The organism is Cellulomonas hominis, from assembly GCF_014201095.1.
Taxonomy (GTDB): Bacteria; Actinomycetota; Actinomycetes; order Actinomycetales; family Cellulomonadaceae; genus Cellulomonas; species Cellulomonas hominis.
This window is the reverse complement of the sequence record NZ_JACHDN010000001.1, coordinates 1,080,257-1,136,709: the sequence shown is the minus strand read 5'-3', so window position 1 is coordinate 1,136,709 and position 56,453 is coordinate 1,080,257. Positions and strand designations below refer to the sequence as shown.

At 76.0% G+C, this 56,453-nt stretch carries 54 protein-coding genes and 1 tRNA gene (2 of these 55 running past the window's edge); 42 read left to right on the top strand and 13 right to left on the bottom strand.

All coding sequences use genetic code 11. From position 1 onward, the window contains the following. The 18 genes from HNR08_RS05270 to HNR08_RS05185 form a co-directional block, all read left to right on the top strand. Positions 1-742: the 3' portion of a zinc-dependent metalloprotease gene (locus HNR08_RS05270; protein WP_146835890.1), read on the top strand. It extends 254 nt beyond the left edge of the window; the window shows 742 of its 996 coding nt (coding positions 255-996); its start codon lies beyond the left edge, outside the window; the stop codon is at positions 740-742. Between the two features lies 1 nt (position 743). Next, positions 744-1,898 carry a tRNA lysidine(34) synthetase TilS gene (tilS, locus tag HNR08_RS05265; protein WP_146835893.1) on the top strand — a complete coding sequence of 385 codons (1,155 nt, stop codon included), beginning with the start codon at positions 744-746 and terminating at the stop codon, positions 1,896-1,898. Between the two features lie 11 nt (positions 1,899-1,909). Further along, on the top strand, positions 1,910-2,449 hold the full coding sequence (hpt, locus tag HNR08_RS05260) for a hypoxanthine phosphoribosyltransferase (RefSeq protein WP_210736889.1): 540 nt from the start codon (positions 1,910-1,912) through the stop codon (positions 2,447-2,449). A 118-nt stretch (positions 2,450-2,567) separates the two neighbouring features. Then, the gene (ftsH, locus tag HNR08_RS05255) at positions 2,568-4,640 is read left to right on the top strand and encodes an ATP-dependent zinc metalloprotease FtsH (protein WP_146835899.1); all 2,073 of its coding nucleotides are present in this window, start codon (positions 2,568-2,570) and stop codon (positions 4,638-4,640) included. A gap of 1 nt (position 4,641) precedes the next feature. Beyond that, entirely contained in the window at positions 4,642-5,256 is a 615-nt protein-coding gene (folE, locus tag HNR08_RS05250) for a GTP cyclohydrolase I FolE (RefSeq protein ID WP_146835902.1), read from the top strand. A 97-nt stretch (positions 5,257-5,353) separates the two neighbouring features. After that, positions 5,354-6,172 (top strand): dihydropteroate synthase, encoded by an 819-nt coding sequence (gene folP, locus HNR08_RS05245; RefSeq protein ID WP_146836016.1) that lies wholly within the window; start codon positions 5,354-5,356, stop codon positions 6,170-6,172. After that, positions 6,169-7,500, top strand: coding sequence for a 2-amino-4-hydroxy-6-hydroxymethyldihydropteridine diphosphokinase (folK, locus tag HNR08_RS05240; RefSeq protein ID WP_146835905.1), 1,332 nt, complete (start codon positions 6,169-6,171; stop codon positions 7,498-7,500). Before folP ends, folK begins: the two co-directional genes overlap by 4 nt. Beyond that, entirely contained in the window at positions 7,500-7,982 is a 483-nt protein-coding gene (locus HNR08_RS05235; RefSeq protein ID WP_146835908.1) for a DUF3180 domain-containing protein, read from the top strand. Before folK ends, HNR08_RS05235 begins: the two co-directional genes overlap by 1 nt. A 168-nt stretch (positions 7,983-8,150) precedes the next feature. Then, positions 8,151-8,708 carry a PH domain-containing protein gene (locus HNR08_RS05230; protein ID WP_146835911.1) on the top strand — a complete coding sequence of 186 codons (558 nt, stop codon included), beginning with the start codon at positions 8,151-8,153 and terminating at the stop codon, positions 8,706-8,708. Positions 8,709-8,722: 14 nt separating this feature from the next. After that, positions 8,723-10,273, top strand: a complete 1,551-nt coding sequence (locus HNR08_RS05225) for a PH domain-containing protein (protein ID WP_338075773.1) — start codon at positions 8,723-8,725, stop codon at positions 10,271-10,273. After that, positions 10,270-11,352, top strand: a complete 1,083-nt coding sequence (locus HNR08_RS05220; RefSeq protein WP_146835913.1) for a Rossmann-like and DUF2520 domain-containing protein — start codon at positions 10,270-10,272, stop codon at positions 11,350-11,352. Before HNR08_RS05225 ends, HNR08_RS05220 begins: the two co-directional genes overlap by 4 nt. Further along, positions 11,349-12,224, top strand: coding sequence for a pantoate--beta-alanine ligase (gene panC / locus HNR08_RS05215; RefSeq protein ID WP_146835916.1), 876 nt, complete (start codon positions 11,349-11,351; stop codon positions 12,222-12,224). The genes HNR08_RS05220 and panC overlap by 4 nt, the downstream gene beginning before the upstream one ends. Further along, positions 12,221-12,766 carry an aspartate 1-decarboxylase gene (gene panD / locus HNR08_RS05210; protein ID WP_146835919.1) on the top strand — a complete coding sequence of 182 codons (546 nt, stop codon included), beginning with the start codon at positions 12,221-12,223 and terminating at the stop codon, positions 12,764-12,766. The genes panC and panD overlap by 4 nt, the downstream gene beginning before the upstream one ends. After that, positions 12,763-14,451 (top strand): L-aspartate oxidase, encoded by a 1,689-nt coding sequence (locus HNR08_RS05205; protein WP_146835922.1) that lies wholly within the window; start codon positions 12,763-12,765, stop codon positions 14,449-14,451. The genes panD and HNR08_RS05205 overlap by 4 nt, the downstream gene beginning before the upstream one ends. Positions 14,452-14,602: 151 nt before the next feature. After that, positions 14,603-15,514, top strand: a complete 912-nt coding sequence (gene nadC / locus HNR08_RS05200; RefSeq protein WP_246803012.1) for a carboxylating nicotinate-nucleotide diphosphorylase — start codon at positions 14,603-14,605, stop codon at positions 15,512-15,514. A 9-nt stretch (positions 15,515-15,523) separates the two neighbouring features. Further along, entirely contained in the window at positions 15,524-17,059 is a 1,536-nt protein-coding gene (lysS, locus tag HNR08_RS05195) for a lysine--tRNA ligase (RefSeq protein WP_146835928.1), read from the top strand. Positions 17,060-17,083: 24 nt separating this feature from the next. Then, positions 17,084-17,260, top strand: a complete 177-nt coding sequence (locus HNR08_RS05190; RefSeq protein ID WP_168430612.1) for a hypothetical protein — start codon at positions 17,084-17,086, stop codon at positions 17,258-17,260. Positions 17,261-17,382: 122 nt separating this feature from the next. Next, entirely contained in the window at positions 17,383-17,718 is a 336-nt protein-coding gene (locus tag HNR08_RS05185; RefSeq protein WP_146835931.1) for a histone-like nucleoid-structuring protein Lsr2, read from the top strand. A 190-nt stretch (positions 17,719-17,908) separates the two neighbouring features. Here HNR08_RS05185 and xylB read toward each other — a convergent pair whose 3' ends face one another. Both xylB and xylA read right to left on the bottom strand, forming a co-directional pair. Beyond that, positions 17,909-19,339, bottom strand: coding sequence for a xylulokinase (gene xylB, locus HNR08_RS05180; RefSeq protein WP_146835934.1), 1,431 nt, complete (start codon positions 19,337-19,339; stop codon positions 17,909-17,911). Between the two features lie 109 nt (positions 19,340-19,448). Further along, positions 19,449-20,636 (bottom strand): xylose isomerase, encoded by a 1,188-nt coding sequence (gene xylA, locus HNR08_RS05175; RefSeq protein WP_146835937.1) that lies wholly within the window; start codon positions 20,634-20,636, stop codon positions 19,449-19,451. Between the two features lie 77 nt (positions 20,637-20,713). On the opposite strand from xylA, the gene HNR08_RS05170 reads away from it, so the two are divergent. From HNR08_RS05170 to mshA, 4 genes are all read left to right on the top strand, one after another. Further along, on the top strand, positions 20,714-21,955 hold the full coding sequence (locus tag HNR08_RS05170) for an ROK family protein (protein ID WP_146835940.1): 1,242 nt from the start codon (positions 20,714-20,716) through the stop codon (positions 21,953-21,955). A 114-nt stretch (positions 21,956-22,069) separates the two neighbouring features. Beyond that, positions 22,070-23,125, top strand: a complete 1,056-nt coding sequence (locus HNR08_RS05165) for a lactonase family protein (protein ID WP_246803013.1) — start codon at positions 22,070-22,072, stop codon at positions 23,123-23,125. Beyond that, on the top strand, positions 23,122-24,549 hold the full coding sequence (locus HNR08_RS05160; RefSeq protein WP_276509355.1) for a sugar porter family MFS transporter: 1,428 nt from the start codon (positions 23,122-23,124) through the stop codon (positions 24,547-24,549). Before HNR08_RS05165 ends, HNR08_RS05160 begins: the two co-directional genes overlap by 4 nt. A 43-nt stretch (positions 24,550-24,592) precedes the next feature. Further along, complete coding sequence (gene mshA, locus HNR08_RS05155) at positions 24,593-25,894, top strand: D-inositol-3-phosphate glycosyltransferase (RefSeq protein ID WP_146835943.1); 1,302 nt, start codon at positions 24,593-24,595, stop codon at positions 25,892-25,894. A gap of 116 nt (positions 25,895-26,010) precedes the next feature. Here the strand turns inward: mshA and HNR08_RS05150 are convergent, their stop codons facing one another. Next, a complete protein-coding gene (locus tag HNR08_RS05150; protein WP_307724252.1) occupies positions 26,011-26,547 on the bottom strand; it encodes a nitroreductase family deazaflavin-dependent oxidoreductase in 537 nt (178 codons plus the stop codon). On the opposite strand from HNR08_RS05150, the gene HNR08_RS05145 reads away from it, so the two are divergent. Beyond that, positions 26,546-27,286, top strand: coding sequence for a phosphoglyceromutase (locus HNR08_RS05145; RefSeq protein ID WP_146835946.1), 741 nt, complete (start codon positions 26,546-26,548; stop codon positions 27,284-27,286). The two genes, HNR08_RS05150 and HNR08_RS05145, sit on opposite strands and share 2 nt — an antisense overlap. A 95-nt stretch (positions 27,287-27,381) precedes the next feature. Here the strand turns inward: HNR08_RS05145 and phoU are convergent, their stop codons facing one another. Further along, positions 27,382-28,044 (bottom strand): phosphate signaling complex protein PhoU, encoded by a 663-nt coding sequence (phoU, locus tag HNR08_RS05140; protein ID WP_146835949.1) that lies wholly within the window; start codon positions 28,042-28,044, stop codon positions 27,382-27,384. A gap of 192 nt (positions 28,045-28,236) precedes the next feature. Here phoU and HNR08_RS05135 point away from each other — a divergent pair, with 192 nt between their 5' ends. From HNR08_RS05135 to pstB, 6 genes are all read left to right on the top strand, one after another. Further along, entirely contained in the window at positions 28,237-29,442 is a 1,206-nt protein-coding gene (locus tag HNR08_RS05135) for a sensor histidine kinase (RefSeq protein WP_146835952.1), read from the top strand. A 4-nt stretch (positions 29,443-29,446) separates the two neighbouring features. Beyond that, positions 29,447-30,184 (top strand): response regulator transcription factor, encoded by a 738-nt coding sequence (locus HNR08_RS05130; RefSeq protein ID WP_146835955.1) that lies wholly within the window; start codon positions 29,447-29,449, stop codon positions 30,182-30,184. Between the two features lie 124 nt (positions 30,185-30,308). Continuing rightward, a complete protein-coding gene (pstS, locus tag HNR08_RS05125; RefSeq protein WP_146835958.1) occupies positions 30,309-31,424 on the top strand; it encodes a phosphate ABC transporter substrate-binding protein PstS in 1,116 nt (371 codons plus the stop codon). A gap of 129 nt (positions 31,425-31,553) precedes the next feature. Next, positions 31,554-32,579 (top strand): phosphate ABC transporter permease subunit PstC, encoded by a 1,026-nt coding sequence (pstC, locus tag HNR08_RS05120; RefSeq protein WP_146835961.1) that lies wholly within the window; start codon positions 31,554-31,556, stop codon positions 32,577-32,579. 1 nt (position 32,580) lies between these two features. Then, positions 32,581-33,537: a phosphate ABC transporter permease PstA gene (pstA, locus tag HNR08_RS05115; RefSeq protein ID WP_146835964.1), complete on the top strand. Its 957-nt coding sequence runs from the start codon at positions 32,581-32,583 to the stop codon at positions 33,535-33,537. 49 nt (positions 33,538-33,586) lie between these two features. Further along, positions 33,587-34,366 (top strand): phosphate ABC transporter ATP-binding protein PstB, encoded by a 780-nt coding sequence (gene pstB, locus HNR08_RS05110; protein ID WP_146835967.1) that lies wholly within the window; start codon positions 33,587-33,589, stop codon positions 34,364-34,366. Positions 34,367-34,482: 116 nt separating this feature from the next. On the opposite strand, the gene HNR08_RS05105 is transcribed toward pstB, so the two are convergent. Next, positions 34,483-34,959: a hypothetical protein gene (locus HNR08_RS05105; RefSeq protein ID WP_146835970.1), complete on the bottom strand. Its 477-nt coding sequence runs from the start codon at positions 34,957-34,959 to the stop codon at positions 34,483-34,485. 356 nt (positions 34,960-35,315) lie between these two features. On the opposite strand from HNR08_RS05105, the gene HNR08_RS05100 reads away from it, so the two are divergent. The 3 genes from HNR08_RS05100 to ispF are packed head-to-tail and all read left to right on the top strand — an operon-like array spanning position 35,316 to position 37,057. Continuing rightward, entirely contained in the window at positions 35,316-35,798 is a 483-nt protein-coding gene (locus HNR08_RS05100) for a CarD family transcriptional regulator (protein ID WP_146835973.1), read from the top strand. Positions 35,799-35,819: 21 nt separating this feature from the next. After that, a complete protein-coding gene (ispD, locus tag HNR08_RS05095; RefSeq protein WP_146835976.1) occupies positions 35,820-36,557 on the top strand; it encodes a 2-C-methyl-D-erythritol 4-phosphate cytidylyltransferase in 738 nt (245 codons plus the stop codon). 5 nt (positions 36,558-36,562) lie between these two features. Beyond that, on the top strand, positions 36,563-37,057 hold the full coding sequence (gene ispF, locus HNR08_RS05090) for a 2-C-methyl-D-erythritol 2,4-cyclodiphosphate synthase (RefSeq protein WP_146836031.1): 495 nt from the start codon (positions 36,563-36,565) through the stop codon (positions 37,055-37,057). Positions 37,058-37,334: 277 nt separating this feature from the next. On the opposite strand, the gene HNR08_RS05085 is transcribed toward ispF, so the two are convergent. Further along, the gene (locus HNR08_RS05085) at positions 37,335-38,315 is read right to left on the bottom strand and encodes an EamA family transporter (RefSeq protein WP_146835979.1); all 981 of its coding nucleotides are present in this window, start codon (positions 38,313-38,315) and stop codon (positions 37,335-37,337) included. Positions 38,316-38,387: 72 nt separating this feature from the next. Here HNR08_RS05085 and HNR08_RS05080 point away from each other — a divergent pair, with 72 nt between their 5' ends. Genes HNR08_RS05080 through rlmB form a run of 3 tightly spaced genes read left to right on the top strand, consistent with a single transcriptional unit; the run spans position 38,388 to position 41,748 of the window. After that, on the top strand, positions 38,388-39,302 hold the full coding sequence (locus HNR08_RS05080) for a LysR family transcriptional regulator (protein ID WP_146835981.1): 915 nt from the start codon (positions 38,388-38,390) through the stop codon (positions 39,300-39,302). A gap of 11 nt (positions 39,303-39,313) precedes the next feature. Next, positions 39,314-40,753 carry a cysteine--tRNA ligase gene (cysS, locus tag HNR08_RS05075; protein ID WP_146835984.1) on the top strand — a complete coding sequence of 480 codons (1,440 nt, stop codon included), beginning with the start codon at positions 39,314-39,316 and terminating at the stop codon, positions 40,751-40,753. Continuing rightward, the gene (rlmB, locus tag HNR08_RS05070) at positions 40,753-41,748 is read left to right on the top strand and encodes a 23S rRNA (guanosine(2251)-2'-O)-methyltransferase RlmB (RefSeq protein WP_146835987.1); all 996 of its coding nucleotides are present in this window, start codon (positions 40,753-40,755) and stop codon (positions 41,746-41,748) included. The genes cysS and rlmB overlap by 1 nt, the downstream gene beginning before the upstream one ends. Positions 41,749-41,799: 51 nt before the next feature. On the opposite strand, the gene HNR08_RS05065 is transcribed toward rlmB, so the two are convergent. The 5 genes from HNR08_RS05065 to HNR08_RS05045 form a co-directional block, all read right to left on the bottom strand. Next, positions 41,800-43,071, bottom strand: coding sequence for a DUF4032 domain-containing protein (locus HNR08_RS05065; RefSeq protein ID WP_146835990.1), 1,272 nt, complete (start codon positions 43,069-43,071; stop codon positions 41,800-41,802). Positions 43,072-43,152: 81 nt separating this feature from the next. After that, positions 43,153-44,277 (bottom strand): ABC transporter ATP-binding protein, encoded by a 1,125-nt coding sequence (locus tag HNR08_RS05060; protein ID WP_146835994.1) that lies wholly within the window; start codon positions 44,275-44,277, stop codon positions 43,153-43,155. Between the two features lie 183 nt (positions 44,278-44,460). Beyond that, positions 44,461-46,044 carry an outer membrane protein assembly factor BamB family protein gene (locus HNR08_RS05055; RefSeq protein WP_146835997.1) on the bottom strand — a complete coding sequence of 528 codons (1,584 nt, stop codon included), beginning with the start codon at positions 46,042-46,044 and terminating at the stop codon, positions 44,461-44,463. Between the two features lie 9 nt (positions 46,045-46,053). After that, the gene (gene otsB, locus HNR08_RS05050; RefSeq protein ID WP_246803014.1) at positions 46,054-46,881 is read right to left on the bottom strand and encodes a trehalose-phosphatase; all 828 of its coding nucleotides are present in this window, start codon (positions 46,879-46,881) and stop codon (positions 46,054-46,056) included. 11 nt (positions 46,882-46,892) lie between these two features. Then, entirely contained in the window at positions 46,893-48,326 is a 1,434-nt protein-coding gene (locus HNR08_RS05045) for an alpha,alpha-trehalose-phosphate synthase (UDP-forming) (protein WP_146836000.1), read from the bottom strand. Positions 48,327-48,466: 140 nt separating this feature from the next. Here HNR08_RS05045 and HNR08_RS05040 point away from each other — a divergent pair, with 140 nt between their 5' ends. The 5 genes from HNR08_RS05040 to HNR08_RS05020 all read left to right on the top strand — a co-directional run bounded on the left by HNR08_RS05040 (position 48,467) and on the right by HNR08_RS05020 (position 53,321). After that, on the top strand, positions 48,467-50,284 hold the full coding sequence (locus HNR08_RS05040) for a serine/threonine-protein kinase (protein ID WP_146836003.1): 1,818 nt from the start codon (positions 48,467-48,469) through the stop codon (positions 50,282-50,284). Between the two features lie 64 nt (positions 50,285-50,348). After that, entirely contained in the window at positions 50,349-50,903 is a 555-nt protein-coding gene (locus HNR08_RS05035) for a hypothetical protein (protein WP_146836005.1), read from the top strand. Positions 50,904-50,938: 35 nt separating this feature from the next. Then, the gene (locus HNR08_RS05030) at positions 50,939-51,808 is read left to right on the top strand and encodes a DsbA family protein (protein WP_146836008.1); all 870 of its coding nucleotides are present in this window, start codon (positions 50,939-50,941) and stop codon (positions 51,806-51,808) included. An 82-nt stretch (positions 51,809-51,890) separates the two neighbouring features. Further along, positions 51,891-53,174 carry an MFS transporter gene (locus HNR08_RS05025; protein ID WP_146836010.1) on the top strand — a complete coding sequence of 428 codons (1,284 nt, stop codon included), beginning with the start codon at positions 51,891-51,893 and terminating at the stop codon, positions 53,172-53,174. A 73-nt stretch (positions 53,175-53,247) separates the two neighbouring features. Further along, positions 53,248-53,321, top strand: a tRNA-Thr gene (locus tag HNR08_RS05020). Between the two features lie 27 nt (positions 53,322-53,348). Here the strand turns inward: HNR08_RS05020 and HNR08_RS05015 are convergent. Beyond that, positions 53,349-54,485, bottom strand: a complete 1,137-nt coding sequence (locus HNR08_RS05015) for a GNAT family N-acetyltransferase (RefSeq protein WP_183834821.1) — start codon at positions 54,483-54,485, stop codon at positions 53,349-53,351. A gap of 337 nt (positions 54,486-54,822) precedes the next feature. Between HNR08_RS05015 and HNR08_RS05010 the strand changes: the two genes are divergently transcribed. Further along, positions 54,823-55,194 carry a YybH family protein gene (locus tag HNR08_RS05010; RefSeq protein ID WP_146839424.1) on the top strand — a complete coding sequence of 124 codons (372 nt, stop codon included), beginning with the start codon at positions 54,823-54,825 and terminating at the stop codon, positions 55,192-55,194. 252 nt (positions 55,195-55,446) lie between these two features. Here HNR08_RS05010 and HNR08_RS05005 read toward each other — a convergent pair whose 3' ends face one another. Further along, the gene (locus tag HNR08_RS05005) at positions 55,447-56,118 is read right to left on the bottom strand and encodes a response regulator transcription factor (RefSeq protein ID WP_146839426.1); all 672 of its coding nucleotides are present in this window, start codon (positions 56,116-56,118) and stop codon (positions 55,447-55,449) included. Positions 56,119-56,194: 76 nt separating this feature from the next. On the opposite strand from HNR08_RS05005, the gene HNR08_RS05000 reads away from it, so the two are divergent. Further along, positions 56,195-56,453, top strand: partial view of a sensor histidine kinase gene (locus HNR08_RS05000; protein ID WP_146839428.1) — the start only. Its footprint extends 893 nt past the window's final position; the window shows 259 of its 1,152 coding nt (coding positions 1-259); the start codon lies at positions 56,195-56,197; its stop codon lies beyond the right edge, outside the window.

Genomic DNA, 56,453 nt, shown 5'->3' with positions numbered 1-56,453 from the left:
CGTGCTGCCGGACCGCGGGCTGCGCGGCACGGCGGGCGCCGGCCAGGTGGCGGCGGTCCTCGGCCTGCTGTCGGGCGCGGTGCTCGGGCAGTACGACCCGTGGTCCGCGCCCGGGACGCTGCTGCTCGTCGCCCCGAACGTGCTCGGCACCGAGCGGGCCCTGGGCGTCGACCCCGCGGACTTCCGGCTCTGGGTGACCCTGCACGAGCAGACGCACGCCCTGCAGTTCGCCGCGGCGCCCTGGCTGGTGGACCACCTGGCCGGGCAGGTCGCGGTGCTGCTCGAGGAGGACCCGCGCGACCGGGTGCGGGCGGACCACCCGGACCACCCGGACCACCCCGTGCGCCCGCGCCCGCGCTCGCTGCTCGACCTCCTCGATCCGCGGCAGCGCGTGGCCCTGGACGAGGTCGGCGCGGTCATGGCCCTGCTCGAGGGGCACGCCGACGTGACGATGGACGCCGTCGGCCGGACGGTCGTGCCGTCGGTGCGGCGCATCCGGCGCCGGTTCGAGGCGCGCCGCTCCGGGGCGCCCGGCACCGGCGCGATGCGCAAGGCGCTGCGCACGGTCCTCGGGCTCGACGTGAAGCTCGCGCAGTACCGGGACGGCGCCGCGTTCGTGCGCGCGGTGCGCCGCCGGGTCGGCACCGACGGCCTGAACGCCGTGTGGAGCGGCCCGGGGGCGCTGCCGACCGCGGCCGAGATCGCGGAGCCCGCCGCCTGGGTGCGGCGGGTGCACGGCTGACGTGCCCGGACCGCACCCCGCCGTCGCGGCGGTCCGTTCGGCGGTCACCGCCGCGCTCGCGGACCTGCCGGACGACGCGCCCGTGCTCGTCGCCTGCTCGGGCGGCCCCGACTCCCTCGCGCTCGCGGCCGGCGCGGCGTTCGTGGCCCGGGCGCGCGGCCGGGAGCCCCGGCCCGTCGGGGCCGTGGTCGTGGACCACGGGCTCCAGCCGGGCAGCGCGGCGGTCTCGGACCGGGCGGCGGACGCGTGCCGCGGGCTCGGGCTGGACCCGGTCGAGGTGGTGCCGGTGCGGGTCGGCGGCCCGGGCGGGCCGGAGGCGGCGGCCCGGGAGGCCCGGTACGCGGCGCTGCTCGACGCCGCCGCACGGCACGGGGCGGCCGCCGTGCTGCTGGGGCACACCCGCGACGACCAGGCCGAGGGGGTGCTGCTGGGACTGGCCCGCGGCTCCGGGGCGCGCTCGCTCGCCGGGATGGCGCCGGTGCGCGGGCTGCTCCGGCGGCCCCTGCTCGGCGTGACCCGGGAGCAGACGGCGGCGGCGTGCGCGGCCCTCGGGCTGGCGCCCTGGCACGACCCGACGAACGCGGGGACGGCGCAGGGCGACCCGCTGCGCTCCCGGCTGCGCGCGCGGGTGCTCCCCGTGCTGGAGCGCGAGCTCGGCCCGGGCGTCGCGGCCGCGCTGGCCCGCACGGCCGACCTGCTCCGCGAGGACGCGGACGCCCTGGACGCCCTGGCGGCCGAGCTCCTGGAGCGGGCGCTGGTCGTGCCGTCGCCTGCCGAGGTCGACGGTTCCGCCCGAGGTCGTCGGTCGCGCCCGGCGGCAGGGGGCGGAACCGACGACCTCGCGGACGCGGCCGTCGTGCTCGACGTGGCGGTGCTCGCCGGCGCGCCCGCGGCGCTGCGGGGGCGGGCGCTGCGGGCGGCCGCGGTGCGCGCCGGGGCGCCGGCGGGGGCGCTCGGGCGGGCGCACGTCCGGGCGGTCGACGACCTCGTCACCGGCTGGCGCGGCCAGGGCCCGGTGCAGCTGCCCGGGCGCGTGGCGGTGTCCCGCGCGTGTGGCAGGCTTGCGCTGCACGCCGGACCCCCGCCGGACGGATCGGACGCGTCCGGCGCGCGCGTCACGGCACAGGCGACACAGCGAGGAGACCGGCACCGGTGAACGTCGACGACATGGGCGCGGACCTGGAGCGGGTGCTCCTCACCGAGGAGCAGCTCGGGCAGCGGCTCGACGAGATCGCCGCGCAGATCGACGAGGACTACGCGGGTCGGGAGATCCTGCTGGTCGGCGTCCTCAAGGGCGCGGTCATGGTGATGGCCGACCTCGCGCGGCGGATCAGCACCCCGCTGGCGATGGACTGGATGGCCGTGTCGTCCTACGGCTCGGGGACCAAGTCGTCCGGCGTCGTGCGGATCCTCAAGGACCTCGACGCGGACCTCACCGGCCGGCACGTGCTGATCGTCGAGGACATCATCGACTCCGGCCTCACGCTGTCCTGGCTGCTGGCCAACCTGCGCAGCCGCGGCCCGGCGTCGGTCGAGATCGCCACGATGCTCCGCAAGCCGGAGGCCGCCAAGGTCGACGTGGACGTGCGCTACGTCGGCTTCGACATCCCGAACGAGTTCGTCGTCGGGTACGGCCTGGACTACGCCGAGAAGTACCGGAACCTGCCGTTCGTCGGGACGCTCGCGCCGCACGTCTACGCGTCCTGACGCGCGGGCGGCGTCCAGCCCTGGGCGAACAGACCCCGCCCCGCCCAGGTCCAGCGTGTAACTTCAAAGCCTCCACCCCTGCGACCGGAGGGACGAGGGGGCACGCCCCCGTCTGCCCATGACACTCAAGCGCCTCACCCGCGGACCCGTCCTGTGGATCGTCCTCGCCGTCCTGATCCTGTGGATCGCGGCCAGCGCCTTCATGGGGTCCGGCGTCCAGCGGATCGACACCTCCGACGGCCTCGAGCTGATCCGGGACGGCAAGGTCGAGCAGGCCAAGATCACCGAGGGCTCGCAGCGCGTCGACCTCACCCTCACCGAGGACTTCACCAAGGAGGGGGAGAACCTCGGCACGGAGGTGCAGTTCTACTACGTCGTGCCGCAGGGCCCGTCCGTGGTGGAGGCGATCGCGGACGCCGACCCGGCCGGCGGGTACACCTCCGACGTCCCGCAGCAGTCGTGGTGGGGCAGCCTGCTCACGCTGATCCTGCCGTTCGTCATCATCCTGGGCCTGTTCTGGTTCCTCATGTCGTCCATGCAGGGCGGCGGCTCGCGGGTGATGTCCTTCGGCAAGTCGAAGGCGAAGCTGGTGTCCAAGGAGTCCCCGCAGGTGACGTTCGCGGACGTCGCGGGCGTGGACGAGGCGGTCGAGGAGCTCCAGGAGATCAAGGAGTTCCTCTCCGAGCCCGCGAAGTTCCAGGCCGTCGGCGCCAAGATCCCCAAGGGCGTGCTGCTGTACGGCCCGCCCGGGACCGGCAAGACCCTGCTGGCCCGCGCCGTCGCGGGCGAGGCGGGCGTGCCGTTCTACTCGATCTCCGGCTCGGACTTCGTCGAGATGTTCGTGGGCGTCGGCGCCAGCCGCGTGCGGGACCTGTTCACGCAGGCCAAGGAGAACGCCCCGGCGATCATCTTCATCGACGAGATCGACGCCGTCGGCCGGCACCGCGGCGCGGGCATGGGCGGCGGCCACGACGAGCGCGAGCAGACCCTCAACCAGATGCTGGTCGAGATGGACGGCTTCGACGTCAACGCGAACGTCATCCTCATCGCGGCGACCAACCGCCCGGACATCCTCGACCCCGCGCTGCTGCGGCCCGGCCGGTTCGACCGCCAGGTGGCGGTCGAGGCCCCGGACCTCAAGGGCCGCGAGCGGATCCTGCAGGTGCACGCGCAGGGCAAGCCGATGGCCACCGACGTCGACCTCGCGGCCGTCGCCCGCCGGACCCCCGGGTTCACCGGCGCGGACCTGGCGAACGTGCTGAACGAGGCCGCGCTGCTCACGGCCCGGTCGAACGCGCAGATCGTCGACAACCGGGCGCTGGACGAGGCGATCGACCGCGTCATCGCCGGCCCGCAGAAGCGCACCCGCGTCATGAAGGTCAAGGAGCAGAAGATCACCGCGTACCACGAGGGCGGGCACGCCCTGGTCGCGGCGGCGCTGCGGTACACCGACCCGGTGACCAAGGTGACGATCCTGCCGCGCGGCCGGGCCCTCGGCTACACGATGGTCATGCCGACCGAGGACAAGTACTCCACGACGCGCAACGAGCTGCTCGACCAGCTCGCGTACGCCATGGGCGGCCGGGTCGCCGAGGAGCTCGTGTTCCACGACCCGACCACCGGCGCCAGCAACGACATCGAGAAGGCCACCGCCACGGCCCGCAAGATGGTCACGCAGTACGGCATGAGCGAGCAGGTCGGCGCCGTGAAGCTCGGCCAGGACTCCGGCGAGGTCTTCATGGGCCGCGACATGGGCCACGGCCGCGACTACTCCGAGTCGGTCGCCGGCACGGTGGACGTCGAGGTGCGCAAGCTCATGGACGCCGCGCACACCGAGGCGTGGGAGATCCTCGTCGAGTACCGCGACGTCCTGGACGCCCTGGTGCTGGAGCTGCTGGAGAAGGAGACCCTCAACCAGCAGGAGCTGGCGGTCATCTTCGAGCCGATCACCAAGCGCCCGCCGCGCCAGGTGTGGCTGTCCAGCGAGCAGCGCGCCGTGTCCGACCGCCCGCCGGTGCTCACCGCCGCGGAGAAGGCGCAGCAGAACGGCGCGGTCGTCCCGGAGGACGAGGCCGCCGCGGCCAAGGACGAGCACCCCGCCGTGGGCGTCGTCGAGGTCCCGCCGGGCCAGACCCCCGACCTCGGCCCGGCCTCGCGCTCGGCCGAGGGCGACGCCGGCGCGCGGGGCTGACGTGCCGGGCAGCGACGGCCGCGGCGCGCACCGCCCCCCGCACGAGGTCCCGGCCTACGACGCCCCGCGCGCCGAGGCCGCGATCCGGGAGCTGCTGCTCGCGGTCGGGGAGGACCCCGACCGCGAGGGCCTGCGGGACACCCCGGCGCGCGTCGCGCGGGCGTACCAGGAGATCTTCGCCGGCCTGCGGCAGGACCCGGTGGACGTGCTCAGCGCGACGTTCGACATCGGCCACGAGGAGATGGTCCTGGTCAAGGACATCGAGGTGTACTCGACCTGCGAGCACCACCTCGTGCCCTTCCACGGCGTCGCGCACATCGGGTACATCCCGGGGGCGACGGGCCGGGTCACCGGGCTGTCGAAGCTCGCGCGGCTGGTGGACGTCTACGCCCGGCGCCCGCAGGTGCAGGAGCGGATGACGGGGGAGATCGCGGACGCCCTGGTCGAGGTGCTCGAGCCGCGCGGCGTGCTGGTCGTGGTGGAGTGCGAGCACCTGTGCATGTCCATGCGCGGCGTCCGCAAGCCGGGGTCGCGGACGGTCACCTCGGCGGTGCGCGGCCAGATGCGGGACCCCGCGACGCGCGCCGAGGCGATGAGCCTCGTCATCGGGCGCTGACGCGCGCGGCGACCCACCCGCGACCCCCTAGGCTGGCTCCGTGCGTCCCCCCTCGCCGCTCCCGCCCGCGCTGACGTCCGCCGGCCGGACGCTGGTGATGGGCGTGCTCAACGTGACGCCGGACTCGTTCTCCGACGGCGGGCGCTGGTTCACGCCGGACGCCGCCGTCGCGCACGGGCTCGCGCTGGTCGCGGACGGGGCCGACCTGCTCGACGTCGGCGGCGAGTCCACGCGCCCGGGCGCGGCGCGGGTGCCGGTCGCCGAGGAGCTCGACCGCGTGCTGCCCGTGGTCCGCGAGCTCGCGGGCCGCGGCGTGCCGGTCAGCGTCGACACCACCCGGGCGGAGGTCGCGGAGCCGGCGGTCGCGGCGGGTGCCGTCGTGGTCAACGACGTCTCCGGAGGCCTGGCCGACCCCGCGATCCGGGAGGTGGTCGCGCGCACCGGCGTCGTGTACGTCGCGATGCACTGGCGCGGCCACGCCGACGTGATGGACAGCCTCGCGGACTACGACGACGTCGTCACCGACGTGCGGCGCGAGCTCGCCGAGCGGGTCGCCGAGCTGCGGGCCGCCGGGGTCGCGGACCACCAGGTCGTCCTCGACCCGGGCCTCGGGTTCGCGAAGCCCGGCTCGGCGAACTGGCCGCTGCTCGCGCGCCTGCCCGAGCTGGTCGCGGACGGGTTCCCGGTGCTGGTGGGTGCGTCCCGCAAGCGGTTCCTCGGGCACCTGCTGGCCGGGCCCGACGGGACGCCCGCGCCGCCTGCCGAGCGCGACGCGGCCACCGCGGCGGTGTCCGCGCTGGCGGCCGCCGCGGGCGCGTGGTGCGTGCGGGTGCACGAGGCACGAGGAACGGCCGACGCCGTGCGCGTCGCTGCCCGGTGGACGGCGGCGGCGCCGTCCGGGAAGGACGACCGATGAGCGACGAGGACGTGGCCGGACGCGGGGGGCACCGGCTGGACCGGATCCGCCTGACGGGGGTGAGCGCCACCGGGTACCACGGGGTGTTCCCGCACGAGCGCCGCGAGGGGCAGACCTTCGTGGCCGACGTGGTCGCGCACGTCGACACCCGGCGGGCCGCCGCCACCGACGACCTCGCGCACACGCTGGACTACGGCGCCCTGGCGGAGCAGGTCGTCGCCGTGCTCGCCGGCGAGCCCGCCGACCTGATCGAGACCGTCGCGGAGCGGATCGCCGCGACCGTCCTCGGGCACCCGCAGGTGCAGGCCGTCGACGTCGCCGTGCACAAGCCGCAGGCGCCGATCACCGTGCCGTTCGGCGACGTGGTGGTCGAGGTGCGGCGGGACCGCACCTGGCTGCCCGCCGCGGAGCCGCTCGCCGCGGACGCGCCACGGTGGCACCCGGTGGCCGGGCCCTCGCCGGCGTCCGCGCCGGCGGAGCCCGACCCGGCCGGGGAGCCCCTGGCCGTCGTGCCCGCTCCCGTGGCCCCGGCGCCCGTGGTGCCCGCGGTCCCCGCGCTCGCGCCGCCGGACCCCGACCCGCTGGCCCTCGCCGCCGCGACGACCGTGCTGCCCGCAGCGCCGCCGCCCGCCGACCCGCCCGGACCGGTGCCGGGCCCCGTGCTCCCCGAGGCGCGCCCCGCCGACGACGACGTGGTGGACGCCGAGCTCGTGCAGGACGCGCTCGACGCGGCGCCCGACGGACCCGTCGAGGTCGTGCTCGCGATCGGCTCGAACCTGGGCGCCGCCCAGGACACGCTGCGCGACGCGGTCGCCGACCTCGCCGCGGTCCCCGGGGTCGAGGTGCTGGACGTCTCGGCCCTCGCGCGCACCGCCCCCGTCGGCGGGCCGGAGCAGCCGGACTTCCTCAACGCGGTCGTCATCGCCCGCACGACGCTGTCGCCGCGGGACCTGCTGCGGGCCACGTCCGGCATCGAGCAGGCCCACGGGCGCGAGCGCCAGGTGCACTGGGGGCCGCGCACGCTCGACATCGACATCATCGTCTACGGCCACGTCTCGGCGGTGACCGACGACCTCGAGCTGCCGCACCCGCGTGCCCACGAGCGGGCGTTCGTCCTGCAGCCCTGGGCCCAGGTGCGCCCGGACGCGGTGCTGCACGGGCTCGGCGGCGGACCTGTCGCCGCGCTCGCCGCGACCGCCCCCGACCGCGACGGCGTGCGCTGGCTGGCGCTCGACTGGCTGACCGCCCCCGTGCCCGCCGCGCTGCCCGACCCGGGCGCGGCCGACGACGCGGCGGCCGCCGACCCCCTCGGGCGGCTGGACCCCTGATGCAGCGCACCCGCGTCCGCACGCTCCTGCTCCTGACGGCCGTCACCACCGCGCTCGGCTGGCTGGTGGTCCGCCTGCTCGCGAGCCGCGGCTGGACGCTGCCGCCCGTGCCGTGGCCGATGGTCGCCGTACTGGTGCTCATCGCCGCGGTGGTGCTCGGGCTCGGCTGGTCCGTGCGGCAGTACCTGCGGGGCAAGCGGCCCGCGCTGGACCCGCTGCGCGCCGCCCGGACCGCGGTGCTCGCCAAGGCGTCCTGCTACACCGGGGCGCTGCTCGCGGGGTGGTACCTGGCGCAGGTGCTCGAGGTGCTGGGGGACCTGCACATCGAGGCGCAGCGGGAGCGCGCGGCGTCCGCCGGGCTCGCGGTGCTCGGCGCGGTGGTGCTCGCGGTGGCGGGGCTGCTGGCCGAGTCGTTCTGCCGCATCCCGCCGCCGGAGGACCCGGAGGAGCCGGCCCCGGCCCCGGACGCCGCCGCGGGCTGACGGCACCGGGCCCCCGGCCCGATCCCGATCCCGATCCCGCAGAGTGGAAGGTTCGAGCGGACACGCGCACGGCGTGTCCGCTCGAACCTTCCACCGTGTGCCACGCCGGGTGGGTGACGCGGACCTCGGGCCCGCACGACGTGGGCGGGCGATGGAAGGATGGGCCCCATGACCACGCCCGACGGTGACGCCGCCCAGCCGCTGCCCGACGCCGCACCCGCGGCGCCGTCCCCGCTGCCGGAGAGCGAGCCGTTCGAGCCCGCCGGGGTCGACTGGACGCCCGTCTCGCCGCGCCTGGCCTCCGCGCGCCTCGTCGTCGGGCTCGGCTGGCTGGCCGTGCCGCTCGCCGGCCTCGTGGTGGCGGCCGCGCTGGCGCAGCAGCTCTGGCTGTGGCTCGCCGCGGCCGCGGTCGCCGCGCTGGCCGTGTGGGTGCTGTGGCTCGTGCCGCGGCAGGTCCGGGCGCTCGGGTACGCGGAGCGCGCCGACGACCTGCTGCTGCGCCGCGGCATCCTGTTCCGGTCCATGGTCGTCGTGCCCTACGGGCGGATGCAGTACGTCGACGTCACCGCCGGCCCGCTCGCCCGCAGGCTCGGCATCGCGTCGGTGCAGCTGCACACCGCGTCGCCCGGTACCGACGCCTCCATCGACGGCCTGCCGACCGCCGAGGCCGCCCGGCTGCGCGACCAGCTCGCGTCGCGCGGCGAGGCCCGGCTGGCGGGGCTGTGACCGGGGAGCACGCCGTGCCCGCGGGCGCCGCACCGGCCGGGTCCCCGGTCCCCACGCCGCCGTCCGACGACCTCGGCTGGCGGCGGATGCACCCGGTCACCCCGGCGGTGAAGGGGTGGAAGGTCCTGGTCGCGGTCCTGGCGATCATCGTGTGGAACTCGGCGGACGAGGTGCGCGACCTCGCGGAGTGGCTGGGGGCGCGTGCCTGGCTGTTCGTCGCGGGCGCGGTCCTGCTGGTCGCGCTCGCCGGGTTCGGCTACTCGGCGATCGCCTGGCGGATGACCCGGTTCGCGGTGACGGACGAGGCCGTGCACCTGCGCTCGGGCGTCCTGTTCCGGCAGCAGCGGCAGGCCCGGCTGGACCGGCTGCAGGCCGTGGACGTCGTGCAGCCGCTGCTCGCGCGGATCCTCGGGCTGTCGGAGCTGCGGCTGGAGGTCGCGGGCGGCGCGGGCTCGGCGGTCTCGCTGGCGTTCCTGCGGGAGGCGGAGGCCGAGCAGCTCCGGGCCGAGCTGCTGGCGCGCGCCGCGGGGCTGCACCGGCCCTCCGGCGCGGCGGTGCCCGCGGGCGCGCCGGTCGCGACCGTGACGGCACCCGCCCCGGACGCGGCGGCACCGGCCCCGGGCACCGCACCCGCACCCGCACCCGCGCCCGGGGACCCCGGGTGGCAGGGTCCCGCCCCGGTCGCCCCCGAGCGCCCGGTGTACGAGGTCCCGGTCGGCCGCCTGCTGCTGTCCACCGTGCTGTCGTCGTCGATGGTCTGGCTGCTCGCCCTCGCGGTCGCCCTGGTCGTGCTGATCGTGACCTCCGGCCGGTTCGAGTCGGCCTTCGCCCTGCTCCCGGCCCTGCTCGGTGTCGTCTCGTACACCTGGACCCGGTTCAACCGGGGCGCGAACTTCCGCGCGGCGATCTCCCCGGACGGCATCCGGCTCCGGCACGGCCTGACCGAGGCCCGGGCGCAGACGGTGCCGCCGGGCCGCGTCCAGGCGGTGCAGGTCACGCAGGGCCTGCTGTGGCGCAGGCCCGACTGGTGGCGGGTGGAGGTGAACGTCGCGGGCTACGGCTCGGGGACCGACCAGGCCCAGACGGAGAACGTGCTGCTCCCGGTCGGCACCCGGGACGAGGCGCTGCTGGCCCTGTGGCTGGTGCTGCCGGACCTGGGCACGGCCGACCCGCGCGCGCTGGTCGACGCGGGCCTGGCCGGCCGGGGGACCGACGGCACCTGGGCCGTGGCGCCGCGCCGGTCGCGCTGGCTGGACCCGGTCGGCTGGCGCCGGCACGGGGTCGCGGTCACCGACCGGGCGCTGGTGCTGCGCTCCGGCGTGCTCGTGCGCCGGCTCGTGGTCGTGCCGCACGAGCGCACGCAGTCGCTCGCGCTCGCGCAGGGGCCGTTGCAGCGCAGGCTGGGCCTGGCGTCCTTCCAGCTGCACTCCACGACCGGGCCGGTGTCGCCGCGGGTGGACCACCTGGACGCGCGCGTCGCGGCCGGGCTGCTGGACGAGCAGGCGACGCGCGCCCGCACCGCACGCGCCGGGGCGGGGCCGGAGCAGTGGATGCGCCGGGCATGACGCGGCTGGGGATCGGCGTCGTCGGCGCGGGCCGGGTCGGCGCCGTGCTGGGCAGCGCGCTGCGCGCGGCCGGGCACCCGGTCGTCGGCGTGTCGGCGGTGTCCGCGGAGTCCCGGGAGCGTGCCGACGCGCTGCTGCCCGGCGTGCCGGTGCTCGACGTCCCGGAGGTGGTGCGCCGGGCCGAGCTCGTGCTGCTCGCGGTGCCCGACGACGCGCTGGCCGACCTGGTCGCCGGGCTCGCGGCCACCGGGGCGTGGCAGGCGGGGCAGATCGTCGTGCACACCGCCGGGCGGTACGGCGCGGCCGTGCTGGACCCGGCCCGCGCGGCCGGGGTGATCCCGATCGCGCTGCACCCCGCGATGACGTTCACCGGGACGTCGCTGGACCTGTCCCGGCTGGAGGGCTGCACGTTCGCGGTGACGGCCCCGACGCCGGTGCTGCCGATCGGGCAGGCGCTGGTCGTGGAGATGGGCGGCGAGCCGGTCGTGGTCGACGAGGCCGCCCGGCCCCTGTACCACGCGGCCCTCGCGCACGGGGCGAACCACCTGGTGGTGCTCGTCGCGCAGGCCGGTCAGGCGCTCGCGGCCGCCGGGGTCGCCGACCCCGGGGCGGTGCTCCGGCCCCTGCTGGCCGCGGCCCTGGACGGCGCGCTGCGGGCCGAGTCCGCCGGCGGCGGCCGGGACGCCGAGGGCGAGGTGACCAACGGCGCGGTGACGATGCTGACCGGCCCGGTCCGCCGCGGCGACGCCGGGACCGTGCGGGACCACCTCGCGGAGCTGACCGCGCTCGGCGTCCGGACCGGGGCGACCGACGTGGCCGCGTCGTACCGGGCCCTGTCCCGCGCGGCGACCGGCCGGGCGCTGGCCGCCGGGCTGCTGCGCCCCGAGCAGGGCGAGGCGCTGCTGGACGCGCTGGCGGACCCGGTGCCGGACCCGCCGCCCGGGCCGTCCGGCGCCGCCCCGGGCGGCCCGGCTCACGCCGCGGGCCCGGACGGGGGTACGGTGCACGACGCGCACGACGACGAGCACGGCCGGGAGGAGCACGACCCGCCGGCCGTCGACGGGGAGGACCAGGCATGACCGAGGCACGCGGCCAGGCGCCCGCTGTGGCGCGGACCCGGGCGGAGCTGGCGGCGGCCCTGCGGGGCGGGACCACGCGCGCCGTGGTGATGACGATGGGCGCGCTGCACGCCGGGCACCTGTCCCTGGTCCGCGAGGCCCGCGCCCGCGCCGGGCAGGTCGTCGTGACGATCTTCGTCAACCCGCTCCAGTTCGCGCCCGCCGAGGACCTGGACCGCTACCCGCGCGACCTGCCGGGCGACCTGGCCGCGCTGACCGGCCCGGACCTGCTGGGCGCCGGCGACGTGGTCTTCGCCCCGGAGCCGGGGGAGATGTACCCGGACGGCGACCCCGCCGTGCGGGTGTCCGCCGGCCCGGTGGGCACGGTCTACGAGGGCGCGACCCGCCCCGGCCACCTGGACGGCGTGCTCACCGTGGTGCTCAAGCTCCTGCACCTGACCGACCCCGACGTCGCGCTGTTCGGCCGCAAGGACGTGCAGCAGCTCGCCGCCGTCCGGGGGATGGTGCGCGACCTGGACGTGCCGGTCGAGGTCGTGGGCGTGCCCACCGTGCGGGACGCCGACGGCCTGGCGCTGTCCTCCCGGAACGCGTACCTGTCCGCCGCCGAGCGGGAGCAGGCGCTGTCCCTGAGCCGCGCCCTGGAGGCCGGCCGGGCGACGGCCGCGCGCGGCGGCGGCCCGGACGAGGTGCGCGCCGCGACCCGCGCGGTGCTCGACGGCGCCGGGGTGGGCACGGACTACGTGGCCCTCGTGGACGACCTGACCTTCGCGGACGTGCACGCGCCGACGGACGGGCCCGCGGTGCTCGCGGTGGCCGCGACCGTCGGCAGCACCCGCCTGATCGACAACACCGACGTGAGGTGGGACCGATGACCTCGCTGCTTCGGCCGATGATGATCGGCAAGCTGCACCGCGCGACCGTGACGCAGGCCGACCTGCACTACGTCGGGTCCATCACGGTGGACGCGCACCTGCTCGCCGCCGCGGACCTGCTGCCCGGCCAGCAGGTCGACGTGGTGGACGTGACCAACGGCGCCCGGCTGACCACCTACGTGATCGCGGGCGAGGCCGGCTCCGGGCAGATCTGCATCAACGGCGCCGCCGCGCACCTCGTGCACCCGGGCGACGTCGTCATCCTCATCGCCTACGGGATGCTGTCCGACGCCGAGGCCCGGACCTACGAGCCGAAGGTCGTCCTCGTCGACGCGCAGAACCGCGTCGTCGACACCGGGCACGACCCCGGCACCGTCCCCGCGCAGTGGACCGCCGAGTCCGGGCTGCACCCGAGCGGCGTGCCGTTCGACGAGGGCCGCGCGCTGGTCGAGCGCGACGGGGCCGGCGCGGCGGGCGCGGCGGCGGCCGGGGACGGGGCGGGGGCGAACGACGCCGGGCGGGACGCGGGCGCCGCGCGGTGACCCCGCGCCTCGCGCGCCGGCTCGCCGCACCCGCTCCCGGGTGGACCGTGCGCGCCGACGCGGTCGTCGTGGGGTCCGGCATCGCCGGGCTCACGGCGGCCCTGGAGCTGCGGACCCGGCTCGACCGGGTGCTGCTCGTCACGAAGGACGTGCTGGTCTCCGGCTCGACCGTGTGGGCGCAGGGCGGCATCGCCGCGGCGCTCGACCCGGCCGACTCCCCGGCCGCGCACCTGCAGGACACGCTGGTCGCCGGCGTCGGGCTGTGCGACCCGCGTGCGGTGGAGGTGCTGGTCACCGAGGGCCCGGCGCGGGTCCGCGAGCTCGTCGCCCGCGGCGCCGTGTTCGACACCGAGCCGGACGGTCACCTCAGCCTCACCCGGGAGGGCGGGCACCACGCCGACCGCGTCGCCCACGCCGGCGGCGACGCCACGGGTGCCGAGATCAGCCGCGCGCTCGTGGACGCGGTGCGGGCGGACCCCGGCATCGAGGTGGTCGAGCACGCGCTCGTCCTGGACGTGCTGACCGGCGCCTCGCGCGACGGCCGGCCCGGCGCGGTCTGCGGCGTCACGCTGCACGTCATCGGCGAGGGCTCCCGCGACGGCGTCGGCGCCGCGCTCGCCCCGGCGGTCGTCCTCGCGACCGGCGGCATCGGCCAGGTGTTCCGGTCCTCCACGAACCCCGTGCAGGCCACCGGCGACGGCCTCGCCGCGGCGCTGCGGGCCGGCGCCGCCGTCGGGGACGTCGAGTTCGTGCAGTTCCACCCGACGGTGCTCTGGCTGGGCTCGGGCGTGAAGGGCCAGCTGACGCTGGTGTCCGAGGCGGTGCGCGGCGAGGGCGCGGTGCTCGTGGACACCGACGGGCACCGGTTCCTGCCCGCCGTGCACCCGCTCGCCGAGCTCGCGCCCCGGGACGTCGTGGCCCGGGCGATCGTCCGGCAGATGGCCCGCACCGGCTCCGACCACGTGCTGCTCGACGCCCGGCACCTCGGCGCCGCGCGCCTGCGCCGCCGGTTCCCGACGATCGCCGAGCGGCTCGCCGAGCACGGCATCGACCTCACCACCGACCTCGTGCCCGTCGCCCCCGCGCAGCACTACCACTCCGGCGGCGTCGTCACCGACCTGGTCGGGCGGTCCTCGCTGCCCGGGCTGTACGCGGTCGGGGAGGTGGCGTGCACGGGCGTGCACGGCGCGAACCGGCTCGCGTCGAACTCGCTGCTCGAGGGCCTGGTGTTCGCGCACCGCGCCGCGCACGACATCGCCGCCCGGCTGGACCGCGGCGCGCTGCGGCCCGCCGAGCCCGTGGAGCGCCCCGGCCCCGAGGCCCTGGTGGCGGGTGCCGCGCGCTCGCGCATCCAGCGGATCGCCAGCGACGGCCCCGGCGTGCTGCGGTCCGCGGCGGGCCTCGAGGCGGCGGCCCAGGCGCTCGCGGCCGTGCGGACCGACGCGCACCGGGCGACCGACGGCGGCGAGACCCCCGTGGCCGGCCCTCAGGTCGCCGAGTGGGAGACCACCAACGTGCACCAGGTGGCCACGGTCCTCACCGCGGTCGCGGCCGCGCGCCGGGAGACCCGCGGCGGCCACCTGCGCAGCGACTTCCCGGCCGCGGACGACGCGTGGCGCCTGCGCATCGAGGCCACCCTGGCCCCCGACGGCACCCTCACCCAGCACCCCACCCCCCTGCCCTGACCCGCCCCGCGGGCACCCCGGGCCAGCGACGTGGACGGTCCGGACCGACACGCCGACGGCGTGTCCGCTCGGACCTTCCACTCCACGTCGCGCGCCGCCCGCGGCGGGACGACCCGGGGGACGGGCCGTGGGCGGCCCTAGGCTGGCCCGCGTGATCCCGCTCGATGCCGCCTGGCTGTCCCGCACCGTCGCCGTCGCCCTCGACGAGGACCTCGGGCCCGCGCCGGGCCGGGACGTCACCACGCAGGCCACCGTGGACGCCGCCGCGACCGGCGAGGCGCACCTGGTCGCCCGGGAGGCGGGCGTCGTCGCCGGGCTCCCCGTGGTCGCGGAGGTGCTGCGCCAGGTCGCCGACCGCCTCGGCCTGCCGCCCGCGGCGGTCGACCAGCGGGTCGCCGACGGGTCCGCCGTCGCGCCCGGGGACGTGCTCGCCGTCCTGACCGGCCCGGTGCAGGCGCTGCTGGTCGCCGAGCGCACCGCCCTCAACCTCGCGTCCCGGGCGTCGGGCGTCGCCACGCACACCCGGCGGTGGGCGGACGCGCTCGCGGGCTCGGGCGCGCAGGTGCTGGACACCCGCAAGACCACCCCCGGCCTGCGCGAGCTCGAGAAGTACGCCGTCCGGTGCGGCGGCGGCACGAACAAGCGCATGGGCCTCTACGACGTCGCGATGGTCAAGGACAACCACGTCGTCGCGGCCGGGGGCGTGGCCGCGGCGGTGCGGGCGGTGCGCGCGCGGTTCCCGGACGTGACGATCCAGGTGGAGGCCGACACCCCGGAGCAGGCGCTCGAGGCCGTCGCGGTCGGCGCGCGGTTCCTGCTGCTGGACAACATGCCGACCCCCGTCCTGGCGGCGACCGTCGCGGCGGTGCGCGCCGGGGAGCCGGAGACGGGCCGCGTCGAGCTGGAGGCCACCGGCAACCTCACGCTGGACCGCGCGGCGGAGGTCGCGGCGACCGGCGTGGACTACCTGTCGGTCGGCGCGCTGACGCACTCCTCGCCGATCCTCGACCTCGCCCTGGACCTCGTGAGCGGGCTGGCGGAGGGCCCCGGCGGGCCTCGGTAAGATCGCCGGGTGACCGAGCCCGCAGCCCCCGTGACCGCCGCCGACGACCTCCCCGAGCAGCTCCGGGTCCGGCGCGAGAAGCGCGACCGGATGCTGGCCGAGGGCGTCGAGCCGTACCCCGTCGGCGTCCCGCGCACCCACACGATCGCCGACGTCCGCGCCGGCTACCCGGACCTCGAGCCGGGCCAGGAGACCGAGGACGAGGTCGGCGTCGCCGGCCGCGTCGTGTTCCTGCGGAACACCGGCAAGCTCTGCTTCGCCACCCTCCAGGACGGCGAGGGCAACCGCCTGCAGGCGATGCTCAGCCTCGCGAACGTCGGGGAGGACCGCCTCGCGGCGTTCAAGGCGGACGTCGACCTCGGCGACCACCTGTTCGTGCACGGCCGCGTCGTGTCGTCGCGCCGCGGCGAGCTGTCCGTGATGGCCGGCGGGTGGACGCTCGCCGCGAAGTCGCTGCGCCCGCTGCCGAACCTGTACGCCCGGGGCGAGGACGGCGCGGCCGCGGAGCTCTCGGAGGAGGTGCGGGTCCGCCAGCGCTACGTCGACCTCATCGTCCGCCCGGCCGCGCGCGACGCGGTGCGGATGCGCGCCGGCGTGGTCCGGTCGCTGCGGGACAACTTCCACCGCCGCGGCTACCTCGAGGTCGAGACCCCGATGCTGCAGACGCAGCCCGGCGGCGCCGCGGCCCGGCCGTTCGTCACGCACATGAACGCGTTCGACATCGACCTGTACCTGCGGATCGCGCCGGAGCTGTTCCTCAAGCGCGCCGCGGTCGGCGGACTGGAGCGCGTCTTCGAGATCAACCGGAACTTCCGGAACGAGGGCGCGGACTCCTCCCACTCGCCGGAGTTCGCGATGCTCGAGGCGTACGAGGCCTACGGCGACTACGACACCATGGCCGCCCTGACGCAGGACCTCGTGCAGACCGCGGCCCAGGACGTGCTGGGCACCACGACGCTGACCCTCGCGGACGGCTCGGAGTACGAGGTGGGCGGCGACTGGGCGCAGCTGACCATGTACGGCTCGCTGTCCGAGACGCTGGGGGAGGAGATCACCCCGGAGACCACCGTCGCGCACCTGCAGGGCATCGCGGACCGGCTCGACGTGCAGCTCGACCCGAAGCGCGTCAGCCACGGCAAGCTCGTCGAGCTGCTCTGGGAGCACCGGGTGGGCGACCACCTGCACGCGCCGACGTTCGTGCGCGACTTCCCGGTCGAGACGAGCCCGCTCACCCGCGACCACCGCACCGTCCGCGGGCAGGTCGAGAAGTGGGACCTGTACGTGCGCGGCTTCGAGCTGGCGACGGCGTACTCCGAGCTCGTCGACCCGGTGATCCAGCGGCAGCGGTTCGAGGCGCAGGCGCTGCTCGCGGCGGCGGGCGACGACGAGGCGATGCAGCTGGACGAGGACTTCCTCGCGGCCGTCGAGTACGCGCTCCCGCCGACCGGCGGCATGGGGATGGGCATCGACCGGCTGCTCATGGCGCTGACCGGTCTGGGTATCCGGGAGACCATCCTGTTCCCGCTCGTGAAGCCCCAGGGCTGATCCGCGCGGCGTACCCTGATCCGCATGGATATCGGCCCCGCGCTCGCCGCGCTGCTCCCGTCGATCGGCGTCGGGCTCATCTTCTGGTTGGTCATCCGGGCGCTCGTGAACGCCGATCGCACGGAACGCGCGGCATTGGCGCGCATGGATGCCGAGGACGCCGCCCGGGCCGAAATGCCGGAGAAGTCCTCCGAAATCTGACCTGATTCCGCGAGGCATGCTTTGACGCGTGCCCGCGCGGATGTCATGCTTTTCCCGACCGCATCATTGGGGCCGTTGTTCGCGCCGGGGGTAGCGACGGCCAGGCAGCTCGGGAGGGCGAAATGGCACAGAAGGTTCAGGTCCTGCTCGTGGACGACATTGACGGCGGGACCGCCGACGAGACCGTGTCCTTCGCCCTCGACGGCGTCTCCTACGAGATCGACCTGACGACCGCGCACGCGGCCGAGCTGCGCGACGCCCTCGCCACCTGGGTCGGCCACGCCCGCAAGACCGGCGGCCGCTCGTCCTCGGGCGCGCGTTCCGGCGGCACGAGCCGTCCGCGCCGGTCCTCCGACGCCGGCGCCGTCCGCGCGTGGGCGAAGGAGAACGGCTTCGAGGTCTCCGAGCGCGGCCGCATCTCCGCGGAGATCCGCGAGGCGTACGACGCCGCGCACTGACCCCGGACGCGAAACGGCCCGGCACCCCTGGGGGTGCCGGGCCGTCCTGCGTCCGCCTCGCGCGCGCCCGACCGTCGAGACTGCAGGATCCGTCTGTCGTGGGGCCTCGGGAGGGCGCGGATCCTGCAGTCTCGGTGCGAGGTGCTGCGAGTGCGTGCGAGTGCGTGCGAGTGCGTGCGAGTGCGTCCCGTCAGGGGCGCGTCGCCGTGAGGTCGCGGACCGCGGCGTACTGCTCGCGCACGCGCGGGGCCGCCTGGGCCGCGTGGACCTCCGGGTCGCCCGCGGCCGTCCAGGCCGGCGGCTGCGCGGCGCCGGACAGCACCCACGCGGCCTGGCGCGCGGCGCCGTCGGCGACGTACTCGCCCGGGGTCGGCACCGCGACGTCGGTCCCGAGCACCGCCGGGGCGATCCGCCGCACGGCCTCGGACTGCGCGCCGCCGCCGATGAGCTGCACCCGCTCGACCGGCACGCCCTGCGCGCGGAGCGCGTCCAGGCCGTCGGCGAGGGCGCACAGCATGCCCTCGACGGCGGCGCGGGCCAGGTGCGCGGGCGTGGTGTTCGCCAGGCGCATGCCGTGCAGGGCGCCGGTGGCGTCGGGCTTGTTCGGGGTGCGCTCGCCCTCGAGGTAGGGCACGAGCACCAGCCCGTCCGCTCCCGCGGGGGCCTGCAGCGCGAGCGCGGACAGCCCCGCGTGGTCGACGCCGAGCATCCGGGCCGCGGCGTCCAGCACGCGCGAGGCGTTCAGGGTGCAGGCCAGCGGCAGGTAGGCGCCGGTCGCGTCCGCGAAGCCGGTGACCATGCCCGAGCCGTCGGCCGTCGGCGTCGCGGACACGGCGGACACCACGCCCGACGTCCCGATCGAGATCGCCACGTCGCCGGCCACCATCCCGAGGCCCAGCGCGGCCGCGGCGTTGTCGCCGGCACCCGCGCCGAGCGCGGCACCCGCGCGCACCGGGCCGCCCGCCCCCGCGACCCCGGCCGCGGCCGACGGGGCCACCACGCGCGGCAGCGCGGCGTCCCGCCCGAGCCCGAGCGCCAGCAGGTCGCGCCGGTAGTCCTCGGTGAACGGCGACCAGTAGCCGGTGCCGGACGCGTCGGAGCGGTCGGTCGCCAGGGCGGACAGGTCCGCGGCGCCGGGGCCGAAGCCGGCCAGGCGCCAGGTCAGCCAGTCGTGCGGCAGCGCCACGGCGGCGACGCGCGCGGCGGCGTCCGGCTCGTGGTCCCGCAGCCAGCGCAGCTTCGTCACGGTGAGCGAGGCGACCGGGACCGAGCCGATCGCGTCGGCCCAGGCCTGCGGCCCGCCGAGCTCCTCGATGAGCGCCAGCGCGGACGGCGCGGACCGGGTGTCGTTCCACAGCAGCGCGTCGCGGACCACGGCGCCGTCCGCGTCCAGCGCGACCATGCCGTGCTGCTGCCCGCCGACCGCCACCGCGTCGACGTCGTCCAGCCCGCCGGCGTCGGCGACGGCCGCCTGCAGGGCGTCCCACCAGTGCCGGGGGTCGATCTCGGTGCCGTCCGGGTGCGAGGCGCGGCCGGTGCGCACCAGCGCCCCGGTCTCGGCGTCGCGCACGACGACCTTGCAGGACTGGGTGGAGGAGTCCACCCCGGCGACGAGGGCCATGAGATGCGTCCTTGCTGTGCTCAGGGGATCAGGCGGGGGAGCGGGGAACCGCCGAGGGCGGGCACGACGTCGGCCGTCGTGCCCGCCCTCGGCAGCAGGGTGCGTGTGCTCAGCGGGCGCCGAGCGCGTGCTCCAGCGCGAGCTGGTTGAGGCGGACGAAGCCGAAGCCGCGCGCGGCGACGCCCTCGACGTCGAAGTCCTCGTACGCGGAGCGGTCGGCCAGCAGGTCGGCCAGGGTCTCGCCCTCGCCGATCGTCGGCTGCGACAGCTCGAGCACGCCGGACGCCTCGAGGGCCTCCTGGACCTCCGGGTCGGCGCGGAACGCCTGCGCGCGCTCCTTGAGCAGCAGGTAGGTCGCCATGTTGGCCTTGGCCGACTCCCACACGCCGTCGAAGTCCTCGGTGCGGGACGGCTTGTAGTCGAAGTGCCGCGGACCGTCGTAGCGCGGGCCGCCGGACGGGAAGCCGTTCTCGATGAGGTCGACCGTGGCGAACGCGGAGAACAGGTCGCCGTGGCCGAACACGAGGTCCTGGTCGTACTTGATGGACCGCTGGCCGTTGAGGTCGATGTGGAACAGCTTGCCGGCCCACAGCGCCTCGGCGATGCCCTGCGTGTAGTTGAGGCCCGCCATCTGCTCGTGGCCGGTCTCCGGGTTGAGGCCGACGATGTCGCCGTGCTCGAGCTTCGCGATCAGCGCGAGCGCGTGGCCGATCGTCGGGAGCAGGATGTCGCCGCGGGGCTCGTTCGGCTTCGGCTCGATCGCGATCCGGAGGCCGTAGCCCTTCTCCTTGATGTACGCGGCGACGGTGTCGATGCCCTCGGCGTACCGGTCGTGTGCGGCGTTGAGGTCCTTCGCCGAGTCGTACTCGGCGCCCTCGCGGCCGCCCCACATGACGAACGTGTCGGCGCCGAGCTCGGCGGCGAGGTCGACGTTCCGGATGACCTTGCGCAGGCCGTAGCGGCGGACGCGGCGGTCGTTCGAGGTGAACGCGCCGTCCTTGAAGATCGGGTGGCTGAACGTGTTGGTCGTGACCATCTCGACCGTGATGCCGGTGTCGGCGAGCGCCTGCTTGAAGCGGGCGAGGATGCGCTCCCGCTCGGCGTCGTCGGAGCCGAACGGCACCACGTCGTCGTCGTGGAAGGTCACGTGCGCGGCACCGAGCTCGGCGAGCTTGTGCACGGACTCCACCGGGTCGAGCCACGGGCGGCTGGCCGAGCCGAACTGGTCCTGGGCGTTCCAGCCCACGGTCCAGAGACCGAAGGAGAACTTGTCTGCGGGGGTGGGCGTGCGCACCATCGTTTCGCTCCTCGTCGAGGTACTGCGGGTTTGTCTTGTGGATGAACTTATCGCCGCGACCGGCTAGGGTCAACCGCATGACCGAGCCCGCCGGCGCGCCCGCGACGACCGCCCGCCGCCGGGTGCCCGCCCGCCAGGGCAGCCTCCGGGAGCACAACCTCGCGCTCGTCCTGCGGCACGTCCTGGACGCCGCGGGACCCGCCGGCGCCGCGCCGCCGTCGCGCGCCGACGTGGCCACCGCGACCGGCCTCACCCGCGGCGCGGTCTCCGCGCTGGTGGACCTGCTGATCGGCGCGCGACTGGTCGCCGAGCTCCCGCCGCTCGCCACCGCCCGGGCCGGGCGCCCCGCCGTCCCGCTCGTGCCCGCGGCGGGCACCGTCGTCGGCCTGGGCGCCGAGGTGAACGTCGACTACATCGGCGTCCGCGCGCTCGACCTCGCGGGCGACGTGCTGGCGCACCGCACGACCGCCGGCGACTTCCGGCACAGCGACCCCGCCGGCGTGCTCGCGGTGCTCGCAGGCCTGGTGGGGGAGGTCCGGGCGGAGCTGCCGGACGGCGCCCGGCTCGCCGGGATGTGCCTGGCGCTGCCGGGCCTCGTGGACCGGGTGACCGGGCCGCTGCGTCTGGCCCCGAACCTCGGCTGGCGGGACGTGGACGTCGTCGCGCTGCTCGCCGCGCACCCCGAGGTCGACGGGTTGTCGGTCCGGCTGGCGAACGAGGCCAACCTCGCCGCGCGCGCCGAGGCCCGGGCGGGGGCCGCCGGTCAGTCGTTCCTCTACGTCTCCGGGGAGGTCGGCATCGGTGCCGCGATCGTCCTGGACGGCGAGGTGTTCGCCGGCCGGCACGGGTGGAGCGGCGAGCTCGGGCACACCGTCGTCGACCAGCAGGGCCCCCGCTGCACGTGCGGCGCGCGCGGCTGCCTCGAGCAGTACGCGGGCAAGGACGCGCTGCTGCGGGCCGCCGGCCGGGACGTCGAGGAGCCGGTCGACGCCCTGCTGGACGCCGCCGGTGCCGGGGACGAGCGCGCCGCCCGGGCGCTGCGGTCGGCGGGCGAGGCCCTGGGCGTCGCGCTGGCGAACTTCGTCAACCTGGTGGACGTCGAGACGATCGTGCTCGGCGGCATCTACGGCCCGCTGGCCCCGTGGCTGACGGACGCGGTGGTCGGGCAGCTGCGGTCCCGGGTCCTGGCGGCCGCCTGGGAGGACGCCCGGGTGGCGGTCGCCGCCGGTGGCGCGCACGCCGCGATGACGGGCGCGGCGGTCGTCGTCCTCCGCGCGGTCGCGGACGACCCGTCGGCGTGGCTGGACGCCCCGGTCTGACGCCCGCACCCGCCGGGGGCGCAGGCGGCGCGACGACAGGCCCCCGTGCAGGCCCGCCCTCGCGGGGGCGCGCTCCCGGTGAGGGCGTCGGTGCCCTCGCGTACAGTCCTGCGGGTGACGGAGCACCTGCGCGACCTGTGGATCGGCACCTACCCCTCGGCCGGCGCGGGGACCCCTGTCGGGACGGGCGAGGGGATCTGGCGGGTGGGCCTCGAGACCGACTCCGGCCGGCTGGGCGAGCCCGTGCTGGTCGCCACCGCGCCCGCCCCGTCGTTCCTGGCCGTCGACCGCGCGGCGGGCCTGCTGCTCGCCGTCGGCGAGGACGACGCCGGCACGGTCTCCGCGTTCCGCACGGGCACCGCCGACGGCCGGCCGGCGCTGACCCCCGCCGGCACCGCGACCTCCGGCGGCGCGCACCCGTGCCACGTGCTGCTCGACCCCGCGGGCCGCGTCGCGTACGTCGCGAACTACACGTCCGGCACCCTCGCGGTCCTCGAGCGCGGACCGGACGGCCTGGTCGGCGACGAGCCGGTCCAGCTGTTCGGGCACGCCGGCTCCGGCCCGGACGCCGACCGCCAGGAGGGGCCGCACGCCCACTTCGTCGCGCTCGCGCCCGGCGGGTCGCACGTGCTGGTCACCGACCTCGGCACCGACGAGATCCGCCGCTACCGCCGCGACCCGGAGACCGGGCGCCTGGCGGAGGACGGGATCGCCGCGACCCTGCGCCCCGGCGCCGGCCCCCGGCACCTGGTGTTCTCCGCGGACGGCCGCGTCGCCTACGTCGCGTGCGAGCTCGACGTGACCGTCGCCGTGCTGGCCTGGGACGCCGCGCGTGCGACCGGCCGCGTCGTGCAGCACGTCCCGGCCGCGGAGGACGGCTCGCGCCCCGGCGAGCGGCCGCTGCCGTCGCACATCGACCGGCTCGGCGACCGGCTGCTCGTCGCCACCCGCGGCGCGGACGTGCTCGCGACGTTCGCCCCGGCCCCCGACGGCACGCTCGCGCCCGCCGGCCAGGTCCGGCTGCCCGGCGCGTGGCCGCGGCACTTCGCCGTCGTCGAGGGCTGGACCGTCGTCGCCGACCAGGAGGGCGGCAGCCTGACGGTCGTGCGCGACGGCGACGTGGTGTCCCGGGTGGCCCTGCCCGCCCCGGCCTGCGTCGTCCCGGCGTGAGCCGCCCGGCCGGGGCCGGCCCGCGCCGCACCCTGCCGCCCCTGCTGCCGGGCCCGCACCTGCGGCGGCTCGACGTCATCACCGTCGTCGCCACGTTCGGCGGCCTGCTGTTCGGCTACGACACCGGCGTCATCAACGGCGCGCTGGACCCGATGGTCGCCGACCTCGGGCTCACGCCGGCGACCGAGGGCCTGGTCACGTCCAGCCTGCTGGTCGGCGCCGCGCTCGGGGCGCTGGTCTGCGGGCGGCTCGCGGACCGGATGGGCCGGCGGCGGACCCTCGTCGTGCTCGCGGTCGTGTTCTTCCTCGGCGCGCTCGGCAGCGTCGTCGCCCCGTCGTTCGAGGTGATGGTGCCGATGCGCCTGGTGCTCGGCGCCGCGGTGGGCGGGGCGTCCGTCACGGTGCCGGTCTACCTCGCGGAGCTCGCGCCCACCGAGCGGCGCGGCGCGATCACGGGCCGGAACGAGATCGCCATCGTCGTCGGTCAGCTCGCCGCGTTCGTGGTGAACGCGGTCATCGGCACCCTCTGGTCGGACCACCCCGGGGTGTGGCGGTACATGCTCGCGGTGCAGGCCGTGCCCGCGGTGGCGCTGTTCGCGGGGATGCTGCGGATGCCCGAGTCGCCGCGCTGGCTGCTCGGCCGGGGGCGCGAGGACGAGGCGCTCGCGGTGCTGCGCCAGGTGCGCGACCCGCAGCGCGCGGCGGCCGAGCTGCTCGAGGTCCGCGCGCTGGTGGCGCAGGAGCGCGCCGAGGCGGCCGTCGCCGGCGGGGGCTGGGCGGAGCTGCGGCTGCCCTGGGTCCGGCGGCTCGTGCTCATCGGGGTCGGCGTCGCCGTCGTCAACCAGCTGGGCGGCATCAACGCCGTCATGTACTACGGCACCCAGCTGCTGCGGCAGACCGGGTTCTCCGGGGACGTCGCGCTGGTCGCCAACGTGCTGAACGGCGTGTTCTCGGTGCTCGGCATGCTCATCGGCCTGCGGGTCATCAACCGGGTCACGCGCCGCGCGCTGCTGCTGACCGGCCTGACCGGGATCATCGCGTCGCACCTGATGATCGCCCTGTGCTCCGCCGCCCTCCCCGAGGGGACCGCGCGGTCGGTGGCCGTGACGCTGTTCCTGGTGCTGTTCGTCGGGTTCAACCAGGCGTCGGTCGGGCTGGTGTGCTGGGTGGTGCTCGCGGAGCTGTTCCCCCTGCGGGTGCGCGGCTTCGCGATCGGGCTGTGCGTGTTCTGGAACTGGACCGCGAACGCGGTGATCTCCGGCTTCTTCCCGTCCGTGGTCGCGGGGATCGGGGTGAACGGCACGTTCCTCGCGTTCGCCGGGCTGAACGTGCTGTCGTGGCTGTTCGTCCGGTACGTGCTGCCCGAGACCCGGGACCGGTCGCTCGAGCAGCTGGAGGAGGACTTCCGGGCCGCCCGCGCCTGAGTGGGTGGACGGCCGCGTCGCGGCACCCCCGCGATGGCGGACAATGGGAGGAGCCCGTAGCCCGTCGTCCGCAGGAGTCCCCGTGCCGCAGCAGCGCATCGCCATGCTGTCGGTGCACACCTCCCCGCTGGACCAGCCGGGCACCGGGGACGCCGGCGGCATGAACGTCTACATCGCCGAGCTGTCCCGCGCGCTGTCCCGCCGCGGCGCGGCCGTCGAGATCTTCACGCGCGCGACGTCGTCCGCCCTGCCCGAGACGGTGCCGCTCGACGCCGGCGACGACCGGGTCCTCGTGCACCACGTCCCCGCCGGCCCGTACGGCGGCCTGGACAAGAACGACCTGCCCGGCCAGCTCTGCGCGATGACCGCCGGCGTGCTGCGGCTCGGTGCCGCCCGGCCGGCCGGCTGGTTCGACGTCGTGCACGCGCACTACTGGCTGTCCGGCCACGTCGGCTGGCTCGCCGCCGAGCGCTGGGACGTGCCGCTGGTGCACACCATGCACACGATGGCCCGCGTGAAGAACGCCGCGCTCGCGCCCGGCGACACCCCGGAGCCGGCGACCCGGGTCATCGGCGAGGAGCAGGTGGTCGCCGCGGCCGACGCGCTCGTCGCGAGCACCGCGGAGGAGGCGCACGACCTGGTCGGGATGTACGACGCCGACCCCGAGCGGGTGCACGTCGTGGCTCCCGGGGTCGACCTGCGGACGTTCCGGCCGCGGGACGACCGGGACGCGCTGCGCCGGGCGCTCGGCCTGCCGGTGGACCGCGACGTCGTGCTGTTCGCCGGCCGGGTGCAGCCGCTCAAGGCGCCGGACGTCCTGGTGCGGGCGCTCGGGGTGCTGCGTGCCACCGGGCGGCCGCTGCCGCTGCTCGTCGTGCTCGGCGGGCCCAGCGGGCGGGCGTCCGCGCTGCAGGAGCTCCGGGCGCTCGCGGTGACCGAGGGCGTCGCGGACCACGTGCTGTTCCGCCCGCCGGTGACCCGCCCGGAGCTCGCGCGGTGGTTCGCCGCCGCGGACCTCGTCGCCATGCCGTCGCGGTCGGAGTCGTTCGGGCTGGTCGCGGTCGAGGCGCAGGCGGCGGGGACGCCCGTGGTCGCCTCGGCGGTCGGCGGGCTGCGGTCCGTCGTGCACGACGGGGTGTCCGGGCGGCAGGTCCGCGGGCACGACCCCGCCGTGTGGGCGGACGTGCTGGCGGCGTCGCTGGCGGACCCGGCGGCGCGCGGGGCGTGGCGCACCGGCGCCCGGCGGGTCGCGGAGCGCTACGGCTGGGACGCGACGGCCGAGCAGGTGCTCAAGGTGTACGCGATGGCCCAGGAGCGCCGCACCCGCGCGCGCCTCGCGGGCTGACGCCTCGCGCGCGCGGGTCTACCCGGCCGCGTCGCGCGGCCGATGCGCGCTCGCCGCGCGCTCGCGACCGGTCTGGCGACCGGGCCAGCCCGGTCGCCCCGGGGGCCGGGGGAGGGTCAGGCCCCCGGGGCGACCGGCTCCAGGACCAGGACCGGGATCACCCGGTCGGTCCTCGTCTGGTAGTCCGCGTAGTCCGGGTACGCCGCGACGGCCCGCTCCCACCACAGGTCGCGCTCGGCGCCGGTGACCTCGCGGGCCACGTACTCGCCCTTGACGGGGCCGTCCTGCAGCTCGAGGCGCGGGTGCGCGAGCAGGTTGCGGTACCAGACGGGGTGCTGCGGCGCCCCGCCGAGGGACGCGACCGCGGCGTAGGCGCCGTCGTGCTCCACGCGCATCAGCGGGATCTTGCGGACCTTGCCCGACGACGCGCCCAGCATGGTCAGCACGACGACGGGCATGCCGCGCATGGTGGTGCCGCGGGTCCCGCCGGAGCTCTCGTAGAGCTCCACCTGCTCGCGGGTCCTGCTGTCGGGGCTCGGGACGTACTCTCCGGTGATCGGCATGTCCGCGACAACGCCGCCGGAGGCCACGCTGTTCCGGGGGTCGAACGTCCCCCGACGCTCCGCGCGCGCGTGCGGCAGGATGGGACCCATGACCTACACCCTCGTTCTGCTCCGCCACGGCGAGAGCGAATGGAACGCCAAGAACCTGTTCACCGGCTGGGTCGACGTCGCGCTGTCCGAGAAGGGCGTCGCGGAGGCCAAGCGCGGCGGCACCCTGCTGACCGACGCGGGCGTGCTCCCGGACGTCGTGCACACCTCGCTGCTGCGCCGCGCGATCACCACCGCGAACTACGCGCTCGACGCCGCCGACCGCCTCTGGATCCCGGTCAAGCGGTCGTGGCGCCTGAACGAGCGGCACTACGGCGCGCTCCAGGGCAAGGACAAGAAGCAGACGCTGCAGGAGTACGGCGAGGAGCAGTTCATGCTGTGGCGCCGCTCCTACGACGTGCCGCCGCCGGACATCGAGCTCGGCTCGGAGTTCTCGCAGGACAGCGACGCCCGGTACGCCGGCGAGCCGATCCCGCGCGCCGAGGCCCTCAAGCAGGTGCTCGACCGCGCGCTGCCGTACTGGCAGTCGGACATCGTCCCGGACCTGCAGGCCGGCAAGACCACCCTGGTGGCCGCGCACGGCAACTCGATCCGCGCGATCGTCAAGTACCTCGACGACGTGGACGACGCGACGATCGCCGGGATCAACATCCCGACGGGCATCCCGCTGGTGTACCACCTGGACGAGGAGACCCTGAAGCCCACGAACCCGGGCGGCACGTACCTCGACCCCGCCGCGGCCGCCGAGGCCATCGCCGCGGTCGCCAACCAGGGTCGCTGACCCCGGGGCACCCGCAGCACGCGCGAAGGGGCCCGGTCCGCCGATGCGGACCGGGCCCCTTCGTCCGTCCCCGGCTGCCGCCGGGCGCGGACGGGTCAGCGCGTGGCGGTCGGGTCGCCCGCGAACTCGCCCGTCACCAGGTACACGATGCGGCGCGCGATCGAGACCGCGTGGTCCCCGAACCGCTCGTAGTACCGCCCGACGAGCGTGACGTCGATGGTCTGCTGCGCGGTGCCGTTCCAGCTCGGGCCGAGCAGGGACCGGAAGGTCTCCTCGTGCAGCGAGTCGAGCAGGTCGTCGTCCCGCTCGATGCCCTCGGCCTCGGCGAGGTCGTGGGTGGTGAGCACCTGGGTGGTGCGCTGCGCGACCCGGCGGGCGGCGTCGTTCATCTCGGTGAAGACCCCGACCAGCGCGGGGTCGATGGCGGCCCGGGGGTACCGGGCGCGCGCGACCTGGGCGACGTGCCGGGCGAGGTCGCCCATCCGCTCCAGGGTGGCGCTCATCCGCAGCGCGGACACCACGACCCGCAGGTCGGTGGCGACCGGCTGCTGCTGGGCGAGCAGCAGCACGCACCGCTCGTCGAGGTCGCGCTCGAGCGCGTCGATCGCGAGGTCGTCGGCGATCACGGACTCCGCGAGGGCCAGGTCCTGCGTGAGCAGGGCCTCCCCGGCGGCCGCGATCGCGTGCTCGACCCGCCGGCTCATCGCGACCAGGTCGTCCCCCAGCTGCTTGAGCTCGGCGTCGAAGATCTCCCGCATGGCTTCCTCTCGTTCGCGCGTGGGCGCGCGTCGGTACACATCGATCCGGCCGCCACGGTCCCACGGCCAGGTGAACGGTCCGGTGAACGCGGGGCCGCCGCCGGATGAACGGGGGTGAACAGTTGGCGCCGTCGCGGGCCCGGACGCGGCGCCCGGCCCGCCGCACCCTCCCGGCGACCGTACGCTGACCGCGTGGAAGGACTGAACGGTCTGGTCGTGCTGCTCGCCGGCGCGCTGGGTCTGCTCACGGGGATCGGCGCGACGCTGGCGTTCCGGTGGAGCGAGCGCGCGCAGCACACCGTGCCCGAGCAGCCGCCGCGCGAGCTGGACGACGGCCTGGTCCGGGTGCTGGCCGTGCTGCGGTCGGCCGCGGTGGTGCTGGACGACGACGAGCGCGTGATCCGGGCGAGCCCGCCGGCGTACGCGCTGGGCGTGGTGCGCGACGGCGCGGTGGACCACGCGGCGATCCGGGACCTCATCGCGGACGTGCGGCGCACCGGCGTCATCCGGGACGAGGAGCTGGAGCTGCCCCGCGGGCCCCTCGGCCCGGGCACCGTCATGCTGCAGGTCCGCGTCGCGCAGGTGGGGCCGGGCCTGCTGCTCGTGCTCGCCGAGGACCGCACGCAGGCCCGCCGGCTCGAGGCGATCCGCCGCGACTTCGTGGTGAACGTGTCCCACGAGCTGAAGACCCCGGTCGGCGCCCTGTCGCTGCTGGCCGAGACCGTGCAGGACGCCGCGGACGACCCCGTCGCGGTGCGCCGGTTCGCGGGCCGGATGGTGAACGAGTCCCAGCGGCTGTCGGCCCTGGTGCACGAGATCCTCGAGCTCTCCCGGCTGCAGGTGGCCGGCGCGCTGAAGGACATCGTCGTCGTGGACGTCGACGCCGTGGTCGCCGAGTCGGTGGACCGCGCCCGGACCGGCGCCGCTGCGAAGGGCATGGAGTTCGACGTCGGCGGCGACTCCGGCGCGCAGGTCTTCGGCGACCACACCATGCTCGTGCAGGCGGTCCGGAACCTCCTGGACAACGCCGTGGCCTACTCGCCCCCGGGCACCCACGTGGGCGTGGGCGTGCGGACCCGGGAGGGCCTGGTCGAGATCGCCGTCGTGGACCAGGGCATCGGCATCTCCCCCGAGGAGCAGGACCGCGTCTTCGAGCGGTTCTACCGGGTGGACCCGGCGCGCAGCCGGGACACCGGCGGCACCGGCCTCGGGCTGTCGATCGTCAAGCACGTCGCCGCCGACCACGGCGGCGACGTCCAGATCTGGTCCCAGCCGGGGCGCGGCTCGACCTTCACCGTGCGGCTCCCGGTCGCGGCCGGCCCCGCGCCGGCCGACCCGACGCCCACCCCCCTCACCGTGCCCGGCGACCGGGCCGCAGCCGACCCCTCGGAGGACTGACCCCGTGACCCGCATCCTGCTCGTCGAGGACGAGGAGTCCTACCGCGACCCGCTGGCGTACCTGCTGGAGCGCGAGGGCTTCGCCGTGACCACGGCCGCCACCGGGCCCGACGCGCTGACCGCGTTCGAGGCGGAGGGCGCGGACCTCGTGCTGCTCGACCTCATGCTGCCCGGGCTGTCCGGCACCGAGGTGTGCCGCCGGATCCGGCAGGTCAGCGACGTCCCGGTCATCATGCTGACCGCGAAGGACGGGGAGATCGACAAGGTGGTCGGGCTGGAGCTCGGCGCCGACGACTACGTCACCAAGCCGTACTCGTCCCGTGAGCTGCTCGCCCGCGTGCGGGCCGTGCTGCGCCGCCGGTCGGCCCCGGCCGCCCCGGCCGTCGCGCCCGCCGACGACGAGGAGGACGACGCCGTGCTCGTGGCCGGCCCGGTCCGGATGGACGTCGAGCGGCACACCGTCCAGGTGAACGACCAGCCGGTCGCGTTCCCGCTCAAGGAGTTCGAGCTCCTCGAGCTGCTGCTGCGGAACGCCGGCCGGGTGCTCACCCGCGGCCAGCTCATCGACCGGGTGTGGGGCACGGACTACGTGGGGGACACCAAGACCCTGGACGTGCACGTCAAGCGGGTGCGCGCCAAGATCGAGCCCGACCCGTCCAACCCCACCCTGCTCGTCACGGTCCGCGGCCTGGGCTACAAGCTCCTGGACGACGAGGACGCGGAGCCCCGCGGCGCGCGGTGAGGATTGGCCCGTCGTTCACCTGGGGTTCACCCGGTGACGGAGGGCTGGTCACCTCCGCTCCTTAGCGTCGGCGGCAGGTCGCGCACAGACGGGTGCGCGCCGCGTCACGACAGGACGGAACACTGTGAAGCTCAACCGCGGTCGTACGGGTGCCCTCGCCCTTGCCGGCGTCGTCGCCCTCTCCCTCACGGCATGTGGTTCCGACAACCCGACCGGTTCCGCCGAGACCACCGGCTCGGACGCCCCGGCGGAGAGCAGCCTCTCCGGCGAGCTGGTCGGCTCCGGCGCCTCCTCGCAGGAGTCGGCGATGGAGGCCTGGCGCGCCGGGTTCCAGAGCGCGAACCCCGACGTCACCGTCTCGTACGACCCGGTCGGGTCCGGCGGTGGCCGCACGGCGTTCCTGGACGGCTCCGTGACCTTCGCGGGCACCGACTCGGCGCTGACGGAGGAGGAGCTGGCCGACGCGCAGGAGCGCTGCTTCGGCGCCTCCGCGGTGGACCTGCCGGTCTACGTCTCCCCGATCGCCGTCGTGTTCAACCTCGAGGGCGTCGACAGCCTGAACATGTCGGCCGCGACCATCGCGAACGTGTTCAACGGCACGATCACGACGTGGAACGACCCGGCGATCGTCGCGGAGAACCCGGACGTCGAGCTGCCGGCCACCGCGATCACGCCGGTGCACCGCTCCGACGAGTCGGGCACCACCAAGAACTTCACCGACTACCTGGCCAAGGCCTCGGGCGGCGCCTGGGCCGAGGAGGCCTCCGGCGACTGGCCGCTCGAGGGCGGCGAGTCCGGCGCGCAGACCTCCGGCCTGATCCAGGCCGTCCAGGGCGGCGACGGCACCATCGGCTACGCGGACTTCTCGAAGGCCGGCGACCTCGGCGTCGTGTCGATCCAGGTCGGCGACGAGTGGGCCGCCCCGTCGGAGGAGGGTGCCGCGACGGCGCTCGACGTCTCTCCGCGCGACGACACGCGCGCCGAGGGCGACATCGTCATCAAGCTGGACCGCGAGACCACCGAGGCCGGCGCCTACCCGCTGCTCCTCGTGTCCTACCTGGTCGCGTGCCAGGCCTACGACACGCAGGACGACGTCGACCTGGTCCAGGCCTTCCTGACCTACGTCGCCTCCGCCGAGGGCCAGGCGGCCTCCGAGACCGCAGCGGGCTCCGCGCCGATCTCCGACGCCCTGCGCACCGACGTCCAGGCCTCGATCGACGCGATCGAGCTGGCGTCCTGACGCCTCGCCGGGGGGACCGGCGGCCGTGACCCGGCCGCCGGTCCCCCCGGCCCCGCAGGCCGGTCCACCGCGGTGGGCCGGCCGTCGGCGCGAAGGCCCCGCTCTCCTCCCCCTCCCCCTGGAGACAGTGTGACCAGCACCCAGCCCCGCACCCCGGGGTCCGCCCGCACGGCCGCGGAACCGGCGGCCACCGCCGCCACCGCCGCCCGCCGCCTGAGGAACCGTCACGCGGACCGGGGCGGCAGCCGCACGTTCCGGTGGCTCGCCACCAGCGCCGGCGTCCTGATCCTCGTGATCCTGGCCGCGGTGACCGTGTTCCTCGTGATGCGGGCGATGCCGGCGCTCACCGCCGACGCCTCGGAGCTCGCCGACGCGGTGAGCTGGTTCCCGGACGACACCTCGCTGCTCGGCTTCATCGGACCGCTGATCTTCGGCACGCTGCTCGCCGCGGCGCTGTCGCTGCTGCTGGCCACGCCGATCGCCATCGGGATCGCCCTGTTCATCTCGCACTACGCGCCGCGCCGGCTCGCGAACGCCCTCGGCTACGTGGTCGACCTGCTCGCCGCCATCCCGTCGGTCGTCTACGGCCTGTGGGGCGGCCTGGTGCTGAGCCCGCTCGTGCAGCCGGTGTGGGAGTTCCTCGGGACCTACCTGGGCTGGATCCCGTTCTTCGACGGCACGGTGTCCCCGACCGGGCGCGTGATGATGACCGTCGGCGTGGTGCTGGCCGTCATGATCCTGCCGATCATCACCGCGATCTGCCGCGAGGTGTTCCTGCAGACCCCGCGCCTGCACGAGGAGGCCGCCCTGGCCCTCGGCGCGACGCAGTGGGAGATGGTCCGGATGGCCGTGCTGCCGTTCGCCCGGTCCGGCATCGTGTCCGCCGCGATGCTCGGCCTGGGCCGCGCGCTCGGCGAGACGATGGCCGTGCTGATGATCCTGTCGCCCGGGTTCCTGTACTCGATCCGGGTGCTCGAGGCCGGCCAGCAGCAGACCATCGCCGCGAACATCGCCGCGCAGTTCCCCGAGGCGAACCAGACCGGCGTCGCCACGCTGATCGCGACCGGCCTCGCGCTGTTCATCATCACCCTGGCCGTGAACATGGCCGCCCGCGCGATCGTCGCGCGGCGCAAGGACTTCTCGGGGGCGAACTGACATGACCACCACCCCCACCACGGCCCGGCCGGGTGAGCCCTCGCTCCGCGAGCTGCTGCAGGCCACCGACACCCGGCGGCGGCGCACCGACATCGCCATGCGGGTGCTGATCACCGCGGCGTTCGTGCTCGCGATGATCCCCCTGGTCTCGCTGACCTGGACCGTCGTGTCCCAGGGCATCGGGCGGCTGGACGGCTACTTCCTGCTCCACTCCATGCGCGGCGTGTTCGGCGGCATGGACGCCGGCGGCATCTACCACGCCATCATCGGCACGCTCGAGATCACGCTGTTCGCGGCGCTGATCTCGGTGCCGATCGGCCTGCTCGCCGCGATCTACCTGGTCGAGTACGGCGGCGGGCGACCGCTGGCGCGGCTCATCACGTTCCTGGTCGACGTCATGACGGGCATCCCGTCGATCGTCGCCGGCCTGTTCGCCTACGCGCTGTTCGCGCTGATCCTCGGCCCGGGCGCCAAGTTCGGGGCGATCGGCTCGGTCGCGCTGTCGGTGCTGATGATCCCGGTGGTCATCCGGTCCAGCGAGGAGATGCTCCGGCTGGTGCCGAACGAGCTCCGCGAGGCGTCGCTCGCACTCGGCGTCCCGCGCTGGCTGACGGTGATCAAGGTCGTGCTGCGGACCTCGGTCGCCGGCCTCACCACCGGCGTGATGCTGGCCATCGCCCGCGTCATCGGCGAGACCGCCCCGCTGCTGCTCACCGTCGGCGTCGTCGACTCGATCAACTTCAACCTGTTCGAGGGCCGCATGATGACCCTGCCGGTGTACGTCTACCGGCAGTACGCGCAGGGCCTCGTGCCGTGCGCCGAGGGCGACGCCGCGTGCATCCCGGACATCAACCTCCAGCGCGCCTGGGCCGCCGCCCTCACGCTGTTCCTCATCGTGATGCTGCTGAACCTCATCGGCCGCCTCGTCACGCGGTGGTTCGCGCCCAAGATCCGCTGAACCCCGCCCGACCTCCCGACCTCCCCCTCGCAGACCAAGGAGACGACCGATGGCTCAGCGCATCGACGTCAAGGACCTCAACATCTTCTACGGCTCGTTCCGCGCCGTCGCCGACGTGAACATGACCATCGAGCCCCGCTCGGTGACCGCCTTCATCGGACCGTCGGGCTGCGGGAAGTCGACCTTCCTGCGCACCCTCAACCGGATGCACGAGGTGATCCCCGGCGCCCGCGTCGAGGGCACCGTCGCCGTCGAGGGCGTCGACCTCTACGGCGACGACATCGACCCCGTGGCCGTCCGCCGCCAGGTCGGCATGGTGTTCCAGCGGCCGAACCCGTTCCCGACCATGTCGATCGCGGAGAACGTGCTCGCCGGCATCCGGCTGAACAACCGGAAGATCTCCAAGGGCGACGCCAACGACCTCGTCGAGCAGTCCCTGCGCGGCGCCAACCTCTGGAACGAGGTCAAGGACCGCCTCGACCGCCCGGGCTCCGGCCTGTCCGGCGGCCAGCAGCAGCGCCTGTGCATCGCCCGCGCCATCGCGGTGAAGCCCCAGGTGCTGCTCATGGACGAGCCGTGCTCCGCGCTCGACCCGATCTCGACCCTGGCCATCGAGGACCTGATCGCCGAGCTGAAGTCGCAGTACACGATCGTGATCGTCACGCACAACATGCAGCAGGCGGCCCGCGTCTCCGAGAAGACCGCGTTCTTCAACATCGCCGGCACGGGCCAGCCCGGCCGCCTGATCGAGATCGACGACACCGCCACGATGTTCTCGTCGCCGAAGGAGCAGGCGACCGAGGACTACATCTCCGGCCGCTTCGGCTGAGCCGCGGGGGCCCGGGGCGGCACGGCGGGACGGGAGGGCCCCGTCGCGCCGCCCCCGGGGCCGGTACGCGCGAGGGCCCCGTCCGGTTCCGGACGGGGCCCTCGTCGTGCGTGTGCTCAGGCCTCGGAGGGCACCAGGTCCGCGTACTCCGGCAGCGTGCCGTCGAGCACCGGGACCTGGAACGCGATCTCGCCGTCCCCCGCGGTGCGCAGCGTCAGGTCGGCGACGGCGCCCGGGGCGGCGGGGGTGGTCAGGACGAGCTCCTCGCCCTCGGTGCCGCCGAGCAGCAGGGTCTCGCCCGCGCCCAGGCGGAGCTGCTCGCTGTCCCCGCCGAGCACCAGGTCGACCGTGACCGGCTCGTCGCCGCGGTTGGTCAGCGCACCCTGCACGGCGCCCGGGCCGTCGGCCTCGGCGGCGATCACCAGCAGGTTCTCCGCCGTCACCGAGCCGAGGGTCGCGCGCACGCCGTCGGAGGCGGAGTACGGCTCCTCCGTGGTGATCGGGTTGGTCGCGGAGCAGCCGGACAGGACCGCCGCGAGGGCGACGACAGCGCCGACGGCGACGGGGCGGGCGGACGGACGGCTGCGGGCCACGGTGACTCCTCGGTGGGGCGGGCGCGCGACGGTGCGCGGACGGCGGGCGCACGCGGGGGCGTGCGAGAGCGAGCCTACGTGGGCGGGGGCGCGGCGCGCACGAGCCGGCCGCCGGTGCCGGGGGCGGGCGGGGGCGACGCCGCAGGTCAGCGGGGTGGCGCGGGTCGGCCGGCGGGGACGCAGAAGGCCTGGTCGGAGACTAGCCACCCGATGGCGCGTCGGCACCCTCACGCTCGGCGTGTCGCGTCGTTGACGCGGCCTGCAACGCTCTGACCTGCGCAAACGCCACCGATCTCCACGAAGTCCCCCCGATTCCGCGTGGTAGACTGGGGTTCCGCGAAAGGGGACACCTGCAGATGACTTTCACTGTTGGGGAGACGGTTGTCTACCCGCACCACGGTGCAGCGCTGATCGAGGAGATCAAGACCAGGACCATCCGCGGAGAGGACAAGATCTACCTCAAGCTGAAGGTCGCACAGGGTGACCTGACCATCGAGGTGCCGGCGGAGAACGTCGACCTCGTGGGCGTGCGGGACGTGGTGGGCCAGGAGGGCCTGGAGCGCGTGTTCGACGTGCTGCGCGCCCCCTACACCGAGGAGCCGACCAACTGGTCGCGCCGGTACAAGGCGAACCTCGAGAAGCTCGCGTCGGGCGACGTCATCAAGGTCGCCGAGGTCGTGCGCGACCTGTCCCGCCGGGACGCCGACCGCGGCCTGTCGGCCGGCGAGAAGCGCATGCTGGCGAAGGCCCGGCAGATCCTCGTCTCGGAGCTCGCGCTCGCCGAGCACACCGAGGAGGACAAGGCGGAGGCCATCCTCGACGAGGTGCTCGCGTCCTGACCGCGCGCTGACGACGCGCGCATGACCACCGCCGCGATCCTGACCGCCGCCGGCAGCGGCACGCGGCTCGGGCTGCCCGGGCCCAAGGCACTCGTGGAGCTCGCGGGGGTGCCGCTCGTGCTGCACGCCGCGCGGCGGCTCGCGGCGTCGGGCGTGGTCGCGTCGATCGTCGTGACCGTGCCGCCCGGCCGGGCCGGCGGGTTCCGCGCGCTGCTCGGCGGGCCCGTGCGGCCGGGGCTGGGCGTGCCCGTGACCGTCGTGGAGGGCTCCACCTCCCGGCAGGCGTCCGTCGCCGCCGGCCTCGCCGCGCTGCCCTCCGGCGTCGACGTGGTGCTCGTGCACGACGCCGCCCGCGCGCTGGCCTCGCCCGACCTCGTGCGGGCCGTCGAGTCCGCCGTCCGGTCCGGGCACCGCGCCGTCGTGCCCGGGCTGCCCGTGGCCGACACCATCAAGCAGGTCGGCGACCCCGTCGACGGTGCCGCCCCGGTCGTGGCCACCGTCCCGCGCGCCACCATGCGGGCCGTGCAGACGCCCCAGGGGTTCGACCGGGTCCTGCTGGACGCGGCGCACGCCGCCGGGGCGGACCGCGCCGCCGACGAGGCCACCGCCGCCACCGACGACGCCGCGCTGGTCGAGGCGCTCGGCGAGCGGGTCTGGGTCGTGCCCGGCGAGGAGGGGGCCATGAAGATCACCACCACCCGGGACCTCGCGGTCGCGGAGCTCCTCGCCCGGGCGGAGACGCCGGCGGTGCGGGCGTGAGCGCGGTGCCCGGTCCGCTGCCGCGCACCGGCACCGGCGTCGACGTGCACGCGTACGACCCCGACCCGGCACCGGGCGCCGTGCTGCACCTCGCCGGCCTCGCCTGGCCGGGGGAGCGCCCGCTGGCCGGGCACTCCGACGCCGACGTCGCCGCGCACGCCGCCGCCGACGCGCTGCTGTCCGCCGCCGGGGTGGGGGACCTGGGGTCGGTGTTCGGCACCTCCCGGCCCGAGTGGGCCGGCGCCGCGGGGACGGCCCTGCTGGCGGAGGCCGCGCGGCTCGTGCGCGAGGCGGGGTACGAGATCGGGAACGTCGCGGTCCAGGTGATCGGGAACCGCCCGCGGCTGGGCCCGCGCCGGGCGGAGGCCGAGGCGGCGCTGTCCGCGGCGGCCGGGGCGCCGGTGTCGGTCTCGGCCACCACGACGGACGGCCTGGGCCTGACGGGCCGCGGCGAGGGCGTCGCGGCGATCGCGACGGCCCTGGTCGCCCCGCGCGCCTGACCGCCGCCGCGTCCGCTGCGCGGCACGCCGCGCGCTCCCGCGCCGCGCGCTCCCGCGCCGCGCGCTCCCGCGCCGCGCGCTCCCGCGCCGAGACTGCAGCAGATGCTGCCCTGCACAGCCTGAACTCCGCACCTGCTGCAACTTCGGCGCGTCGACACGTCGAGACTGCAGGATCCGCGGGGCTGCGGGGTGCCCGCACAGTCGGATGCTGCAGTCTCGGCGGGACGCGCCCGTGGGACGCGGGACGTGGGACGCGGGGCGCCGCGGTGCGGGCGGGTCAGACGGGGTGCGGGGCGCGCGGGTGCAGGGGGTCGGCGTGCGGGCGGTCCAGCGGGGGTGCGACGGCGGGCCGCGTGCCCGCCCCGGCGACCCCCGGCCGCGCAGGGCGCGCCGGGCGGGTCGCCACCAGCACGCCCGTGACGATCACCGCCCCCAGCGCGAGCTCCGCCGCCGCGGGCCGCTCGCCGAGGAACGCCCAGGACGTCCCGATCCCGACGACCGGCACCAGCATCGAGAACGGCGCGACCACCCCGGACGGGTGCCGGGCGAGCAGCGCGGTCCAGATCCCCGAGCCCACGACCGTCGCGACCAGCACCGTGAACGCCAGGCCGCCGAGCGCCCAGGCGGCGGTCGGCGTCCCGAGCGTGGTGAGCGACCGGCCGATCGCGTCCGGCCCGTCGACGAGCAGCGACAGCGCGAGCATCGGCAGCGGCGGCACGACCGACATCCAGAGCAGGAACCGCAGCGGGCTGTCCGGGTGCGCCTGCCGGCTGGACACGTTGCCGAACGCCCAGCCCAGCGCGCCGCACAGCGTGAGGACCACCGGCAGCAGCCCGGCCGACGCCCCGCCGGCAGCCCGCAGCGCCGCGATCCCGCCGAGCCCGCACAGCGCGACGCCGACCCCGACCGCCTGCCGGGCCGTCACCCGCTCGCGCAGCCAGGCGGCCCCGAGCAGCACGGTGAACGGCGCGGAGGCCTGCAGCACCAGCGACGCGAGCCCGGTCGGCATGCCGGAGTCCATCGCCAGGTAGAGGAACGCGAACTGCAGCACCCCGAACCCGATGCCGTAGCCGATCAGCCAGCGCGCCGGGACGGCGGGCCGGGGCACGAGCAGCAGCGTCGGCACGGCCAGCAGCGCGAACCGGAGCGCCACCAGGAAGAACGGGGGGAACTGCTCGAGCGACAGGTGGATGGCCGGGAAGTTGAGCCCCCACAGCACGGCCACGGTGAGGGCGAGGAGGCGGTCGCGGGGCGGCATGCCCCGATGCTGCGCCCGCGGGACCGTCCAGCACCATCGAAAAGAACCGGACCAACCGTGTAGCGTCGCTTCATGGACACGCGGCACCTGGCGACGCTCCGCGCGGTGCGCGACCGCGGCGGGGTGACGGCGGCGGCCGCCGCGCTGCACCTCACGCCGTCCGCGGTGTCCCAGCAGCTGCGGGCGCTCGCCCGGGACGCGGGGGCCGAGGTGGTCGAGCGGGTCGGCCGCGGCATCCGGCTCACCGGGCCGGGGCACGCGCTCGCGGACGCCGCGCTGGACGTCGCGGTCGCGCTCGAGCGCGCGGAGGCGGCGGTCGAGGCCTTCCGGTCGGCGCCGCACGGCCTGGTGCGGGTGGCGTCGTTCCAGTCGGGGGCCGAGCTGCTGCTGCCCGGCCTGCTGACCCGGGTCGCCGGGATGGAGGGCGTGCGGGTGGAGCTCGGGGACGAGGACGTCGCGCAGGACCGGTTCGTCGCGCTCACCGCGGACTTCGACCTGGTGGTCGCGCACCGGCCGGACGGGGCGTACGACTGGCCCGCCGGGGTGGACGTGGTGCCGCTGCTGCGCGAGCCGCTCGACGTCGCCCTGCCGCCGGGGCACCCGCTGGCCGGCCGGTCCGCCGTCACCGCCGCCGACCTGGCCGACCAGCCCTGGATCTCCGTGCACGAGGGCTTCCCCGTCGCGGGCGTGCTGGACGCCGTCGCGGCTGCCGCGGGGGCGCCCCTGCGGATCGTGCAGCGGTTCAACGACTTCGGCGTCGTGGAGGCCCTGGTCGCCGCCGGGCACGGCGTCAGCCTGCTGCCCCGGCACACCGCGGGCCGCCGCGGCGCGGTCCTGGTGCCGCTCGCCGGGGTGCGCGCGGGACGCCGGATCGACGCCCTGGTGCGCCCGGACCGTGCCGAGCGGCGGGTGGTCGGCCGGGTGCTGGACGCCCTGCGCGCCGAGGCGGCCCGGTACGACGGCCCGGCAGGCGGCCGCCCCCGGTAGCCTTGCCCCTTGTGAGCCTGCGCCTGTTCGACACCGCCACCCGCGAGGTGCGCGACTTCGTCCCCGTGGTCCCGGGCCGGGTCGGCATCTACCTGTGCGGCGCGACCGTGCAGGCCCCGCCGCACATCGGCCACGTCCGGTCCTCGATCGCGTTCGACGTGCTCGTCCGCTGGCTGCGCCGCACGGGCCACGACGTGACGCTGGTCCGCAACGTCACGGACATCGACGACAAGATCCTCACGAAGTCGGCCGAGGCCGGCGTCGCGTGGTGGGCGTGGGCGATGCAGAACGAGCGCGCGTTCACCGCCGCGTACGACGCCCTCGGGGTGCTGCCGCCGACGTACGAGCCGCGCGCCACCGGGCACGTCCCCGCGATGGTGTCCCTCATGCAGCGGCTGGTCGACACCGGGCACGCGTACGTCGCGGCCGAGGGGGACGTGTACTTCGACGTCCGCTCGTACCCGGAGTACGGCTCGCTCACCAGCCAGCGGGTCGACGACATGGTGCCCGCGCCCGACGGCGCCGCCGGGGACAAGCGCGACGCCCACGACTTCGCGCTGTGGAAGGCGGCCAAGCCCGGCGAGCCGGAGACCGCCGCCTGGGACACCCCGTTCGGCCGCGGCCGGCCGGGCTGGCACCTGGAGTGCTCGGCGATGGCGCACCGGTACCTGGGCGACACGTTCGACATCCACGGCGGCGGCCTGGACCTGCGGTTCCCGCACCACGAGAACGAGCAGGCGCAGTCCCGCGCGGCCGGTTACGGCTTCGCGAACTACTGGCTGCACAACGGCTGGGTCACCCAGGGCGGCGCGAAGATGAGCAAGTCGCTCGGCAACGGGCTGCTCGTCGACGTGCTGCTCGAGACCACGCGCGCCGCGGTGGTGCGCTACGCGCTGACCGCCGTGCAGTACCGCTCGATGCTCGAGTGGACGCCCGACACGCTCGCCGAGTCCGAGGCCACCTGGGACCGGCTCGCGGGCTTCGTGGACCGGGCGACGGAGCGGGTCGGCACGGTCGACGCGGCCGAGCTCGCGGCGGCGGAGCTGCCCGAGGCGTTCGGGGCGGCGCTCGACGACGACCTCAACGTCCCGGCCGCGCTCGCCGTCGTGCACGAGCACCTGCGCGCCGGGAACACGGCGCTGGCGTCCGGGGACGACGCCGGCGTGCGCGCCGGCCTGGTGGCCGTGCGCGCCATGCTCGACGTGCTCGGCCTGGACCCGGCCGGCGCCCAGTGGGGCGCCGGCCGCACCGACGACCGGCACGCCGAGGCGCTCGACGCCCTGGTGCGCGCCGAGCTCGACGCCCGTGCCGCGGCCCGCGCCGCGAAGGACTGGGCCACCGCGGACGCGATCCGCGACCGCCTCGCGGCTGCCGGGGTGGCCGTCGAGGACAACGCCACCGGCGCGCGCTGGTCCCTGGCCGCGCGCCCGACCACCGAGGACGAGGACTGATGGCCGGCAACTCCCAGCGCCGCGGCGCGACCCGCAGGACGGGCAGCAAGAAGGGCGCCTCCGTCGGCTCGGGCGGCCAGCGCCGCCGGGGCCTGGAGGGCAAGGGCCCGACCCCGAAGGCCGAGGACCGCGAGTACCACGCGGCCCACAAGCGGAAGGCCGCCGCGGAGCGCCGGCAGGCCACCGGCCGGGCGTCGGGCAACCGGCCCGCCGGTCGCGGCGGGTCCGCCGCCGGTCGCGCGCGCGGTGCCGGGGCGACCGAGGTCGTGGCCGGGCGGAACTCCGTGGTGGAGGCGCTGCGCGCCGGCATCCCGGTGTCCGCGGTCTACATCGCCACCCGCCTCGAGGCGGACGACCGCACCCGCGAGATCCTGCGCACCGCCGCCGACGAGGGCTACCCCCTGCTCGAGGTCACCAAGCCCGAGCTCGACCGGCTGACCGACGGCGCCGTGCACCAGGGCGTCGCGCTCCAGGTGCCGCCGTACGACTACGGCGACGTCGAGGACCTGCTGGACGCGGCCGCGGCGAGCGACCGGGCCCCGCTGGTCGTCGCCCTGGACGGCGTCACCGACCCGCGCAACCTCGGCGCCGTGCTGCGGTCCGCCGGCGCGTTCGGCGCGCACGGCGTGCTGGTCCCGGAGCGCCGCTCCGCGGGCGTCACCGCGTCCGCCTGGAAGGTGTCCGCGGGCGCCGCCGCGCGGGTGCCGGTCGCCCGGGCCACCAACCTGGTGCGGGCCCTCGAGCGCCTGCACGAGGCCGGCTGCTTCGTCGTGGGCCTGGACGGCGGCGGCGACGTCGCGGTCGCGGACCTGCCGTACTCGACGGACCCGCTGGTGCTCGTCGTCGGGTCCGAGGGCAAGGGCCTGTCCCGCCTGGTGCGCGAGCACTGCGACGCGATCGCGTCGATCCCGATCGCGTCGGCGGTCGAGAGCCTCAACGCGGGCGTGGCCGCGGGCATCGCCCTGTACGAGGTCGCCCGGCAGCGCGCGCTCTGACCCCACGACGACGGCGCCGGACCCCCGCGGGCCCGGCGCCGTCGTCGTCGGTCAGTCCCGGACGACCGGGATGACGTCCGTGTCCTCGCGCAGGTCCGCCGCGGAGACGCCGAGGACGGACTCCTCGTCGGGGCGGTTCGGCAGGATCTCCGAGACGTAGGACTTCACGGCCTGCGCCATCGGCACGTCGCGGCCCTGCTGCTCGGACAGGAACCACCGGTGGTCCAGCAGCTCGTGGTAGATCTGCGCCGGCTCCAGCTTGGGCCGCAGGGCGCGCGGCACGGCCCGCACGGCGGGCTCGAAGACGTCGGTCAGCCAGTCGTGCGCCACGAACGTCTCGTCGTCGTTCTGCCGGTCCGTCGCCGCCCGGAACTGGTCGAGGTCGTTGAGCAGCCGGCGCGCCTGGTTCTCCTGCACGTCCAGCCCGGTCAGGCGCATGAGCCGGCGCGAGTGGTGCCCGGCGTCCACGACCTTCGGCTGGATGCGGACGCTGGTGCCGTCGAGGTCGGTCGTGATGTCGAGCTCGCCGACGTCGAAGCCCAGGTCGTTGAGCCGCTCGATGCGGGCCTGCACGCGCCACCGCTCGTCCAGCCCGAACCACTCCGAGCTGGTGAGGGCGGTCCACAGCTCCTCGTACCGCTCGGCCAGCATGTCGCCGATCGCGACCGCGTCGACCTCCTCCTCGAGGAACTCGCCGGCCTGCAGGTCCATCAGCTCGCCGATGATGTTGACCCGCGCGACCTCGAGGTCGTACCCGCGCTGCCCGTCGGTGAGCTTGTCGTGCAGGTCGCCGGTCTCGGCGTCCACCAGGTAGGCGGCGAACGTCTCGGCGTCCCGGCGGAACAGGGTGTTCGACAGCGACACGTCGCCCCAGTAGAACCCGGCCAGGTGCAGCCGGACCATCAGCACGGCGAGGGCGTCGATGAGGCGGGTCGCGGTGTCCGGGCGCAGCGACTGGCTGAACAGCGCGCGGTACGGCAGCGAGAACCGCAGGTGCTGGGTGATGAGCACGGCCTCGAGCGGCTCCCCGTCGGGGGCGGTGCGGCCGGTGATCACGCCGACGGGCTCGACGCTCGGCACGTCCAGGCGGCTGAGCTGGCGCAGCAGCTCGTACTCGCGGTACGCGACCGTCTCGCCGATCTCCTTGATCGCGATGACCCGGCCGGACAGCCGCGCGAACCGCACCGTGTGCCGGGAGATGCCGCGGGGGAGGGCGGCCAGCTGGTCCGCCGGCCAGTCGGCCAGCGGGACGTCCCAGGGCAGGTCGAGCAGGGCGGGGTCCGGCGCGGCCGCGGTGATCTGCAGGCGCGTACGAGGGGTCATGGGTCGATTCTCCCATCCGGACGACGAAGGGGCGGGGCCGGTTCGTGCCGGCCCCGCCCCTTCGACGTGGAGATGTCGTCGTCAGACGGTGATGCGCTCGCCCGAGCCCGCGTGGAACAGGTGCTGCTCGCCGACGCGGATCCGGACCCAGATCTTCTCGCCCTTGGCGGGGACCTGGCGGGGGTCGACGCGCACGATGACCTGCGCGTCGCCGGCGCCCGAGTGGACGTCCGCGGCGCCGGCCTCGCCGACCAGCGAGCCGTAGACGAACGCGTCGGAGCCGAGCTCCTCGACGATGTTCACGACCACCGGGATGGCGTCCGGGGTGCCCTCGGGGACGACGTCCAGCGCCTCCGGGCGGAACCCGATGGTGATGGCGTTGTTGTCGTCGGCGGCGAGGGTGTCGAGCGCGGTGCGCGGCACGGCGATGCCGGCGGAGCCGACCTTCGCGATGCCCTCGACGATCGGGAACGTGCCGATGTTCATGGCCGGGGAGCCGATGAAGCCGGCGACGAACACGTTCGCGGGGGTGTCGTACATGTCGCGCGGGGTGCCGACCTGCTGCAGGAGGCCGTCCTTGAGGACCGCGATGCGGTCGCCCATGGTGAGCGCCTCGGTCTGGTCGTGCGTGACGTAGACCGTGGTGACGCCGAGGCGGCGCTGCAGCGACGCGATCTGGGTGCGGGTCTGGACGCGGAGCTTGGCGTCGAGGTTCGACAGCGGCTCGTCCATGAGGAACACGCGCGGCTGGCGCACGATCGCGCGGCCCATCGCGACGCGCTGCCGCTGGCCGCCGGAGAGGGCCTTCGGCTTGCGGTCGAGGTACTGGGTGAGGTCGAGGATCTTGGCGGCCTCCTCGACGCGGGTGCGGATCTCCGCCTTCGGGGTGCCGGCGATCTTGAGCGCGAAGCCCATGTTGTCGGCGACCGTCATGTGCGGGTACAGCGCGTAGTTCTGGAACACCATCGCGATGTCCCGGTCCTTCGGCTGGACGTCGGTGACGTCGCGGTCGCCGATGAGGATGCGACCCGCGTTGACGTCCTCGAGGCCCGCGAGCATGCGGAGCGAGGTCGACTTGCCGCAGCCGGAGGGGCCGACGAGGACGAGGAACTCGCCGTCCTCGATGTGGAGGTCGAGCGCGTCCACCGCGGGGCGCTCGGTGCCCGGGTAGACCCGGGTGGCCTTGTCGAATGTGACCGTAGCCATGCGTGTTCAATCCCTTCACCGGCAGGTACGTGCCGGACGATCCGTCGTGAAGAGTGTCAGAGTGTCTTCGCTGACACGGCACGAGGGAGGTCGGGTGACCCCCCTCGGTCCACGGACATCAAACCACACCCGCGGACCCCCGTGGAGACGCACCTCACACACCCCCGGGCCGCGCCCGGGGCGTCAGTTGAGGACGACGACGTCGGTCGCGCCGTAGCTGAGCAGGTCGCCCTGCCAGGCCCAGACGCCCTGCACGTCGTCGGGCAGCCGGGTGGCCCAGGCGAGCTCCCCGGTGGCGAGCGAGTACGCCACGATCGACCGCGCGCTCGGCATCGTCGCGGCGCCCGTGCCGCCCGCGGTGCCGCCCGTCGCGCCGCCGCCCGCCGCCACGGTCACGCCCGCCTCCAGCAGGTCGAGGGTCGCGGACACGGTGACGAGGTTCCGGCCGTCCGTGAGCACGCCGCCCGCCTCCATCAGCACGTGCGCGGGCGTGCGCCACCGCTCGAGGCCGGTCGCGACGTCCACCGCCCAGACCGCGTCGCGGTCGCTGCCGTAGAGCACCCCGTCGAGCAGCACGAGCGTCCCGTCGAGCCACTCCGGCAGGTCGAGCGACCACAGCTCCCGGGCGGCGGCCACGTCGTAGCCCACCAGCCGGCGGTCGTCGGTCACGACGATCTCGAGGTCGGGGGCCGTGCCGTCGTCCACGCCGAGCACGACCGGGGATCCGGGCAGCGTGGCGCGGGTGCGGCCGTCGTCGTCCACGAGCTCCACCGGCGTGCGCGGCGGCACGAGGTACCCGGTGCGGCTCACGGACACGTAGGCGTCGCCGGAGAACTGCGTCGTGCCGTCCCTCGCGTCCAGGACCCAGGAGCCGAGGTCGCCCTGCACGAGCACGTGCCCGCGCGCGACGCCGGCGCCCGGCGGGTACGTCAGCGCCTCGGGGGTGAGCGACCCCGCGTCGACGCGGAGGTCCGTGGTCCACAGCGGGGTGCCGTCCAGGACGGTCCCGGGCGCCCAGCCGGTGACCGTGAGGACGTCGCCGACCAGCGAGGCGAGGACGTGCAGCCGCGCGTCGCCGCCCCAGGCCGTCAGCGGCGGGACCGCCCGCTCCCCGCGCACCTCGCCGGTCGCCGGGTCGAACGACATCAGCCGTGCGGCCTGCGGCGGCCCGGGGACCCAGGACCCGTCCTCCGGGGTCAGCGGGTCGGTCGCGGTGCGGTCGACGACGACGCAGTCGACGACCTCGGCGGGGTCGCCGGCGCCGAGGCACAGGGGGTACTCGGTCCCCAGCCCGGTGTCCTCGACCTCCCGGTGGCCGGCCTCGAGCGAGGTCTCCCAGACCGTCGCGCCGGACGCGTCGACCGCGACGAGCGTGCGCGGCCCCTCCCAGGGGTTGCCGCCGGGCCCGATCCGCAGGTCGCCCGCCCGGATGCCGCTGAACAGCACCGGGGCGACGTCCTGGGCCAGCCGCCGGGTGGGCTCCAGCCCGGAGTCCACCGTCCGCAGGACGCCCTCGACGCGCTGCCGGGCGGCGACCTCCGCGCGCTCGCGGGCGTCCAGCAGGGCCTGGGTCCCGAGCAGCGCGGCCAGGGCGAGCGCCGGGACGGGCCACCACCGCCGCAGCAGCCGCCGGCGGCGGGCCAGGCGGCGGGCGCGCGCGGCCTCGGCGGCCGGGTCCTCGGGGTCGGTGCCCAGAACCGAGACGTCCGCGCCGGTGTCGACGTCGACGATCTCGACGTCCTGCATCGCGGCGCGCGGCCCCCTCATGGGCGCAACCTACGCTCCCGGGCCGCCCTGCGCCGCGGGCTGCCGGGTGGACTCCGCGTCGCCGAGCGCGGCCGCGAGGTCGGTGAGGAGCAGCGCCAGCGCCTGCGGGTCGGGCGTGCGGTACCGCGCCACGGTCCGACCCTCGCCGACCTTGAGGGTCAGGTCGTCCGGGCCGAGCGCGCGGAACGCGTCCTCGTCGGTCACGTCGTCCCCGGCGCAGACCACCGCGCCGGCGCCGAGCTCGTCGCGCAGGTCGACCAGCGCCGCGCCCTTGTCGGCGGTCAGCACCGACACCTCCACCACCTTCTTGCCGTGCAGCGTGACCGAGCCGAGCCGCGCGCCCACGGCCAGCGCCTCCTGCTCGGCGGCGTCGCCGACCTCGGGGTCCGCGAGCCGGGTGTGCACGACGACGGCGGCGGGCTTGGTCTCCACCCAGACGCCGTCCCGGCCGCGGGCGACCGCCTGCATCTCCTCGCCCAGGCGGGCCAGCCGGCCGGCCTGGTCGTCGTCCAGGGCGACGACGTCGCGGTCGAGGCCGTGCTCCCCGACCCGCGCCCGCTCGGCACCGTGGCTGCCGATGAGCACGGTGCCGGGCGGGACCTCGGCCAGGCGGTGCAGGTCCGCCAGCGCCCGGCCGGAGACCAGCGCGAGCCGGACCCGGTCGGGGTGCGCGGCGAGGGCCCGCAGGGCGTCGGCGGCGGCCGGCAGCACCCGGGAGGCCTCGGGGTCGTCCTGCAGCGGCGCCAGGGTGCCGTCGAAGTCGAGCGCCAGCAGCACCGGCCGGCGGGCCGGGTCGGCCACCAGCGCGAGCAGCGCGGCGCGGGGGTCGTCGGTCACGCGGATCCTCCTCAGACGTGCCGCTCGCGGGTCGGCACGGCGGTCAGCACGGACAGGAACGTGTCGGACCAGTGCGCCACGTCGTTCTCCAGCACGCGGCGGCGCAGGCGGCGCATCCGCTTGCGGGCCTCGCGCGGGTCGATGTTCGCGGCGTGCTGGATGGCGTTCTTCAGGCCGGCGATGTCGTGCGGGTTCACCAGGATCGCCGCGCCGCCGAGCTCGTCCGCCGCGCCCGTGAACTCGCTGAGCACCAGGGCGCCGCGGTCGTCGGACCGGGCGGCGATGTACTCCTTCGCGACCAGGTTCATGCCGTCCCGCAGCGCGGTCACGAGCATGACGTCGGCCGCGAGGTACAGGGCCGCCATCTCCTCCATCGGGTAGGAGTGGTGCATGTAGTGCACGGCGGCGTGCCCGAGCTCGCCGTGCTCGCCGTTGATCCGGCCGACCTGCGCCTCGACGTCCTCGCGCAGCTGCTGGTAGGCGCCGACGTTCTCCCGGCTGGGGGAGGCCACCTGGACCAGGGTTGCGTCGGGGACGGTCATCCGGCCGTCCTCGAGCAGCTCCTCGAACGCCTTGATCCGGTGCCGGATGCCCTTGGTGTAGTCGAGCCGGTCGACGCCGAGCAGCAGCACCTTCGGGTCGCCGAGCTCGTGGCGGATCTCCTTCGCCCGCTGCTGCACCTCGGGGGTCCGGGCGAGCCGGTCGAAGGCGTGCGAGTCGATCGAGATGGGGAACGCCGCCGCCCGGACGTGCCGCTGCACGCGGCCGTCGGCGTCGGTGAGGGTGATCATCTGCCCGCGGGTGGTGACGTCGGTGAGCCGGCGCACCACGCGCACGAAGTTGGCCGCGTCGCCGCCGCGCTGGAACCCGATGAGGTCGGCGCCGAGCAGGCCCTCGACCACCTGCAGCCGCCACGGCAGCTGCGCGAAGATCTCCAGCGGCGGGAACGGGATGTGGTGGAAGTACCCGATCCGCACGTCCGGGCGCAGCTCCCGCAGGAACCTCGGCACGAGCTGCAGCTGGTAGTCGTGGACCCACACGGTGGCGCCCGGGGCGGCCTGCTCCGCCGCGGCGTTCGCGAACCGGCGGTTCACCCGCTGGTACGCGTCCCACCACTGCCGGTGGAACGTCGGGGGCTGGATCACGTCGTGGTACAGCGGCCACAGCGTGTCGTTCGAGAAGCCCTCGTAGTAGTAGGTCAGGTCGTCCTGGGTGAGACTCACCGGGACGAGGCGCATGTCGTCGGCGTCGAACGGCTCGAGGTCGAGGTCGGCGGAGCCGCCCCAGCCGACCCACGCGCCGTCCGAGTTCTGCACGACCGGCTCCAGGGCGGTCACGAGGCCGCCGGGGGAGCGGGTCCAGCTCGGCTTCCCCTCCTCGTCCAGCGTCACGTCCACCGGCAGGCGGTTCGCGACGACGACCAGGTCATAACCAGCAGAGGTCACGGATCCATCAGCTCCTTGGGGTCGTCCTGACCATAACGTGACCCTTCGCAGGTGGCGAGGGAACCGGTTGCCGATCGCCTTCACCGGATGACCCGCGTGCCGACACCGGGGCTGCGCACCCCGGCGGCTACCGTGCCGCCATGGAGCGCATCGGCCTGGCCCCGGGCGCCGAGATCGGCGGGTACACCATCCTCGCGCCGCTCGGCTCCGGCGGCATGGGCACGGTGTACCGGGCCGTCGACGGCGGCGGGACACCGGTCGCGCTCAAGCTGCTCCACCCGCACGTCGGCGCCGACCCGTCGTCCCGGGAGCGGCTGCGCCGCGAGGTCGTCGCCCTGCAGCGGCTGCGGCACCCCGGGGTCGCCGCGGTGCTCGACGCCGAGGCGGACTCCACCGAGGCGTTCCTCGTCACCGAGCTGGTCCCGGGCCCGGACCTCGCCGAGCACGTCCGCCAGCACGGGCCGCTCGACGCCGCCGCCCTGCACCGGCTCGCGGACGGGCTGCGTGACGCGCTCGAGGCGGTGCACGCCGCCGGGGTGGTGCACCGCGACCTCAAGCCGAGCAACGTGCTCGTGACGGCGGACGGGCCGGTGCTCATCGACTTCGGCATCGCGCAGTCGGTCGACGAGACCCGGGTGACGTCCGCGGGCGTCGTCGTCGGGACGCCGGGCTACCTCGCGCCCGAGCTGGTGGACGGGGCCGAGCCCACACCGGCCACCGACTGGTGGGGCTGGGCCGCGCTGCTCGCGTTCGCCGCGACCGGCCGCGCTCCGTTCGGCACCCGGCCGCTGGAGGCGGTGCTGGTGCGCACCCGGTCCGGCGACGCCGACCTCGCGGGGCTCGGGCCGGTGACCGCGGGGGCGCTGTGGGACGCGCTGGCCGCGGAGCCCGCCGACCGGGCCGAGCCCGAGCAGGTCGTCGCGGCGCTCGCGGAGGCTCAGCGGCGCGGCGAGCGCTACTCGCCGGAGGCGGCGACCGAGGCGCTGACGGCGGTGCTGGGCGCGGGTCCCGCGCCCGCCGGCACCCTCGCCGGCGGCACGGTCGCGTTCGGGGCCGCCGACGGGACGCCGACGGTCGTGCAGCCCGCGGGCACCGGGCCGGTGCCGCCGGCGGTGCTGCCGGCGACCGGGGCGGTCACCGGGGCCACGGCAGTGCTCGGGCCCGAGGCCACCGCGGTGCTCGCCCCCGCCGCCGCCCCGGTGCGGGACGGGGAGACCCGGGCGTTCCAGCCGCCGTCCGTGCCGCCGGGGGCCTGGGACGCGGGCGACCCGGCGGCACCGGTCGCGTGGGACGCCGGGTACCCGCCGGAGGACGAGGACGGGGCGGCGCCCGAGCCGGCCCCGGAGCCCCCGGGCCGTGCCGGCTCCCTGCTCGCGCTCGGGCTCGTGGCCGCCGCCGCGGCGGCGCTGCTGCCCGGCTGGACCCTGCTCGTGCTCCTCCCGCTGCTGCTGCTCGCCCGGACCGTCGGCTCGGTCGCCGAGAGCACCGCGCGCCGCCGGGAACGGGTCGGCGCCCGGCGCAGCGACGGCCTGCGCGCGGTCGCGTCCAGCCCGTGGCACCTGCTGCGGTCCCTCGTCACGCTCGTGCCGTCCCTGCTGGTCGCGGCCAGCGTCGTCGTCATCACGCTCGGCGTCGGCTGGTGGCTGGTCGGCTCCGGTGCGGTGGCCGGCGGCCCGCTGCACGCCGCGGACGGCAGCCCCACGACGACGGCCGCGGCCGCGCTGCTCGCCGTCGCGGCCGCCCTGGGGCTGTGCGCGGTGTGGTGGGGGCCGTCGGCGCGCACCACGCGGTCCGGCGCCCGGCGCCTGCTCGCCGGGGTCGCGCCCGGCCGGGGCGGGGCGGCGGTCGTCGTCGTGCTCGCCCTCCTCGGCGCCGGGGTGCTGGTGGCGCTCGCGGCCGGCGGGACGGCCGTCGACTGGACGCCGCTGCCCGAGCCGTCGCTGCCCGCGGCGGGCTGACGCGGTGCGATCCGGGGGCGCGAGGCCCGGCCCGCGCCCAGGTGCAGCCCGTACCCTGGGCGCCATGTCCGAGGCCGCCGTGACATCCGCCGACGCCGGCGCGCCCGCGCGCGCCCGCCGGGCGGTCCCCGGCCCCGGCCTCCGCGGCGCCGGTCCGGTCCTCACGGCGGTCGCCGCGCTCGTCGTCCTGCTGGCCGGGACCGGCCTCGGCGCCGCGCGCGCGGTGCTGCACCAGTGCGTGCACCTGGGCGAGCCCCTCGCCCTGCTGGGCCTGCGGCTCACCCTGCTCCAGGACGCCGCCGACTGCCCGACCGGGACGCTGGCCGTCGCGCCGTCGCCGGCGCACGGCGCGGTGCTCGCGCTCGGCCTGGCGCTCCCCGTCGTGGCCGCGCACGCCGCGCTCGGCGCCCTCGGTGCCGGCCTGGCCGCGCTGCTGCTGCGGGTCGCGCGCACCGCCCGCCGGGCGCTCGGCGCCGTCGCCCACGCGCTGCCCGCGGCCGTCCGGCTGCCCGCCTCGCGCCCCGTCCGGATCCCGGCCTGGTCGGCCGGCCACGCGCTGCCCGCGGTGCTCGCCCGCGCCCGGCACCCGCACCGCGGGCCGCCGCCGGCGCTCGCCTGAGCCCACCGACCGGACACCCACGAAAGCAGGACCCCATGCCCAGCACCACCCCGCGACCCGGCAGCGGCGCGAAGCCCAGCAAGGCCGAGCGGCGCGACCAGGCCCGCGAGCAGGCGCGCCAGCTCCGCGAGCAGCAGGCGAAGCGCGACCGCCGGAACAAGATCGTCGCGATCGGCGGCCTGTCCGCCGCCGTGATCGCCCTGATCGTCGTCGTCGTGCTCGTCGTCAACCAGGCGAACGCCCCCGGCATCGCGTACACCGGCGACGACGCGAGCACGATCACGCTGGCCGACACCACGGCCCCGTCGACGGCGAACGCCAACGGCGGCATCCCCGTCGGTGCCGACGGCGCCGCCGGCGAGACCGCGGCCGTCGACGACGTCGTCGTCTCGGTCTACTTCGACTACATGTGCCCCTGGTGCGGCCGGTTCGAGGAGGCGAACGACGCCGAGCTCAAGTCCCTCCTGGCCGAGGGCGGCGTCACCGTCGAGTACCACCCGCTCGCGTTCCTCGACCAGCAGTCCGCCGGCGCCGAGTACTCGACCCGCGCCGGCAACGCCGCGGCCGTCGTCGCGGACCAGGCGCCGGAGCAGTACTCCGCCTTCCACTCCGCGCTGTTCGAGAACCAGCCGGAGGAGGGCACCAAGGGCCTGTCCGACGACGAGATCGCGGACCTCGCGCGCGAGGCCGGCGTCCCGGACGACGTCGTCGAGCAGTTCACGGCGACCGCGTCCGGCGAGACGTGGCGGACGTTCGCCCCGTGGCTCGCCGCGAACAACAACCAGATGGTCACCGACCTCGGCAAGCTCGGCACGCCCGCCGTGCTGATCGACGGCGAGGAGTTCACCGGCGACCTCTACACGACCGGCCCGCTCACCGAGGCCATCGAGGCTGCCAAGGGCTGAGCCGCCCCGCACCGCCCCGACGGCCGCACCCGGGCACCCGCCCGGTGCGGCCGTCGGCGCACCCGGGACATACACTCCGGCGGTGCCCTCCCTGCTCGTGGACCTGACGCCCCTGCGCGTCAGCCCCGAGTTCCGCCGGCTCTGGTGGGGCCTGTCCGTCGCGAACCTCGGCGCGCAGCTCACCGTCGTCGCGGTCGGCCTCCAGGTCTACGAGCTCACCCGGTCCACCCTGTCCGTCGGAGTCGTCGGCCTGTGCGCCCTCGTCCCGCTCGTGCTGTTCGGCCTGTACGGCGGCGCGATCGTCGACCACGCCGACCGGCGCACCGTCGCCCTCGTGGCCTCCGCCGTCGGGTGGGTCGCCGTCCTCGGGCTCGCCGTCCAGGGCTGGGCGGGCAACACGCACGTCGGCGTCCTCTACGCGCTGGTCGCGGTGCAGTCCGGGGCCGGGGCGGTGAACAGCCCCGCGCGGTCGGCGATCATCCCGCGCCTGCTCGAGCCCCGGCTGATGCCCGCCGCGAACGCCCTGCAGACCGTCGGCTGGAACGTCGCGCTCACCCTCGGCCCGCTCCTGGGCGCCGGCCTGGTCGCGGCGCTGGACTACGGGATCGTCTACACGCTCGACGCGGTCCTGTTCACGTTCGCGTTCACGGCGCTGCTCCGGCTGCCGCCGATGCCGCCCGAGCCGTCCGGGAACCGCCGCGCCCGCGCGGGGCTCGCCTCCGTGCTCGACGGCCTGCGCTACCTCGGCACGCGGCCGAACGTCCGGATGACGTTCCTCGTGGACCTCGTCGCGATGATCACGTCCTCCCCGCGCGTGCTGTTCCCCGCGGTCGGGCTCGTGTACCTCGGCGGCGGCGAGACCACCGCGGGCGTCATGACCGCGGCCGTCGCGGCCGGGGCGATGCTCGCGGGCGTCTTCTCCGGCGGCCTGTCCCGGGTCCGCTGGCAGGGGCGGATCATCGTCCTGGCCATCACCGTGTGGGGCGTCTCCGTCGCCGCGTTCGGGCTGGTGCTCGTGCTCGCCGGGCGCGGACAGCCCGACCACGTGCTGTGGCTGTCGCTCGCGCTCGCCGTCGTCACGCTCGCCGCCGCCGGGGCCGCCGACGCGGTCAGCGCCGTGTTCCGGCAGACGATCCTGCAGACCGCCACGCCCGACGACATGCGCGGCCGGCTGCAGGGCGTGTTCGTCGTCGTCGTCGCCGGCGGGCCGCGCCTCGGGGAGCTGCTGCTCGGCGGACTGTCCGAGCACCTCGGGGAGGGCGGCGCCGCCGTCGTCGGCGGGGTCGCGTGCGTGGCGGTCCTCTGGCTGCTGGTGCGCCGGCAGCGGGGGTTCTGGCAGTACGACGCGCAGGACCCGCAGCCCTGACGACGGACGCCGCCGGGGGAGGGGCCGCCGCCGGTAGGCTGGTCCGCGTCGCGCGCCGTTCGGGCGCGTGCGCGCCTCCTTAGCTCAGATGGCCAGAGCAGCTGTCTTGTAAACAGCAGGTCGTCGGTTCGAATCCGACAGGGGGCTCCTCTCCTCTCGCCGGCGGCGCCGGCGTCAGGGCGTGAACACCCCCCACCGCCGGGCCAGCGGCGCCGCCGCCACGGCCGCGTGCGCCGCGATCCCACGGGTCGCGACGAGGAGGTCCACGTACGTCCGCCGGTCCGGGTAGATCCGCGTGCTGGACCCGTACCGCGAGCCCACCGCCGGGTCGTAGTGCGGGGCGTCCGTCACGGCGAGCACGTGCCCGAGCTCCGCGAGGCGGCCGATGGCGCCGGGGCTGAGCTGGTGGTGCTTCTCGGAGTAGGTGTCCATGAAGCCGACGTGGATGCCCCCGGAGCGCAGCGTGATCGAGAGGTACTGCGTCGCCCCGCCGGCCTCCAGCCGGAGGGCCAGCACGTCGCCGTCGGCGCGGAACGTGGCGACGACCTGCCGGAACCAGCGCTCGGCGGCCGGGTCCAGCCGCAGCGCGTCGCCGCCCCGGGCGGGGTCGCCCTTCCAGCCCGCCGCCTGGAGGTCGACGAACTCGTCCTCGAGGCCGGGGTCGTCGCTGACATCGTGCAGGACGAGCGGGCCGCCCGCGGCACGGGCCAGGGCGCGGGCGCGCCGGCGCAGGCCCTTGCGGTCCGAGGGGCCGAGGTGGTCGACGGGCAGCGGGGGGTCGACCACGGGCGCCGTCACCGGCTCGACCGGGACGCTCGCCCGGTGGACGAACGCGCCCACGTCGCGGCGGTACTCGTCCAGGCGGAACGGGCCGCGCCCGAGCACCGCGGTCAGGGCGTCGGCCAGCGGCCCGTCGGCCGGGAACCGGCGGAGCTGGAGGAGGCGGGGCAGCCCGACGGCCGCGGGGCCGCGGAGCAGGGCGTCGAGGGCCTCGGCCGCGCGGCCGGCGCGGACGAGGGGGTGGTGCCGGTCGGCGTGCACCGCCATGAACTCGCCGCCGGTGGTGGTGGTGCGCAGCGCGACCCGCCCGCCGACGGCCCGGGGGGTGACCGCGAGGGCGGCCAGCCACTCCCCGGCGTCCTCGACCACGAGCACCTGCACGGCGGCTGCGTCCGGCCCGCGGTCCCGTGCCGGGACGAGGAACCGGGGGTCGAGGTACAGGTTGGGCTCGGCGGCGTCCTCGGCGAGCCGCCGCCACGCCGCGACGTCGGCGTCGGTGACGTCGGGCAGCGGGATGAGCCGGATGCGCACGCGGACCTCGTCGTTCGGGGACTGGTTGTGCGCATCCTATGAGGACGATTTGAGCCGATTTGGGTGGATTCGCGACCGCGTTGGCCGACTCCGGGGCGCCGGACGCGCCGACCCTGCCGTCCTCGCAGGTCAGGGCGGGCGGCGGCCGCGACGGGCGAGGACGGCGCGCAGGGCGCGACCACCCGTTCGGGTGCAGCCGCCCGCGTCGACGAGCGCCCGGGGCAACCGTCGCCCGCGGGCCGTCGTGCCCCTGCCGCTCCCGACGGCGGAGGCCCGCACTCGACGGGACCCCGCCCGCGGCGCACGATGGGACGCCGGACCGACGAGCGGGGGACGCATGGAGCGCGCGGACGTGATGGGCTGGGTGGCCGCCTACGAGCGGGCCTGGCGCGAGGACGACGTCGAGGCGGTGGGCGCCCTCTTCACCGACGACGCCCGGTACCTGCGCTCGCCGTACGAGCCGGCGCTCGAGGGCCTCGCGGCCATCCGGGAGTTCTGGCCCGACCCCACGCCGTTCACGATGGACGCCGAGGTCGTGGCCGTCGAGGGCGTGGACGCGGTCGTGCGGGCCGAGGTGCGGTACGGCGGCGACGAGCCCCGCGAGTACCGCGACCTGTGGGTGCTGCGGTTCGCCCCGGACGGGCGCGCCGAGCACTTCGAGGAGTGGGCCTACTGGCCGGGGAAGGCCTACACGGCGTCCGACGGCTGACGCGACACGATTCGTGGCATCCGATCGGGTGAGACGTCTCCCGGCGGGCTCGGGCGTGGGTTACAGTGGTCACGCCCTCGGTCGCCTGCCCCCTGCGCGGCCGAGGGCTTTTCCGTGCCCGGACCGCGGCCGCCTCCGGGCACGAGCCGCTCCACCAGCGGGGTGGTCGGGTACGGGCACCGGCGCCTCCCGGGTGGTCGAGCAGAGCCGGCGGCGGTGCCGCCCCGCCGCGGGCCGGGTCCCGTCGAGGGGTCAGGACGCCCGGCCGGTCTCCTCCAGCAGCCGCAGCGCGGCGGTGACACGCGGGTTGCGCGAGGGGTCGGCGTCGATGCCGAGCGTCCCGTAGATGCCGTTGATGTGGTTCTGCACCGACTTCTCGGTGATCGCGAGCGCCTCGCCGATCCCCGCGTTCGACAGGCCCTGCGCGAGCAGCCGCAGCACCGCGTACTGCCGGTCGGTCAGCCGGGACACCGCCGAGCCGGCGCGCGGCGCCATCCGGTCGAGCAGCGCGGGGTCGAGCGTGGTGTGCCCCGCGGCGGCGGACCGGATGGCCGCCACGAGCGTCTGCGCGCTGGTGGACGAGGTCTTCGACAGGTACGACCAGCCGCTCGCGACGTCCTGGGGGAGGTCGAGCAGCAGGTCCATCGCGTCGTGCGCCGAGAGCAGCAGGATGCCGAGCCGTGGCTGGTGCCGCCGCAGCGTCACGCCGAGCGCGATGCCGTTGCCGTCGGGCAGGTCGATGTCCAGGACGGCGACGTCGGCCGCACCGGGCCGCAGCGCGGCCACGGCCTCCTTGACCGTGCCGACCGACGCGACGACGCGGACGGCGTCGGCGTTGCCGAGGGTCAGCTCGAGCATGGACCGGAACAGCGGCTGGTCCTCGACGACGACCACCCGGACGGGCGCAGATGTGGGTTCGGACATCTCGGACAGTATGGTCGGTGGGACCCGTGGCGTGCGGGTCGGCGCGCGATCGCACCCACGGATGGGGGACACGAACATGCCGGCTGCGGTGGCGGACGGGCCCGCTGCGGTCCGCGCGGACCGGCGGATGCTGCTGCTGGCGGCCGGGACGGTGCTGAGCGTGTTCGCGGTCGGGGCCGCGGCGCAGACCACGTGGGTGTACGGCAACCAGGGCGGGTTCGTCCCGGTGGGGCTGCGGATCGCCGCGAACCTCGTGGCGGTCGTCTCGCTGCTGACGATCCTCGCGGCCACGGGCGTCCCGCGGCCCCAGCGCGGCCGGGCGGCCGTGGTGTCCG

Coding starts and splice junctions, on each gene's coding strand:
- hpt (WP_210736889.1), top strand. CDS start 1,910: ATGGGCGCGGACCTGGAGCGGGTGCTCCTCACCGAGGAGCAGCTCGGG.
- ftsH (WP_146835899.1), top strand. CDS start 2,568: ATGACACTCAAGCGCCTCACCCGCGGACCCGTCCTGTGGATCGTCCTC.
- folP (WP_146836016.1), top strand. CDS start 5,354: ATGGGCGTGCTCAACGTGACGCCGGACTCGTTCTCCGACGGCGGGCGC.
- folK (WP_146835905.1), top strand. CDS start 6,169: ATGAGCGACGAGGACGTGGCCGGACGCGGGGGGCACCGGCTGGACCGG.
- HNR08_RS05235 (WP_146835908.1), top strand. CDS start 7,500: ATGCAGCGCACCCGCGTCCGCACGCTCCTGCTCCTGACGGCCGTCACC.
- HNR08_RS05230 (WP_146835911.1), top strand. CDS start 8,151: ATGACCACGCCCGACGGTGACGCCGCCCAGCCGCTGCCCGACGCCGCA.
- HNR08_RS05220 (WP_146835913.1), top strand. CDS start 10,270: ATGACGCGGCTGGGGATCGGCGTCGTCGGCGCGGGCCGGGTCGGCGCC.
- panC (WP_146835916.1), top strand. CDS start 11,349: ATGACCGAGGCACGCGGCCAGGCGCCCGCTGTGGCGCGGACCCGGGCG.
- panD (WP_146835919.1), top strand. CDS start 12,221: ATGACCTCGCTGCTTCGGCCGATGATGATCGGCAAGCTGCACCGCGCG.
- HNR08_RS05190 (WP_168430612.1), top strand. CDS start 17,084: ATGGATATCGGCCCCGCGCTCGCCGCGCTGCTCCCGTCGATCGGCGTC.
- HNR08_RS05185 (WP_146835931.1), top strand. CDS start 17,383: ATGGCACAGAAGGTTCAGGTCCTGCTCGTGGACGACATTGACGGCGGG.
- xylB (WP_146835934.1), bottom strand. CDS start 19,339: ATGGCCCTCGTCGCCGGGGTGGACTCCTCCACCCAGTCCTGCAAGGTC.
- xylA (WP_146835937.1), bottom strand. CDS start 20,636: ATGGTGCGCACGCCCACCCCCGCAGACAAGTTCTCCTTCGGTCTCTGG.
- HNR08_RS05170 (WP_146835940.1), top strand. CDS start 20,714: ATGACCGAGCCCGCCGGCGCGCCCGCGACGACCGCCCGCCGCCGGGTG.
- mshA (WP_146835943.1), top strand. CDS start 24,593: ATGGGAGGAGCCCGTAGCCCGTCGTCCGCAGGAGTCCCCGTGCCGCAG.
- HNR08_RS05145 (WP_146835946.1), top strand. CDS start 26,546: ATGACCTACACCCTCGTTCTGCTCCGCCACGGCGAGAGCGAATGGAAC.
- HNR08_RS05150 (WP_307724252.1), bottom strand. CDS start 26,547: ATGGGTCCCATCCTGCCGCACGCGCGCGCGGAGCGTCGGGGGACGTTC.
- phoU (WP_146835949.1), bottom strand. CDS start 28,044: ATGCGGGAGATCTTCGACGCCGAGCTCAAGCAGCTGGGGGACGACCTG.
- pstA (WP_146835964.1), top strand. CDS start 32,581: ATGACCACCACCCCCACCACGGCCCGGCCGGGTGAGCCCTCGCTCCGC.
- pstB (WP_146835967.1), top strand. CDS start 33,587: ATGGCTCAGCGCATCGACGTCAAGGACCTCAACATCTTCTACGGCTCG.
- HNR08_RS05100 (WP_146835973.1), top strand. CDS start 35,316: ATGACTTTCACTGTTGGGGAGACGGTTGTCTACCCGCACCACGGTGCA.
- ispD (WP_146835976.1), top strand. CDS start 35,820: ATGACCACCGCCGCGATCCTGACCGCCGCCGGCAGCGGCACGCGGCTC.
- HNR08_RS05085 (WP_146835979.1), bottom strand. CDS start 38,315: ATGCCGCCCCGCGACCGCCTCCTCGCCCTCACCGTGGCCGTGCTGTGG.
- HNR08_RS05080 (WP_146835981.1), top strand. CDS start 38,388: ATGGACACGCGGCACCTGGCGACGCTCCGCGCGGTGCGCGACCGCGGC.
- rlmB (WP_146835987.1), top strand. CDS start 40,753: ATGGCCGGCAACTCCCAGCGCCGCGGCGCGACCCGCAGGACGGGCAGC.
- HNR08_RS05065 (WP_146835990.1), bottom strand. CDS start 43,071: ATGACCCCTCGTACGCGCCTGCAGATCACCGCGGCCGCGCCGGACCCC.
- HNR08_RS05060 (WP_146835994.1), bottom strand. CDS start 44,277: ATGGCTACGGTCACATTCGACAAGGCCACCCGGGTCTACCCGGGCACC.
- HNR08_RS05055 (WP_146835997.1), bottom strand. CDS start 46,044: ATGAGGGGGCCGCGCGCCGCGATGCAGGACGTCGAGATCGTCGACGTC.
- HNR08_RS05040 (WP_146836003.1), top strand. CDS start 48,467: ATGGAGCGCATCGGCCTGGCCCCGGGCGCCGAGATCGGCGGGTACACC.
- HNR08_RS05035 (WP_146836005.1), top strand. CDS start 50,349: ATGTCCGAGGCCGCCGTGACATCCGCCGACGCCGGCGCGCCCGCGCGC.
- HNR08_RS05030 (WP_146836008.1), top strand. CDS start 50,939: ATGCCCAGCACCACCCCGCGACCCGGCAGCGGCGCGAAGCCCAGCAAG.
- HNR08_RS05010 (WP_146839424.1), top strand. CDS start 54,823: ATGGAGCGCGCGGACGTGATGGGCTGGGTGGCCGCCTACGAGCGGGCC.
- HNR08_RS05005 (WP_146839426.1), bottom strand. CDS start 56,118: ATGTCCGAACCCACATCTGCGCCCGTCCGGGTGGTCGTCGTCGAGGAC.